This is a genomic window from Streptomyces sp. NPDC058701 (assembly GCF_042715295.1).
In the GTDB taxonomy this organism is placed as follows: domain Bacteria; phylum Actinomycetota; class Actinomycetes; order Streptomycetales; family Streptomycetaceae; genus Streptomyces.
The window spans coordinates 1-53,986 of sequence record NZ_JBHXSY010000015.1 but is presented as its reverse complement, the minus strand read 5'-3'; the positions used below and the strand labels follow the sequence as shown (position 1 = coordinate 53,986).

General features: G+C 73.8%; 42 protein-coding genes, 1 tRNA gene and 1 riboswitch. Of the genes, 26 read left to right on the top strand and 17 right to left on the bottom strand.

What is annotated here, in order from left to right:
• On the top strand, positions 1-1,126 hold a 1,126-nt coding region (locus ACFWW8_RS18390), incomplete at its 5' end, for an SUKH-4 family immunity protein (protein ID WP_386529943.1).
• Between the two features lie 134 nt (positions 1,127-1,260).
• Positions 1,261-2,133, top strand: a complete 873-nt coding sequence (locus ACFWW8_RS18385; protein WP_386529941.1) for a cellulose-binding protein — start codon at positions 1,261-1,263, stop codon at positions 2,131-2,133.
• 190 nt (positions 2,134-2,323) lie between these two features.
• On the opposite strand, the gene ACFWW8_RS18380 is transcribed toward ACFWW8_RS18385, so the two are convergent.
• Positions 2,324-3,202, bottom strand: a complete 879-nt coding sequence (locus ACFWW8_RS18380) for an alpha/beta fold hydrolase (RefSeq protein ID WP_386529939.1) — start codon at positions 3,200-3,202, stop codon at positions 2,324-2,326.
• Between the two features lie 82 nt (positions 3,203-3,284).
• Here ACFWW8_RS18380 and ACFWW8_RS18375 point away from each other — a divergent pair, with 82 nt between their 5' ends.
• Entirely contained in the window at positions 3,285-3,833 is a 549-nt protein-coding gene (locus ACFWW8_RS18375; protein ID WP_386529937.1) for a CGNR zinc finger domain-containing protein, read from the top strand.
• 19 nt (positions 3,834-3,852) lie between these two features.
• Here the strand turns inward: ACFWW8_RS18375 and ACFWW8_RS18370 are convergent, their stop codons facing one another.
• Positions 3,853-4,710 carry a hypothetical protein gene (locus ACFWW8_RS18370; RefSeq protein WP_386529935.1) on the bottom strand — a complete coding sequence of 286 codons (858 nt, stop codon included), beginning with the start codon at positions 4,708-4,710 and terminating at the stop codon, positions 3,853-3,855.
• Between the two features lie 85 nt (positions 4,711-4,795).
• Entirely contained in the window at positions 4,796-6,355 is a 1,560-nt protein-coding gene (locus tag ACFWW8_RS18365; protein ID WP_386529933.1) for an MFS transporter, read from the bottom strand.
• 341 nt (positions 6,356-6,696) lie between these two features.
• On the opposite strand from ACFWW8_RS18365, the gene ACFWW8_RS18360 reads away from it, so the two are divergent.
• Positions 6,697-7,473 carry an ABC transporter ATP-binding protein gene (locus tag ACFWW8_RS18360; protein WP_386530096.1) on the top strand — a complete coding sequence of 259 codons (777 nt, stop codon included), beginning with the start codon at positions 6,697-6,699 and terminating at the stop codon, positions 7,471-7,473.
• Entirely contained in the window at positions 7,470-10,055 is a 2,586-nt protein-coding gene (locus tag ACFWW8_RS18355) for an ABC transporter permease (protein ID WP_386529931.1), read from the top strand. Before ACFWW8_RS18360 ends, ACFWW8_RS18355 begins: the two co-directional genes overlap by 4 nt.
• A 150-nt stretch (positions 10,056-10,205) precedes the next feature.
• Here ACFWW8_RS18355 and ACFWW8_RS18350 read toward each other — a convergent pair whose 3' ends face one another.
• Complete coding sequence (locus ACFWW8_RS18350; RefSeq protein WP_386529929.1) at positions 10,206-11,612, bottom strand: DUF2079 domain-containing protein; 1,407 nt, start codon at positions 11,610-11,612, stop codon at positions 10,206-10,208.
• A 284-nt stretch (positions 11,613-11,896) separates the two neighbouring features.
• On the opposite strand from ACFWW8_RS18350, the gene mfd reads away from it, so the two are divergent.
• The 4 genes from mfd (at position 11,897) to ACFWW8_RS18330 (ending at position 19,930) form a co-directional block, all read left to right on the top strand.
• Positions 11,897-15,430 (top strand): transcription-repair coupling factor, encoded by a 3,534-nt coding sequence (gene mfd, locus ACFWW8_RS18345; RefSeq protein WP_386529927.1) that lies wholly within the window; start codon positions 11,897-11,899, stop codon positions 15,428-15,430.
• 221 nt (positions 15,431-15,651) lie between these two features.
• Positions 15,652-17,691: an N-6 DNA methylase gene (locus ACFWW8_RS18340; RefSeq protein ID WP_386529925.1), complete on the top strand. Its 2,040-nt coding sequence runs from the start codon at positions 15,652-15,654 to the stop codon at positions 17,689-17,691.
• 170 nt (positions 17,692-17,861) lie between these two features.
• On the top strand, positions 17,862-18,425 hold the full coding sequence (locus tag ACFWW8_RS18335; protein ID WP_386529923.1) for a hypothetical protein: 564 nt from the start codon (positions 17,862-17,864) through the stop codon (positions 18,423-18,425).
• Entirely contained in the window at positions 18,422-19,930 is a 1,509-nt protein-coding gene (locus ACFWW8_RS18330; RefSeq protein WP_386529922.1) for a protein kinase, read from the top strand. Before ACFWW8_RS18335 ends, ACFWW8_RS18330 begins: the two co-directional genes overlap by 4 nt.
• A gap of 10 nt (positions 19,931-19,940) precedes the next feature.
• On the opposite strand, the gene ACFWW8_RS18325 is transcribed toward ACFWW8_RS18330, so the two are convergent.
• Genes ACFWW8_RS18325 through ACFWW8_RS18315 form a run of 3 tightly spaced genes read right to left on the bottom strand, consistent with a single transcriptional unit; the run spans position 19,941 to position 23,032 of the window.
• The gene (locus tag ACFWW8_RS18325) at positions 19,941-20,348 is read right to left on the bottom strand and encodes a type II toxin-antitoxin system VapC family toxin (RefSeq protein ID WP_386529920.1); all 408 of its coding nucleotides are present in this window, start codon (positions 20,346-20,348) and stop codon (positions 19,941-19,943) included.
• On the bottom strand, positions 20,345-20,623 hold the full coding sequence (locus ACFWW8_RS18320; RefSeq protein WP_383925759.1) for a type II toxin-antitoxin system Phd/YefM family antitoxin: 279 nt from the start codon (positions 20,621-20,623) through the stop codon (positions 20,345-20,347). The genes ACFWW8_RS18325 and ACFWW8_RS18320 overlap by 4 nt, the downstream gene beginning before the upstream one ends.
• Before the next feature lie 24 nt (positions 20,624-20,647).
• Positions 20,648-23,032, bottom strand: coding sequence for a YfhO family protein (locus tag ACFWW8_RS18315; RefSeq protein WP_386529917.1), 2,385 nt, complete (start codon positions 23,030-23,032; stop codon positions 20,648-20,650).
• Positions 23,033-23,207: 175 nt separating this feature from the next.
• On the opposite strand from ACFWW8_RS18315, the gene ACFWW8_RS18310 reads away from it, so the two are divergent.
• Together ACFWW8_RS18310 and ACFWW8_RS18305 are read left to right on the top strand one after the other, a co-directional pair.
• Complete coding sequence (locus ACFWW8_RS18310) at positions 23,208-23,834, top strand: SurA N-terminal domain-containing protein (RefSeq protein WP_386529915.1); 627 nt, start codon at positions 23,208-23,210, stop codon at positions 23,832-23,834.
• 28 nt (positions 23,835-23,862) lie between these two features.
• Positions 23,863-24,906, top strand: a complete 1,044-nt coding sequence (locus ACFWW8_RS18305; protein WP_386529913.1) for a nucleoside triphosphate pyrophosphohydrolase — start codon at positions 23,863-23,865, stop codon at positions 24,904-24,906.
• Between the two features lie 40 nt (positions 24,907-24,946).
• Here ACFWW8_RS18305 and ACFWW8_RS18300 read toward each other — a convergent pair whose 3' ends face one another.
• Positions 24,947-26,161 (bottom strand): globin domain-containing protein, encoded by a 1,215-nt coding sequence (locus ACFWW8_RS18300; protein ID WP_386529911.1) that lies wholly within the window; start codon positions 26,159-26,161, stop codon positions 24,947-24,949.
• A 115-nt stretch (positions 26,162-26,276) separates the two neighbouring features.
• On the opposite strand from ACFWW8_RS18300, the gene ACFWW8_RS18295 reads away from it, so the two are divergent.
• From ACFWW8_RS18295 to ACFWW8_RS18255, 9 genes are all read left to right on the top strand, one after another.
• Complete coding sequence (locus tag ACFWW8_RS18295) at positions 26,277-27,587, top strand: cytochrome P450 (RefSeq protein WP_386529909.1); 1,311 nt, start codon at positions 26,277-26,279, stop codon at positions 27,585-27,587.
• An 85-nt stretch (positions 27,588-27,672) separates the two neighbouring features.
• Positions 27,673-28,752, top strand: a complete 1,080-nt coding sequence (locus tag ACFWW8_RS18290) for a transglycosylase family protein (protein WP_386529907.1) — start codon at positions 27,673-27,675, stop codon at positions 28,750-28,752.
• 275 nt (positions 28,753-29,027) lie between these two features.
• Positions 29,028-29,200: riboswitch (cyclic di-AMP (ydaO/yuaA leader) on the top strand.
• A gap of 3 nt (positions 29,201-29,203) precedes the next feature.
• The gene (locus tag ACFWW8_RS18285) at positions 29,204-29,932 is read left to right on the top strand and encodes a transglycosylase family protein (RefSeq protein ID WP_386529905.1); all 729 of its coding nucleotides are present in this window, start codon (positions 29,204-29,206) and stop codon (positions 29,930-29,932) included.
• Between the two features lie 284 nt (positions 29,933-30,216).
• On the top strand, positions 30,217-31,509 hold the full coding sequence (eno, locus tag ACFWW8_RS18280; protein ID WP_383925737.1) for a phosphopyruvate hydratase: 1,293 nt from the start codon (positions 30,217-30,219) through the stop codon (positions 31,507-31,509).
• Between the two features lie 128 nt (positions 31,510-31,637).
• Positions 31,638-32,126 carry a septum formation initiator family protein gene (locus ACFWW8_RS18275; RefSeq protein WP_386529902.1) on the top strand — a complete coding sequence of 163 codons (489 nt, stop codon included), beginning with the start codon at positions 31,638-31,640 and terminating at the stop codon, positions 32,124-32,126.
• Between the two features lie 52 nt (positions 32,127-32,178).
• Positions 32,179-32,724: a DUF501 domain-containing protein gene (locus tag ACFWW8_RS18270; protein ID WP_386529900.1), complete on the top strand. Its 546-nt coding sequence runs from the start codon at positions 32,179-32,181 to the stop codon at positions 32,722-32,724.
• Positions 32,721-33,692: an exopolyphosphatase gene (locus tag ACFWW8_RS18265; protein ID WP_386529898.1), complete on the top strand. Its 972-nt coding sequence runs from the start codon at positions 32,721-32,723 to the stop codon at positions 33,690-33,692. Before ACFWW8_RS18270 ends, ACFWW8_RS18265 begins: the two co-directional genes overlap by 4 nt.
• A 626-nt stretch (positions 33,693-34,318) precedes the next feature.
• Entirely contained in the window at positions 34,319-35,701 is a 1,383-nt protein-coding gene (locus ACFWW8_RS18260; protein ID WP_386529896.1) for an NAD(P)/FAD-dependent oxidoreductase, read from the top strand.
• 171 nt (positions 35,702-35,872) lie between these two features.
• Positions 35,873-37,318, top strand: coding sequence for a class I SAM-dependent methyltransferase (locus tag ACFWW8_RS18255; protein ID WP_386529894.1), 1,446 nt, complete (start codon positions 35,873-35,875; stop codon positions 37,316-37,318).
• 94 nt (positions 37,319-37,412) lie between these two features.
• Here ACFWW8_RS18255 and ACFWW8_RS18250 read toward each other — a convergent pair whose 3' ends face one another.
• Both ACFWW8_RS18250 and ACFWW8_RS18245 read right to left on the bottom strand, forming a co-directional pair.
• On the bottom strand, positions 37,413-39,962 hold the full coding sequence (locus ACFWW8_RS18250) for an ABC transporter permease (RefSeq protein WP_386529892.1): 2,550 nt from the start codon (positions 39,960-39,962) through the stop codon (positions 37,413-37,415).
• Positions 39,963-40,022: 60 nt separating this feature from the next.
• Positions 40,023-40,787, bottom strand: coding sequence for an ABC transporter ATP-binding protein (locus tag ACFWW8_RS18245; protein ID WP_386530095.1), 765 nt, complete (start codon positions 40,785-40,787; stop codon positions 40,023-40,025).
• Positions 40,788-41,270: 483 nt separating this feature from the next.
• On the opposite strand from ACFWW8_RS18245, the gene ACFWW8_RS18240 reads away from it, so the two are divergent.
• Both ACFWW8_RS18240 and ACFWW8_RS18235 read left to right on the top strand, forming a co-directional pair.
• A tRNA-Leu gene (locus ACFWW8_RS18240) sits at positions 41,271-41,352 on the top strand.
• A 146-nt stretch (positions 41,353-41,498) separates the two neighbouring features.
• The gene (locus ACFWW8_RS18235) at positions 41,499-42,359 is read left to right on the top strand and encodes a Bax inhibitor-1/YccA family protein (protein ID WP_386529890.1); all 861 of its coding nucleotides are present in this window, start codon (positions 41,499-41,501) and stop codon (positions 42,357-42,359) included.
• Between the two features lie 131 nt (positions 42,360-42,490).
• Here the strand turns inward: ACFWW8_RS18235 and ACFWW8_RS18230 are convergent, their stop codons facing one another.
• Positions 42,491-42,721 (bottom strand): DUF4287 domain-containing protein, encoded by a 231-nt coding sequence (locus tag ACFWW8_RS18230; RefSeq protein ID WP_383925695.1) that lies wholly within the window; start codon positions 42,719-42,721, stop codon positions 42,491-42,493.
• Positions 42,722-42,824: 103 nt separating this feature from the next.
• On the opposite strand from ACFWW8_RS18230, the gene ACFWW8_RS18225 reads away from it, so the two are divergent.
• Positions 42,825-43,184 (top strand): hypothetical protein, encoded by a 360-nt coding sequence (locus tag ACFWW8_RS18225; protein WP_386529887.1) that lies wholly within the window; start codon positions 42,825-42,827, stop codon positions 43,182-43,184.
• On the opposite strand, the gene ACFWW8_RS18220 is transcribed toward ACFWW8_RS18225, so the two are convergent.
• The 3 genes from ACFWW8_RS18220 to ACFWW8_RS18210 all read right to left on the bottom strand — a co-directional run bounded on the left by ACFWW8_RS18220 (position 43,168) and on the right by ACFWW8_RS18210 (position 47,242).
• The gene (locus tag ACFWW8_RS18220; RefSeq protein WP_386530094.1) at positions 43,168-44,010 is read right to left on the bottom strand and encodes a hypothetical protein; all 843 of its coding nucleotides are present in this window, start codon (positions 44,008-44,010) and stop codon (positions 43,168-43,170) included. The two genes, ACFWW8_RS18225 and ACFWW8_RS18220, sit on opposite strands and share 17 nt — an antisense overlap.
• A 596-nt stretch (positions 44,011-44,606) precedes the next feature.
• Positions 44,607-45,827 carry an acetyl-CoA C-acetyltransferase gene (locus ACFWW8_RS18215; RefSeq protein ID WP_386529886.1) on the bottom strand — a complete coding sequence of 407 codons (1,221 nt, stop codon included), beginning with the start codon at positions 45,825-45,827 and terminating at the stop codon, positions 44,607-44,609.
• 353 nt (positions 45,828-46,180) lie between these two features.
• Positions 46,181-47,242, bottom strand: coding sequence for an SGNH/GDSL hydrolase family protein (locus ACFWW8_RS18210; protein WP_386529884.1), 1,062 nt, complete (start codon positions 47,240-47,242; stop codon positions 46,181-46,183).
• A 126-nt stretch (positions 47,243-47,368) separates the two neighbouring features.
• On the opposite strand from ACFWW8_RS18210, the gene ACFWW8_RS18205 reads away from it, so the two are divergent.
• Positions 47,369-48,754: a cystathionine beta-synthase gene (locus ACFWW8_RS18205; RefSeq protein ID WP_386530093.1), complete on the top strand. Its 1,386-nt coding sequence runs from the start codon at positions 47,369-47,371 to the stop codon at positions 48,752-48,754.
• A 380-nt stretch (positions 48,755-49,134) separates the two neighbouring features.
• On the opposite strand, the gene ACFWW8_RS18200 is transcribed toward ACFWW8_RS18205, so the two are convergent.
• Complete coding sequence (locus ACFWW8_RS18200) at positions 49,135-49,521, bottom strand: hypothetical protein (RefSeq protein ID WP_386529882.1); 387 nt, start codon at positions 49,519-49,521, stop codon at positions 49,135-49,137.
• Positions 49,522-49,719: 198 nt separating this feature from the next.
• Here ACFWW8_RS18200 and ACFWW8_RS18195 point away from each other — a divergent pair, with 198 nt between their 5' ends.
• A complete protein-coding gene (locus ACFWW8_RS18195) occupies positions 49,720-50,562 on the top strand; it encodes a MurR/RpiR family transcriptional regulator (RefSeq protein ID WP_386529880.1) in 843 nt (280 codons plus the stop codon).
• Positions 50,563-50,607: 45 nt separating this feature from the next.
• On the opposite strand, the gene ACFWW8_RS18190 is transcribed toward ACFWW8_RS18195, so the two are convergent.
• Entirely contained in the window at positions 50,608-51,804 is a 1,197-nt protein-coding gene (locus ACFWW8_RS18190) for an FAD-dependent oxidoreductase (protein ID WP_386529878.1), read from the bottom strand.
• 105 nt (positions 51,805-51,909) lie between these two features.
• Between ACFWW8_RS18190 and ACFWW8_RS18185 the strand changes: the two genes are divergently transcribed.
• Complete coding sequence (locus ACFWW8_RS18185) at positions 51,910-52,470, top strand: TetR family transcriptional regulator (protein ID WP_386529876.1); 561 nt, start codon at positions 51,910-51,912, stop codon at positions 52,468-52,470.
• A gap of 68 nt (positions 52,471-52,538) precedes the next feature.
• Here ACFWW8_RS18185 and ACFWW8_RS18180 read toward each other — a convergent pair whose 3' ends face one another.
• Positions 52,539-53,849 (bottom strand): diaminopimelate decarboxylase, encoded by a 1,311-nt coding sequence (locus ACFWW8_RS18180; protein ID WP_386529874.1) that lies wholly within the window; start codon positions 53,847-53,849, stop codon positions 52,539-52,541.
• Between the last annotated feature and the right edge of the window lie 137 nt (positions 53,850-53,986).

The window sequence follows — 53,986 nt, the reverse complement described above, 5'->3', positions numbered from 1 at the left end:
GGGTCCGCCGGGTCCGCCCGGCGGCACCCCGGCCGGCGGGATCGACCACGCCGCGACCATGCTGGCCGGCCCCGCCGTGGGCCGCGCGCCCGCGCCCCCCGGCCCGCCGCCGGGCGGACCTGCGGCGCCGCCCCCGGCGCCCACCGGCGCGCCCACGGTGGGTCCCGGCTACCAGGCCGTGCTCCGCTACCGCGCGCCCGACGGTTCCGAGCAGCAGCTGATCCGCCGCTCGGCGCCCGGTACGCCGCACCCGGAGTGGCAGATCCTGTACGAGCTCCGCGCGATGAACGTGCCGCCGCAGCAGGTGCTGGAGCTGCACACCGAGCTGGCGTCCTGCGAGCTGCCCGGCGGGTACTGCGCCCGGATGATCCGGGAGACCTGGCCGCAGGTGCGGATCACCAGCGTGGCCCCGTACGGGACCGACCACGCGGGCCGCCAGCAGGGCATGCGGCACCTGCTCACCCACCAGGGGGAGCTGCACCAGGTCGCCGACGGCCCGGCGCGCCCCGCGCCGGTGCGGGCCCCCCTGCCGCAGGTCCCGCTCCAGCCGGCGATCCCGCTGGACGCGATCGCGCAGGAACTGGCGGGTGCCTTCGGCCCGCAGGGCGTGTTCCGCTTCGAGCAGCGGGCCGTGTCCCGTCAGGGCGTGCCGGAGATCGTGGCGCAGACCCTGATGTGGGCGGGCGTACCCGTCGACTTCGGGCCGTTCTTCTGGGGCCAGGCGGTACCGGGCCAGCCCGTGCCGACGCTGGCCGAACTGGCCGGGCAGCGGCAGGTGCAGCCGGCGTCGGACGCGGGCTCGTACCTCGTCGTCGGCAGCGACTTCGGCAAGGCGCTCTGCGTGCAGTACGGGACCGCGAGCATCGTGGCGGTGCCGGTGGAGGGCGGTCCGGGCGGCGCCCCGGTCCCGCCGCAGTTCGTGAACTCCAGCCTGCCGCAGTTCGTACGGTCCCTGGCGATGCTGGCTCACATGTGGCGGCTGCGGCAGCATCTGACGCCGGAGCAGGCGGGTCGCTGGACCGTCGATTTCCAGGCGAATCTGGCGGGCCTCGACAGCGCCGCGCTGGCGTCGCCGGAGAACTGGTGGTCGGTGCTGCTGGAGCAGATGTGGGACGGACTGCTGTGATCACGGGCTGATCCGAAGATCGGTTGAATGGCCGGGGTGAGACCTTCGAACAGGGTCTCGGCCCGGCCATTCCGGCTTCTGCTCGCAAATGACGCATCCTTGACAGGAATCCCCGCGAGAGAGGCGCTTCCCGGATGAGTGCACCCATTGCGACCGTGCGCGGCCGCGGCTACCGCACGGAAGAGGTCGACCGGTATCTCGCCCGGCTCTCCGGCAGCCGTGACGAGGCCTGGGAGCGGGTGGCACGGCTGACCGTCCTGGCCGAGCAGCTGGAGGGGGAGGCGGCGCGGCTCCGCGAAGAGGTGGCCGGGCTGGCCCCGCAGACGTACGACGAGCTGAGCGAGCGGGCCCGGCGGATCCTGCTGCTCGCGCAGGAGGAGGCGCGGGCGCTGGCCGCGGACGCGCGGGCGGACGCGGCGGCGACGCGGGACGCGGCCGACGCGCACGCCGAGCGGGTCGCGGAGCTGGCCCGCCACGACGCGGAGGCGGTACGGGAGCAGACCGAGGTACGGGCCCGGCAGGGACTGCTGCGCGCGCAGCGGGAGGCGGACGACGCGCGCGCGGGGGCGCGGGACGACGCGGAGGCCTGGCGCGCGGAGGGGCAGGCCGCGCTGGACGGGATGCGGCGGCGGTCGGAGACGCTGCTGGCGGAGCGCGAGCAGGAGCACACGGACCGGTGGGACGCGGCCGAGCGGGAGCTGGCGGCGCGGGACGCGGAGCTGGCGGCGCGCCAGGCGGAGCTGGAACGGCACGCGGAGGCACGGCTGGCCGAGGCGCGGCGCGCGTTCGCCGAGGCGGAGGAGTCGGCGCGGCACGGGCAGGAGGACGCCGAGGCGGCCGCCGCCGAGGCGATCGCGGAGGCGAGGGTCCAGGAGGAGCGGGTGGGCCGGGAGACGGAGCGGGTCCTGCGGGAGCACGCGGAGTCCCAGGAGGAGATGCGGGCCCACATGAACCACGTCCGCTCCAGCCTGGCGGCCTTGACGGGCCGGGCCCCGGCGGAGGGCTGAGCCGCTGCCGCGCGCTGCCCGGCAGAGGTCCGGCCGGAGCCGGTCCGGAGGCGCACGGCCGCCGGACGGATCGGCCGGTGCGGGCCGGAGGGCTGGGCCGCACCGGCGTGCGCGTCGGGACCGTGAGCCTGCCCCGCGCGTCGGGGCCCGGCCGGAACCGCGGGTGCGCCGGTCAGGGGGGTCGCGTTGCTCAGGGGAGTTTCGCGAGGAACGCGGCGATCAGCGGGGCGATCTCCGGGAGGTGGGTCTCCAGGGCGAAGTGACCCGCGCCGTCGAAGACGTGGACCTCCGCGTCCGGCACGTCCCTGCGGTACGCCTCGGCGCCCGCCGGGGTGAAGAAGGGGTCTCCGGCACCCCACACGACCAGCACCGGCAGGCCCGCGGAGCGCAGCCAGGCCTGCCAGACGGGGTAGTGGGCGAAGTTCGAGGCGTAGTCGAAGGCCAGGTCGGCCTGGGCGTCGGCGCGGCCCGGCAGGCCGAGGTAGTGGACGTCGAGCGACCAGCCGTCGGGGGAGAGGAGGCCGGGGTCGGCGACGCCGGTCTCGTACTGGAAGCGGGTGCCCTCCTCGGTGAACAGGCCGCGGACGCGCGCCTCGTCGCCCGGAACCTCGCGGCGCAGGCCGGCGAAGGCGCGGGCCGCGTCCGAGAGGCCCTCCTCGTACGCGTTGCCGTTCTGCACGATCAGGCCGGTCACCCGCTCCGGCCGCCGCGCGGCGACCCGCAGGCCGACGGGTGCGCCGAAGTCGAAGACGTAGAGGGCGAACCGGTCCAGGCCGAGGGCGTCGGCGAAGCCCTCCACGACGTCGGCGAGCCGGTCGAAGGTGTACGTGAAACCGGCCGGGGCCTCGGTGCGGCCGGAGCCGGGGTAGTCGGGCGCGATCAGCCGGTGGGGGGTGTCCCCGAGGGCGTCCATCAGGCGGGCGAACTGGTGGGAGGAGGTGGGGAACCCGTGCAGGAGCAGCAGGACCGGGCCGTCGGCGGGGCCGCTCTCGCGGTAGGCGACGCGGACGCCGTCCACCTCGACGCTGCGGTGCCGGACGGACGGAACGGTGGTGCGGAGAGCGGTCATCACATGGCTCCTCGGGTCTTGTTCCCATGAGTCTTGCCCGCTTCCTGCTAATGGGTCAAGTAGGAGGGGTAGCATTAGTCAGATGACAGTGACCTTCCCGCTCACCGGTGAGCCCCTCGCCCTGGACCTCCTCAACACCCGCACGGCGCAGGACGACCTCGTCGCGGGACCGGCCGGGCTCGCCGCCTGGCTGGCGACGCAGGCCGGACGGCTGACCCCGGTCGCCGCCGTCGGCCCGGCCGAGGTGGCAGCCGTGGCGGGCGTACGGGAGGCCGCGCGCCCGGCGCTGGAGGCGGTGCGCCACGGCGGCCGTCCGCCGGCCGGAGCCCTGCGGGCGCTGAACGCGGCCCTGGCGGCCGCGCCGGTGCGCCGCGAGCTGGCCTGGGACGCGGAGACGGGCCTGGTGGCGCTGTCGCGCCGGGACGCCGCACCGCACGTGCGGCTCGCCGCGGAGCTGGCCGAGGCGGTCGCCGGACTGCTGACCGACCCCCGGGTGGCGGCGGTACGGGCGTGCGAGGCCGAGGACTGCGTGCTGCTGTTCCTGCCCGCGCACCCGCGCCGGCGCTGGTGCGTGGCGGCGGCCTGCGGCAACCGGGCCCGGGTGGCCCGCTATTACGCCCGCCACAAGTAGCCGCCGCGAGGGCTCCCTCCTACGGAGTCGGGGCGGCGGCCCGCGCCGGTGCCCCCTCGTAGCAGTACGGGTCGCTGCGCAGGCCGCGGGCCGTGACGACCACCGAGAACGGCGCCGTCGCCGCGCCCGGGAGCGGCGACGTCAGGGCGCCGGTGAGCGGGTCCGTCACCGCCGGGAGCACGGTGTCGTCCACCGTGACGCGGGTCGCCTGGCCCGCCGGGCCGGGGGCGAACCCGCCGCCCTCGACGGTGAGCAGCCCGTCGTGGACGCGGACGTCGGTGATCACCGGGGTGGCGCGGGTGGCCAGCTTGTTCACCAGGTACGCCCCCGCGGGCGCGCCGGTCAGCGCCCAGATCTCGTGCGGCAGGCGCGGCAGTCCGCCGCCGACGTCGGAGAGGAAGAAGAGCACCACGTAGAGCATGGTGACCGCGCTGAGCGCGACGTACTGGAGGTCGACGAGGTCGGTCCGGCCGCTGTCGTTCGCGATGAGCTCCCGCAGCGGGCGCCGCCCCGACGCGGTCGGCTTGGGGGCCGGTTTGGCCATGGTGCCGTTCTCCACGCGCAGGCCCACGACCGTCTTCGCGGCGATCATCGCCACGTACGGGCCGCCGAGCAGCGGCAGGTACACCGACGTCAGGTCGGACATCGGGCCGTGCTCGCCCTGGAACCAGCCGATGCCGCCGCCCGCGGTGAGCCCGTACGCGAGGAGGGCGAGCAGCAGCCAGAGCAGGACCACCGTCCAGGCCAGGGCCAGCACGGTGGAGGTGGAGAGCCGCCCGTCGCGGCCGGTGACGAAGCCCGGGCTGCGGCGCAGCCGCAGGGCGAGCGGCCCGGCCAGTGCGGCGAGCAGCGCAAGGGCGAAGAGTGCGGAAGCCATGTGATCCCCCCGGAAAACGGTCCTGGGCACGAGGGTCACCCATCGGATCGGTTCATGACAACCCGCACCGCCGTCCTCCGGCCCCTCAGTCCTCCGGGAGTACGGGGAACCTGCGCGGGGCCGCCAGCAGCAGGATCAGCAGGGCGACGAGGGCGGCGACGGCCGCCCCGAGGAAGATGTGGTCGACGGCGGCGGCCACGGCCGCGCGCAGCTCGCCGGCGGCGGCCGGGGGGAGCAGCTCCGGGCGTTCCAGTGCCCTCGCCACGCCGTCCAGGCCGTCCGGCAGTCCGGGGGTGGCGGCGTCCGTCAGCCGGGACGCGAGGGTGGCGTTGGCGACGGCCGCGAGCAGGGCCGCCCCGACGCTCTGGCCGACCTGCCGGCAGAACAGCACCGAGGCGGTGGCGGTGCCCCGCTCGGCCCAGCCCACGGTGGCCTGCACCCCGATCATCAGCGGCAGTTGGAAGAGACCGAGGGCCGCCCCCAGCACCAGCATGACCAGCGCGGGCTGCCAGGGCCGGGCGGGGTGCGGGAGCAGGGTGAAGGAGTACAGGATCGCGGCGGCCAGCGAGATCCCGACGGCGGCGGTGTTCCGGAACCCGATGCGCCGGTAGACGTGCTGGCTGAGGGCGGCGGACAGGGGCCAGCTCAGGGTCATCACGGACATCACGAACCCGGCGGCGACGGGGTCGAGCCCCAGCACGGACTGGGCGTAGGTCGGCATGAACACCATCGGGGCGACCATCAGCAGCCCGAACACCCCCATCGCCAGGTTCACGGCGGCGATGGTGCGCCGCCGCCACACCCAGCCGGGCAGGATCGGCTCCGCCGCCCGGCGCTCCACCCGCACCACCACCACGGCCAGCACCGCGCTCCCGGCCAGCAGGCCCAGGGAGGGCGCGGACAGCCAGGGCCAGGCCACCCCGCCCTGGACCAGCGCGAAGAGCAGTACCCCGCCGCACGCGAACACGGCGAGCGCTCCGGCCCAGTCGACCGGGCCCCGGCGCCCGGGGGACCGTACGGGCTCCGCCAGGTGGCGGGCGACCATCCACAGGGCGAGCGCGGCCAGCGGCAGGTTGAGCAGGAAGATCCAGCGCCAGTGGGCGTACGCGGCGAGCAGCCCGCCGACCGCCGGGCCGGCCACGGACGAGGCGGCCCACACGGTGGACATGCGGGCCTGTATCCGCGGCCGGTCCTTCAGCGGGTAGAGGTCGGCGGCCAGGGTCTGGACCGTTCCCTGGAGGGCGCCGCCACCCAGCCCCTGGACGATCCGGAAGGCGATCAGGGCGCCCATGTTCCAGGCGAGCCCGCACAGCAGCGAGCCGGCGAGGAAGAGGCCGATCCCGAAGAGGAGCACCGGCTTGCGGCCGAAGGTGTCCGCCAGCTTCCCGTACACGGGCAGGGTGACGGTGACCGCCAGCAGGTAGCCGGAGAACAGCCAGGAGAAGACGGAGAAACCGCCGAGGTCGCCGACGATCTGCGGGACGGCGGTCGCGACGATCGTGCTGTCCAGGGCGACCAGGGACATGCACAGCATCAGCGAGGCGACCACCGCCGACGGAGGCCGGCGGCCCGCGGCCGTCCCGTCCGTCCCCCCGCCCGCGGCCCTCCCGCTCGCGGCGGCGGCCGCGCGCTCCCCTGACCCCACCGGATTCCTTCCCCCTGCACGCAGTTGCGGGGAACACCTTCTCACCGGCGGCGTACCGGGTGGTATCCCCAGGTCCCGTCCACCGGAGGGCGGAGAACCCCTAGGGGGCACTCCGCAGAACGGGCCAGGGGTCTTTCGTCCCGGCGGATGAGGTCCGGGGTCCCGACGCGTCCTTAACTGGTTCACACGGGCCGGGAGCTCCGGGGGGTGGGGATAACCCCCGGGCGGATACGGCGACGGGCACCAGCGCGCCGCACCCCCGGCCCCACCAGACTTCACGACGGCGACGCATGCACGCGGACGACGCACACCTACCGAGGAGAAGCACCGTGACAACGGCTATGACCGAGACCAGGCACGGGGGCACCGGAGGGCATGAAGCCGTCGCGGCCCGGGCGCGGAAGGTCGTCAAGGCCTACGGCTCCGGCGAGACGCGCGTCGTCGCCCTGGACGAGGTGGACGTGGACATCCGCCGGGGCCAGTTCACCGCGATCATGGGACCCTCGGGATCCGGCAAGTCCACGCTCATGCACTGCCTCGCCGGACTCGACACGGTGACCAGCGGTCAGATCCACCTCGACGACACCGAGATCACCGGTCTCAAGGACAAGAAGCTCACGCAGCTGCGGCGCGACCGGATCGGCTTCATCTTCCAGGCCTTCAACCTGCTGCCCACGCTGAACGCCCTGGAGAACATCACGCTCCCCATGGACATCGCGGGACGCCGTCCCGACGCGGAGTGGCTGAACCGGGTCGTGGAGACGGTGGGCCTCTCCGGCCGCCTGAAGCACCGGCCCACCGAGCTGTCCGGCGGCCAGCAGCAGCGCGTGGCGGTCGCCCGCGCCCTCGCCGCCCGGCCGCAGATCATCTTCGGCGACGAGCCGACCGGAAACCTGGACTCCCGGGCCGGCGCCGAGGTCCTCGGCTTCCTGCGCCGCTCGGTCGACGAGCTCGGCCAGACCATCGTCATGGTCACGCACGACCCGGTCGCCGCCTCCTACGCGGACCGCGTCGTCTTCCTCGCCGACGGCCGCATCGTCGACGAGCTGTACGGACCCACCGCCGAGCAGGTCCTCGACCGCATGAAGGACTTCGACGCGCGCGGGCGGACCTCATGAGCGGCATGGTCCTGAAGACCTCGCGGCGCAACTTCGTCGCGCACAAGGGGCGGATGGCGCTCTCCGCCGTCGCGGTCCTGCTGTCCGTCGCCTTCGTCTGCGGCACGCTGGTGTTCACCGACACGATGAACACCACCTTCGACAAGCTCTTCGCCGTCGCCAACTCCGACGTGACCGTCAGCCCGAAGTCGGCCGTCGACGGGGAGGAGACCCCCGACCGCGGCAGGCCCGAGGTGCTGGACGGCGCGGTCGTCGGGAAGGTCTCCGCGGCCGAAGGGGTCAAGAGTGCCGAGGGCGGCGTCCTCTCGATGTCCGTCACGGTGGTCAACTCCGAGAACGAGAACATGGGCTCGACCACCGGCGCCCCGACCATCGCGGGCAACTGGAACACCAACGAGCTCAAGTCCATGAAGATCACCGCCGGTCACCCGCCGCGCGGCCCCACCGAGGTGATGGTCGACGCCGACACCGCGAAGAAGCACGGCCTGAAGATCGGCGACGAACTGCGCACCATCGCCGTCACCGGTGACATCCGCGCCACCATCACCGGCCTGGCCGCCTTCACCGTCACCAACCCCGGCGCGGCCGTCGTCTACTTCGACACCGCCACCGCGCAGCAGCAGCTGCTCGGCGCCGCCGGCGCCTTCACCCACGTCAACGTCACCGCGAAGGACGGGGTGAGCGACGAGCAGCTCAAGGCGAACGTCGCCGCCGCCGTCGGCGCGGACACCTACAAGCTGCAGACCTCCCAGGAGGCCGCGGACGCCAACCGCAAGGACGTCGGCGCCTTCCTCGACGTCATGAAGTACGTGATGCTCGGCTTCGCCGGGATCGCCTTCCTCGTCGGCATCTTCCTCATCTTCAACACCTTCTCGATGCTGGTCGCCCAGCGGACCCGCGAGATCGGCCTGATGCGCGCCATCGGCGCCGACAGCGGACAGGTCCTCAAGTCCGTCGTGGTCGAGGCCTTCCTCCTCGGCGTCGTGGGCTCCGTCCTGGGCGTCGGCGCGGGCGTGGGCCTGGCCGTCGGACTCATGAAGCTCATGGGCCAGATGGGCATGCACCTGTCCACCGACGACCTGACCGTCGCCTGGACCACCCCCGCCATCGGCGTCTTCCTCGGCGTCGTCGTCACCGTCGTCGCCGCCTTCGTCCCGGCCCGCCGGGCCGGCAAGGTCTCCCCGATGGCCGCCCTGCGCGAGTCCGGCACCCCCGGCGACCGCAAGGCCGGCATCGTCCGCGCCGTCACCGGCCTGACCCTCACCGGCATCGGCGGCGCCGGGCTGTACCTCACCACCGCCGCCGACGAAGCCGGACCCGGATCGATGTGGCTCGGCCTGGGCGTCGTCCTCACCCTCATCGGCTTCATCGTCATCGGACCGCTCCTCGCCGCCGGCGTGGTGCGGGTGCTCTCCGGCGCCGTCCTGCGGCCCTTCGGGTCCGTGGGCCGCCTCGCCGAGCGCAACGCCCTGCGCAACCCGCGCCGCACCGGCGCCACCGCCGCCGCGCTGATGATCGGCCTGGCCCTGGTCGCCTGCCTGTCGGTCGTCGGCTCCTCGATGGTGGCCTCCGCCACCGACGAGCTCGACAAGTCGGTGGGTGCGGACTACGTCGTCAACTCCATGACCGGGCAGCCCGTCATGCCCCAGGCCGAACAGGCGCTGCGCGCCGCCCCGGGCCTCGACCACGTCACCGCCTACCGCGAGGTCGAGGCCGCGGTCACCGCCCCGGACGGCACCACCGAGAAGGACGGGCTCGGCGCCACCGACCCGGCGTACGCCCAGGACATCCGGCGCACGATGGTCGCCGGGGAGCACGCGGCGGCGTACGGCAAGGACTCCATGTCGGTCGGCTCGGAGTACGCCACCGCACACGGGATCAAGCTCGGCGACGCGCTGACGGTCGCCTTCACCGGCGGGAACACCGTCAAGCTCAGGGTCGCCGCGATCACCAGCGACGAGGGCAACCTCGACAAGGGCATGAAGTACATCAGCACCGCCGTCGCCGAGGCCAACGTCCCGGCCGACCGGATGCCGCGCCCCTTCATGCTGCTCGCCAGCGCCAAGGACGGGCAGTCCGACGCGGCCGCCTACCAGGAGGTCAAGGCGGCGCTGGCGGAGTACCCGCAGTACAAGGTGCTCAACCAGGCCGACTACAAGCAGGCCCTGAAGGACCAGGTCGGCCAGCTGCTGAACATGGTCTACGGGCTGCTCGGCCTCGCCATCGTCGTCGCCGTCCTCGGCGTGGTGAACACCCTCGCCCTGTCGGTCGTCGAGCGGACCCGCGAGATCGGCCTGATGCGCGCCATCGGCCTCTCCCGCCGCCAGCTGCGCCGCATGATCCGCCTGGAGTCCGTGGTCATCGCCCTCTTCGGCGCCCTGCTGGGCCTCGGACTGGGCATGGGCTGGGGAGCCAGCGCGCAGCAGCTGCTCGCGCTGGAGGGCCTGAGGGTGCTGGAGATCCCCTGGCCGACGATCCTCGGGGTGTTCGCCGCCTCGGCCCTCGTGGGCCTGTTCGCCGCGCTGGTGCCGGCCTTCCGGGCCGGGCGGATGAACGTACTGAACGCGATCGCGAGCGAGTAGCACCGCCGCGCGGTCGTACGGGGGAGACAACGGGGGACGGCCCCGGACCCGCCCGCGAGGGCGCGTCCGGGGCCGCGCCGCGTCCGGGGCCGGCCGGGTCCACCGTCCGGGCCGGCTCGTCAACCGGGCCGCCCGGACGCGGCGACGCCGTCAGCTGCGGCGCATCAGCACGATGCCCTCGGCCTCGCCCACCACGGTGAACCGCTCGCCGGGGTGCAGCTGGGCGGCGTAGACGGTCGGGTCCTCGCCCGCCCACGCGGAGGCGTTGTCGATGGTGATCCAGTCCGGGACCACGCCCTGGGCGCCGCCGATCCAGAACACGCGGCAGCGCGAGGTCAGCCGGGTCAGCGGCGTGGTGTCCGCCTCGACGCTCGCCCCGTCGGGGATCCGCTCCAGGAGCCGCTCGATCGCGCCGACCCGGGCCGGCCGCTCGTACGTACGGCCCTCCATCAGCTTGGCGGTCGGCATGCTGGTCGCGGCCAGGGCCAGGCCGGCGGCGAGCACGGCCGTCGGCAGCTGGAGCGCGTACGCCCGCAGCCACGGCCGCTCCCCGCGCCGGACGGTGTCGACGGCGTCGACGAGGGCCAGGGTCACCATGGGCATCAGCACGGCGCTGTAGTGCCAGTCGGTGGACCAGTAGTGGTCGTCACCGGACAGGAACCGCCAGCCGAGGGTGGGGACGGCGACCAGCAGCAGCGGCGAGCGCAGCGCGAGCAGCCCGGCGGTGGGGATCAGGACCCAGCCCAGGGTGGCGAGCTTCGTGCCGAGGCCCGCGAGCGGGCCGGCGCCGTCGATCTTGTCCCAGTAGCCGTAGCCCGCGGTGGCGAAGGCCGGGACGATGACGGTGAACACGAGGACCGCGAAGACCACGGCCCCGGCGGCGACGCCGAGCGCGAGGCGCCCGGCCCGCCGGTCGGTGGGCCACGCCCGCCGGGCCACCACCACGGCCAGGGCGGCCAGCGTGAACCCGAGGTCCTCCTTCACCAGGACCAGCGGCAGCCCCCACAGCAGGGCGGCCCGCCAGCGCCGGGCCAGGACCGCCTCCAGGGCGAAGGCGATCAGGGGCACGGCGAAGGCGATCTCGTGGAAGTCGAACTCGACGGCCCGCTGGACCCCCCAGGACAGCCCGTACGCCACCCCGAGCGCGACCCCGCGCGGCCGGCCCAGCAGCCGCCCGGCGGCCCGGGTGACCGGCACGGCGGAGAGCGCGAACAGCGCGGCCTGCACGACGAGCAGGGTCACCGGCCCGGGGAAGACCCGGTAGACGGGGGCGACCAGCGCGATGATCGGGCTGAAGTGGTCCCCGAGGATGTTGGCCCCGGGCCCCTTCAGGTCGGCGACGGGCTCCCGGAGGTGGGCGTAGGCGCGGATGGCCTGCTCGAAGATGCCCAGGTCCCAGGAGGACCAGTCCATCCGGCGGAACCGTCCGACGGACAGGATCAGGTAGACGGGGAACAGCCCGGCGGCCACCGCGTAGGGACCGGCCCACCGGGCCCTGACCTGCCCCACCGCGGCCGGGGCCGCGGGTGCAGGTCGGGTTATCGCGTCGCTCGTCACGGTCTCGTGCTCCTCGGCCGGGCGGCGTGAACTCCTGCGGACGGTGGCGCGGCGAGTTCAGACGGTCAATGCGGTCGTTACGGGACATCGTAGAGCGGCGGCCCTCGGGCCCGGATGCCCCGTGCACCCCGCGCGGGGGCGTTCGCACGCCACTCCCGCGGCGACCTGAATCCCCCGCGCACGGCGGCGGCACGCGTCGTAGGGTGGGAGCCCCCGGCCCGTTCGACGTGTCGGGCCCTTCGCGTTGCGCCCTGACGCCCACCACCGGACGGAAAGCCCTCTCCATGAGCCTGCACGGACTGCTCGACGCCGTCACCCGGGACCCCGCCCTCACCGAGGCGGTCACCGCGGCCGGGGACGGCAACCGCATGTACGTGGACCTCGTCGGCCCGCCCGCCGCGCGACCGTTCGCGATCGCCGCGCTGGCCCGGCGGACCGAGCGGACCGTCCTCGCGGTCACCGCCACCGGCCGCGAGGCCGAGGACCTGGCGGCCGCGCTGCGCTCGCTGCTGCCGCCCGACGAGGTCGTGGACTACCCGTCCTGGGAAACGCTGCCGCACGAACGGCTCAGCCCGCGCAGCGACACCGTGGGGCGCCGCATCGCCGTCCTGCGCCGACTCGCCCACCCCAGCAAGGACGACCCGGCCGCGGGTCCCGTCAGCGTCGTGGTCGCCCCCATCCGATCCGTGCTCCAGCCGCAGGTCAAGGGGCTCGGGGACCTCGTACCGGTGAGCCTGCGCCAGGGTCAGGGCGCCGACCTCGGCGAGATCACCTCCGCCCTGGCGGCGGCCGCGTACGCACGCGTGGAGCTGGTCGAGAAGCGCGGCGAGTTCGCCGTGCGCGGCGGCATCCTCGACGTGTTCCCGCCCACCGAGGAGCACCCGCTGCGCGTGGAGTTCTGGGGCGACGACGTCGAGGAGATCCGCTACTTCAAGGTCGCCGACCAGCGGTCCCTGGAGATCGCCGAGCACGGGCTGTGGGCCCCGCCCTGCCGCGAGCTGCTGCTGACCGACGAGGTCCGCGAGCGGGCCGCGGCCCTCGCCGAGGCCCACCCCGAGCTCGGCGAGCTGCTGAACAAGATCGCCGAGGGGATCGCCGTCGAGGGCATGGAGTCCCTCGCCCCGGTCCTCGTCGACGACATGGAACTGCTGATCGACGTACTGCCCGCCGGGGCGATGGCCGTGGTCTGCGACCCCGAGCGGGTCCGGACCCGGGCCTCCGACCTGGTGGCGACCTCGCAGGAGTTCCTGATGGCCTCCTGGGCGGCCACCGCCGGCGGCGGCGAGGCCCCCATCGACGTCGGCGCGGCCTCCCTGCGCGGGATCGCGGACGTCCGCGAGCACGCCCGCGAGCTCGGCATGATGTGGTGGTCGGTGTCCCCCTTCGCCGCCGACGAGGACGTATCCGGCTCGGACACCCTCAAGCTCGGCATGCACGCCCCGGAGGCCTACCGCGGCGACACCCCCCGCGCGCTCGCCGACACCAAGGCGTGGATCGCCGACGGCTGGCACACCGTCTACCTCACCGAGGGCCACGGACCGGCCGCGCGGACCGTCGAGGTCCTCGGCGGCGAGGGCATCCCGGCCCGCCTGGAGGCCGACCTGCGGGACCTGGAGCCCTCGCTCGTGCACGTCGCCTGCGGCTCGATCGCCAACGGCTTCGTCGACCCGGCGCTGAAACTGGCCGTGCTGACCGAGACCGACCTGACCGGGCAGCGCACCGCAACCAAGGACCTCGGCCGGATGCCGACCCGACGCCGCAAGTCGGTCGACCCGCTGACCCTGGAGGCCGGCGACTACATCGTCCACGAGCAGCACGGCGTCGGCCGCTACATCGAGATGGTGCAGCGCACCGTCCAGGGCGCCACCCGCGAGTACCTGCTCGTCGAGTACGCCCCCGCCAAGCGCGGCCAGCCCGGCGACCGGCTGTACATCCCGACCGACCAGCTGGAGCAGGTCACCAAGTACGTCGGCGGCGAGTCCCCGACCCTGCACCGGCTCGGCGGCGCCGACTGGACCAAGACCAAGGCGCGCGCGAAGAAGGCCGTCAAGGAGATCGCCGCCGACCTCATCAAGCTCTACAGCGCCCGCATGGCGGCCCCCGGACACACCTTCGGCCCGGACACCCCCTGGCAGCGCGAGCTGGAGGACGCCTTCCCGTACGCGGAGACGCCCGATCAGCTCACCACCATCGCCGAGGTCAAGGAGGACATGGAGAAGTCCGTCCCGATGGACCGGCTGATCTGCGGCGACGTCGGCTACGGCAAGACCGAGATCGCGGTCCGGGCCGCGTTCAAGGCGGTCCAGGACGGCAAGCAGGTCGCCGTCCTCGTACCCACGACGCTCCTGGTGCAGCAGCACTTCGGGACCTTCTCCGAGCGCTACAGCCAGTTCCCCGTCACCGTGCGGGCGCTCTCGCGCTTCCAGAGCGAAACCGAGTCCAAGGCCACCCTGGAGGGCCTGCGCGAGGGCTCGGTCGACCTGGTCATCGGCACCCACCGGCTGTTCTCGCAGGAGACGAAGTTCAAGGACCTGGGCCTGGTCATCGTCGACGAGGAGCAGCGGTTCGGCGTCGAGCACAAGGAGCAGCTGAAGAAGCTCCGCGCCAACGTCGACGTGCTCACCATGTCCGCGACGCCCATCCCGCGCACCCTGGAGATGGCGGTGACCGGCATCCGCGAGATGTCGACGATCACCACCCCGCCGGAGGAGCGGCACCCGGTGCTCACCTTCGTCGGCCCGTACGAGGAGAAGCAGATCGGCGCGGCCGTCCGCCGCGAGCTGCTGCGCGAGGGCCAGTGCTTCTACATCCACAACCGCGTCGAGTCGATCGACCGGGCGGCCGCCAGGCTGCGGGAGATCGTGCCCGAGGCGCGGATCGCGACCGCCCACGGCCAGATGTCCGAACAGGCCCTGGAACAGGTCGTCGTGGACTTCTGGGAGAAGAAGTTCGACGTGCTGGTGTCGACCACGATCGTCGAGTCCGGCATCGACATCTCCAACGCCAACACGCTCATCGTGGAGCGCGGCGACACCTTCGGCCTCTCCCAGCTGCACCAGCTCCGCGGCCGCGTCGGCCGCGGCCGCGAGCGCGGGTACTCCTACTTCCTGTACCCGCCGGAGAAGCCGCTGACCGAGACCGCGCACGAGCGGCTCGCGACGATCGCCCAGCACACCGAGATGGGCGCCGGCATGTACGTGGCCATGAAGGACCTGGAGATCCGCGGCGCCGGCAACCTGCTCGGCGGCGAGCAGTCCGGCCACATCGCGGGCGTCGGCTTCGACCTGTACATCCGCATGGTCGGCGCGGCCGTCGCCGACTACCGGGCGGCCGTCGAGGGCGGGGCGGAGGAGGAGCCCGCACTGGAGGTCAAGGTCGAGCTGCCGGTCGACGCGCACGTCCCGCACGACTACGCGCCCGGCGAGCGGCTGCGCCTCCAGGCCTACCGGTCGATCGCGGCCGCCGCCTCCGAGGCCGACGTCAAGGCCGTGCGGGAGGAACTGACCGACCGCTACGGCAAGCTGCCGGAGCCGGTGGAGAACCTGCTGATGGTGGCGGGCCTGCGGATGCTCGCGCGCGCCTGCGGCGTCGGCGACATCACCCTCCAGGGGCCCAACATCCGCTTCGGACCGGTGGACTTGCGCGAGTCGCAGGAGCTGCGGCTGAAGCGGCTGTACCCGGGCGCGGTGCTCAAGCCGGCCACCTCGCAGGTACTGATCCCGCGCCCGAAGACGGGCAGGGTCGGCGGGAAGCCGCTGGTCGGACGGGAACTGCTGGCCTGGACAGGGGAGTTCCTGACCACCATCCTCGGGTCCTGAGCACGGCGGAGGCCGGCCGTCCCCGCGGACTGCCGGCCTCCGGGGCGCGCCGGGCCCAGGGGTTGCCGGCCCCCGGGGCGCGCCGGCCGCGGGGGTTGGCGGTCCCGGGGTTCGGTTCCCGAGCCGCACGGGCCTGTGAACGGGGTCAACACGTCACAGTCGTGTTTTCATGTCAACGCCGCGAACGGGATTCCGGCCGGTACACGGGTATGCTCGCCGGCATGTCCCAGCAGAGCGCCGCGGGCGCGGAGGTCACCGCCGGCGAGGTCGCCCGCCTGGCAGGCGTCGGCCGCGCCGCCGTGAGCAACTGGCGGCGCCGCCACCCCGACTTCCCCCGGCCCGTCGGCGGCACCGACACCAGCCCCTCCTTCGCCCTCGCCGAAGTCGAGGACTGGCTCCGCGTCCAGGGCAAGCTCACCGAGGTCCCGCTGCGCGAACGGGTCTGGCAGCAGGTCTGCGCCCACCCCGGCGGGGCCGTGCCCGCACTCGTCGAAGCCGGCGCCGCGCTGCTCGTCGTACGCGACCGGCCCACCGACTGGCTGGAGCTGACCGCCGTCTCCGACGCCCGGATGGCCGTCCTGCTGCGGCCCGTCCTCGGCCAGGTGCTCGCCGCGCGGCTCGGCGCCGGCCACCCGCTCGCCGCCGTGGCGCCCCCGCCGGCCGCGATGCCGCTGCTGCGCGCCGCCGCCCGGCTCGCCGCCGAACTCGGTGCCCGCAAGGCCTTCGAGTTCCTGCTCCACCGCCACCTCGACACCGCCACCCGCTCCTACCCGCTCACCCCCGACGGCCTCGCCGAGCTCATGGCCGCCCTCGCCGGACCCGGCGTCCGCACCGTGCTCGACCCCGCCTGCGGCACCGGCACCCTGCTGCGGGCCGTCCGCGGCGCCACCGCCCTGTACGCGCAGGACTCCTCGCCCGAACTCGCCGCCCTGGCCGCGCTGCGCCTCGCCCTGCACGGCTCCGCCCGGGTTCGCGCCGCGGCCGCCGACAGCCTGCGCGCCGACGCGTTTCCGCGGCCCCCCGTCGACGCCGTGCTCTGCCACCCCCCGTTCAACGAACGCAACTGGGGCCACGAGGAGCTGGCCTACGACCCCCGCTGGGAATACGGCTTCCCGGCCCGCACCGAGTCGGAACTCGCCTGGGTCCAGCACGCCCTGGCGCACCTCCGCGAGGGCGGCACCGCCGTGCTGCTCATGCCGCCCGCCGTCGCCGCCCGCCGTTCGGGCCGCCGCATCCGCGCCGACCTGCTGCGCCGCGGGGCGCTGCGGGCGGTCGTCGCGCTCCCCGCCGGCGCGGCCCCTCCGTACGGCATCCCCCTGCACCTGTGGGTGCTGCGCCGACCCGCCCCGGTCGCGGCGCCCCCCGCCGGGCTGCTGCTCGTCGACACCGCAACGGCCGCCGCGGCCGCCCCCGACGGGCGCTCCCGGACCGCGTGGCCCGCCGTGCACGGCACGGTGGAGGCCGCCTGGACCGCGTACGAGCGCACCGGCGGGGTCGAGGAGGTGCCGGGCGTCAGCCGCGTCGTGCCCGTCATCGAGCTGCTGGACGACGACGTGGACCTCACCCCCGCCCGCCACCTCCCGCCGCCCGCCGCCGGTGGCGGAGCGGCCGGACTGGGCGCCGTGCGCGGCCGGCTCGACGAGACCCTCGCCCGCGCGGCGCGGCTCGCCCCGCCGCCCGCCGACCCGCCCGCGGGGGCCGCCGGCCGCCCGCCGCTGACCACCGTCGGCGAACTCGCCCGCGCCGGAGCCCTGTCGCTGCACACCGGCACCGGCAGCGGCACCGGGACCGCCCCCGTCCTCACCGTGCAGGACGTGTACGCCGGACGCGGCCCCTCCGGCACCCTGGCCGCCGCCGCCGACGAACCCCTGCTGACCGCCCCCGGCGACGTCCTCGTCCCCGTCGCCGGCGGACCCCGCGTCGTCCGCGTCGTGGACGCGGCCACCGCCGGCGCGGTGCCCGGCCGGGGCCTGCACCTGCTGCGCCCCGACCCCGAGGAGCTCGACCCCTGGTTCCTGGCCGGATTCCTGCGCGGCACCGCCAACCACCGCCGGGCCAGCAGCCACGCCTCCACGGCCACCCGCCTCGACGTCCGCCGGTTCCGGCTGCCCCGGTTGCCCCCGGCGCAGCAGGAGCGCTACGCCGACCGCTTCCGGGCGCTCGCCGAGTTCGAGGACGCGCTGCGCGAGGCCGGGCGGCTCGGGGAGCAACTCGTACAGGGTCTCCACGACGGCCTCTCGGACGGCACCGTCACGCCGTAGCCCCCGCTGTGCGGCGACCCTGCAACGGTTGGCCCCATCCCCTCACCGGTGGCCGGTAAGGCTGTATACCCTTCGATCCGAATCCTCTTCCGCACGGCCCGTCAGGAGCAGCGATGCACGGCCCCGGCCTCCCGCCGCAGCACGGTCACCAACCCAGTTCCGGGGGTGTCGTGACACTGCGCGTGCTGTTCGCGCTGCTACCCATCCTGAGCTGCGGTTTCCTCGCCTGGGGGTCGATGCTGCGACTCGCGCTGGTGACCCGCAAGACCCGCGACTGGGTGCTGCTGCTGGTCAGCGGCGGCCTCGCCGTGCTCTCGATGACGCTGATCCAGCTCGACCCCACCGCCGATACCAGCGGCTGGCAGGGCAACCTCGGCGCCGGCGGCTCGATCTTCACCGGCTTCGCGATCTGCGTGTACTTCCTCGTCGCCGACATCAAGCACTACGAGGCGAAGTCGGCCGACCGGTCCGCGCAGTGGTACGGGGCCCAGTCCGCGCCGTACCTCCCGCCGCACCTGCCGCAGCAGCCCCAGCAGCCCCAGCAGCCCCAGGGCTACGGCTACCCGCACCAGACCCCGGCCCCCCGCACGACCCAGCCGCAGCACCCCGCGCAGCCCCAGCAGCCGCCGCACGCCACCCCGCCCCCGCGGATCGGGCAGGTGCGGGCCGAACTGGACGAGCTCAGTGAGCTGCTGCGCAACCAGCCGCCGCGCGACGAGGACCCGATCAGGTGACCGAACGGCTCATCGGGGACCGCTACCAGCTCGCGACCATCCTGGGCCAGGGCGGCATGGGACAGGTCTGGACGGCCTACGACCAGCGCCTGGACCGGCGGGTCGCCGTGAAACTGCTCCGCCCCGACAAGGTGGCCGGCCCCGGAACGGTCGCCGAGGAGCTGCGCCACCGCTTCGTGCGCGAGTGCCGGGTCACGGCGCAGGTGGACCACCCCGGCCTGGTCACCGTGCACGACGCGGGCAACGACGGCGACGAGCTCTTCCTGGTCATGGGCTACGTCGAGGGCGCCGACCTCGCCGACCACCTCGCGGAGCACGACCCGTACCCCTGGCCGTGGGCCGTCGCGATCGTCGCGCAGCTGTGCGCCGTCCTGTCGGCCGTGCACGCGGTGCCGATCGTCCACCGCGACCTGAAGCCGCGCAACGTCATGGTCCGGCCCGACGGCACCGTCCTGGTCCTGGACCTCGGCGTCGCCTCGGTGATGGACACCGACACCACCCGCCTCACCAGCACCGGCACGCCCATCGGCAGCCCGGCCTACATGGCCCCCGAGCAGGCCATGGGCGGCGCGGTCGGCCCGTACACCGACCTGTACGCCCTCGGCGTGCTGCTGTACGAACTCCTCAGCGGGAACGTCCCCTTCGCGGGGTCCACCGCGCTCGGCGTCCTGCACCGCCACCTGTACGAGCCCCCGCTCCCGGTCCGCCAACTCCGCCCGGAGGTCCCGCCGGAGCTGGAGGCCGTCCTGCTGCACCTCCTCGCCAAGGACCCCCAGGACCGCCCCGCCTCCGCCCAGGCGGTGTACGAGGCCCTGGTGCCGCTGCTGCCCGCGCGCGGCAGCGCCGCCCCCTCAGGCCCGCTCGACCCCACGCGCCCGTTCCTGCGCCCCCACGCGCCCTGGCCGGACCGGGCCACGGTGATCCCGCCGCGGCCCGCCGATCCGCCGACGCCCCCGCGGCCGGACATCCCCGGGGCGGTGGACGAGGCCCGCAAGCTCCTGGACCAGGGGCAGCTGACCCAGGCCGTGGACATCCTCGGCGGCATCCTTCCGGCGGCCGTGGCCCAGCACGGTGAGCACTCCCCGGTGGTCCGCTCCCTGCGCAAGCAGTACGCGGCCACGCTGATGGACGACGGCCAGTACCGCCGGGCGCTGCCCGAACTGCGCCGTCTCGCCGACCAGCTCCCGGTCGGCGACCCCCAGTCCCTGCACTTCCGCTACGACTCGGCGCAGTGTCTGGAGCAACTCGGCGCACCGGCCGCCGCCCTGGCGGAGTACCGCTCGCTGCTGCCGCTGTTCGAGAACCACTACGCCAACCCGGACCCCGGTCTGCCCCTGGAGGTCCGCCGCCGGATAGCGCACCTGCTGCTCTCCCTCGGCGACCGGCCCGCGGCCCACGCCACCCTGGTCCGCCTGCTCTTCGACGCGGACCGGCTGCACGGCCCGGCCCATCCGTTCCCGACGGAGGTCCGCCGCACCCTGCACTGGCTCGGTCAGGTCCGTTGACGCGGCCTGCTCAGGCGCCCGGTGCGGCAACGGCCAGCCCCAGCGAGTCGGCGGCTTGGAGCAGGCGCTGGTCGTACGTCACGAAGGTGAGCTGCTCGGCGCCGGGCTGTCCGGCCAGGAGCTGTGCAGTGGCCAGGTGGATGGAATCGAGCGATCGCAGGAGCGGATCGGTGTAAGCAGCGGCCGTCGCCCGTACGACGTGGTCGATCTCCAGCCGGTACAGACGGGTCAGAGCGCCGGGCACCCCGGCCAGCGCCTGCGGAGCAGAACGGCGCAGGGCGCGCGGAACCTCGATCTCGACAAGGGAGGACGAGACCAGGGGTTCATCGGGCCGTTCGGCGAGCCAGGCCACCAGCTCGGCGCTGCCGTGTTCCCGGCGCGCCAGTTTCACCACGGCCGCGGAGTCGAGATAGATCACCAGCGCTCCTCGTCGCGCACGGCGGACAGCTCTGCGGCGACATCGATCTCAGGGTCGCCCAGGACCGGGGGAAGCGGAACGGGGCCGCTGGAGAGAGGCGCGGTGGCACGCCCCTCCGCGATCAGACGGTCGAGCAGGGACTGCGTCGCCGTGACGGGGACGAGCCGGGCTACGGCTGTTCCGCTCACGGTGACCTCCAAGGACTCGCCGCGCTGTACCCGTGCGAGCACGGCGCTGGTGTGCTGGTTGAGTTCGCGTACGGGAATGCGGTCCATGCTGCCAGCGTAGAACGCCGCGTTCTACGCCGGAAGGGTGCTTCCGTCCGAACGGGTGACCGGAGCCTTGCCGCGCCGCCGGGAGCGCCCCACCAGGGCGACCAGGGCCAGCGCCGACACGGCCGCCACCGCCGTGCCCGGGATCAGGCCCGGCGGGCGGAAGGAGCAGGCCAATGCCCCGGTGCGGCCGTCGAGCGGTACGGCCACCAGGCCCAGGTACGCGGCCGCCGGGCGGCCGTTGCAGCTCCAGCCCGCGACCGCCGGGACGGACAGGACCGCCGTGCCCGTGCTCCCCGGGGGCAGCTCCGCCCGGACGTCCGCGGAGCCCACCCGTACGGAGAGCGCCCCCGAGGCCCGCAGGGCGGCCACCGCCGGCGCGAGCCGAACCCGGTCCAGGCAGGACAGCGACCACCGGGCGGGCGGGTCCGCGTCGAAGACCAGGGCCGAGGCCGCTCCCCGGGAGACGCCCAGCGGCTGCACGGCCGCCCGGTTGCGGGGCGCCGCGCCGTTCAGCCGGAACGGGGGCCCGTCCGCGCGCCGGGCCGTCGCGTTGTACTCCGGAGCCCACAGGAAGGCCTCCGTGCCCGCCCGGCACACCCCCGGCGCGACCGGGTCCTCGTACACCCGCGCGCCCAGCAGCGCCTCCTGGTTGGCGAACGGGGAGTCCCCGTACACCGGCACGGGGCCCGGCGGGCGCACGGTGACCAGCGGCGGCGCCTCCGCCCGGCCGACCGTGCCGTCCGGCCGCAGCCGCGCCCCGACGGCGAAGACCGCGTCCGTCACCGGGTTGTCGATGCTCTGGACGTTGCGCCCGCGCGAGGTCCAGCCCGCCCCGAGCGCCGCCATCGTGTCCGTGAACACCTTCGGCGTGTGGCTGCTGTAGTACGCGCCGCCCTCCCCGCCCAGCAGCATCGGGTCGTTGCCCGTCAGGGCGGGCCGCCCCGCGTCGGTGCGGTACGCCGGCCAGCCCTCCGCGGCCGACAGCGCCGCGGCGCGCGCGGAGTGCGCCGCGCCCCACACGGGGTAGTCGTCCAGCCCGCCGAGCTTGCCCCGGTGGCCCTGGGCCCCCGTCGCGGCCGCCTGCGCGAGGAGCACTCCGGCCAGCAGTCCGGCGGCCGGCAGCAGCAGCCGCGGCCGCCGCAGCGCCCACCAGGCGAGGGCGGCCACCGCCAGCCCGCCACAGAACAGCCCGTACCCCCAGGCCGTCGTCAGGGTGCTGCCGCGCGCCCACAGCGCGGCCGCCGCCAGCAGCCCGGCCCCGGCCGCGAGCGCCCGCGGCGGCGCAGGACCCGCCGCCGGCCCGGTCCAGGCGGCGATCACGGCGATCCCGGCCAGCACGAAGGTCTGCCGGTACGGGCTCCCGTTCGGGGTCGCGAACAGGTGCCAGGCCAGGTGCGCCGGCGCCCACTGGAGGGACAGCGCCACCGCCGCCGTCAGCCCCGCCCACCCCCACCGGGCCCGCGCGGGCACCCCCGGGTGGAACGGCAGCGCGGCCACCAGGAGCAGCGTGCCGGTGCCGACGAAGACCGCGGGGGAGGAGAAGGAGTACGTGGCGGGCAGCAGCCGCGCGAAGACGTCCGCCCACGGCACCGGACGGAACTCCCGGGACCACCCGGGGTACGCCTGCCCGGAGCTGAGGAACAGCGGGACCAGGACCGGCGCCGCGAGCGCGAGGCCCGCCGCGGCCGTCGCGGCGGCCCGCCCGGCCACCCGCAGCCGGGGCACCGCGCCCTCCCGCGTCAGGACCACCCGTGCGGCCAGGACCAGCACCGCGCCCAGGGTCGCCATGTACGCGGTGTAGAAGTTCGCCGTCCAGCACACCGCGACCACCAGCACCCCGAGGACGGGCCGGCGCCCCCGCAGGGCCCATTCACCCACCAGACACAGGAGCGGGAAGGCGATCAGGCCGTCCAGCCACATCGGGTTGTACGAGGCCTCGACCACCGACCAGCCGCACAGCCCGTACGAGGCGCCGAGCAGCCCCGCCGCCCACCACGGGCCGCGGGCCTGCGTGCGCAGCAGCCAGGCCATCGCCGCGGCGGCCGAGGCCGTCTTCAGCACGGTGACCACGTACACCGCGAGGTCGATGCCGTCGCGCGGGAAGAGCCCGACGAGGGGGGCGAACGGACTGGCCAGGTAGGTGCCGAGGTCCGGCAGGAAACTCGTCCCGTACCCCGACTGCCAGTTGACCAGCAGCCCGCCCCGGGCACGGCCGTGCAGCAGGTCCCACAGGTGCGCGTGGAAGGGGACGAACTGATTGCCGAGGTCGTTGACGCTGCGGTGGCGCGGCCCGTACGGGAAGACGCGGGCGACGGCGTCCCCCGCGCTCACGGCCACCGCCGTGAGCAGGGCGGCGGCGGCGGAGCCGAGCAGGCTCCGGCGGCGCGGAGAGCGGTGCGGTGTCGACATGGTGGGCCGACCCTGGCAGCGCCGGAGGTCCGAAGGGTGGCCGCCGGGTGAACACGCACCCCAACACCCCGGGAATCGTTGGTCGAACCGGTGGCCCGGACCACCCTGACTGCATACCATCGATCACCGCAAGGCTTGTGCACCGAAGCACAATCTCCCGGCCCTGGAGGCTCCTTTGCACCGTCGCGCAGCGCTCTCCGTCTCCGCCGCCCTCCTCTTGGCGGCCCCCCTGCTGTCCGCCTGCTCGGGCGGCCAGCCCCATGCGGGCACCGCGGCCGTCGTGGGCGGGGAGCGCATCACCACCTCCGCGCTCCAGGCCCAGGTGAACGACGTGCGCGCCGCGCAGAACGGTGCCGGGCAGGCCGCCGCCGAACTGATCGCGGCGACCCCCAACCTGGAGCGGCTCAAGCTGGGCTCGATGCTCCAGAGCCGCATCATCGACAAGATGGCCGACTCCGCCGGTCTCACGGCCACCACCAAGGAGATCGAGGACGAGCGCAAGGCGTTCGCCGAGGGCAACGGCGGCGCCGCCCAGTTCGAGGCGCTGCTGCTGCAGAAGGCCGCCACCGCCCCCGGCCAGTCGGACCGGTTCCTCCACGACCGGGTGCTCCTCGCGAAGCTGAACGCCAAGTACGGCAACGGCAAGCTCGCCGAGCCCGCCGCGGCCGCCGCGAAGGCGCTCGACATCGAGGTGAACCCGCGGTACGGGGCGTGGGACGCCGCGCAGGTCCAGCTCGGGGAGGCGCAGACCCCCTGGATCACCCAGAAGACCCGTCCCGAGCAGGCCCCCGCCGGAGCCTGACCCCGGCCGCCGGAGGTAGGTTCGCCGGGTGACCGACCACGTACCCGCCGAGCCCGCCGCCGCCGAGCCCACCCCCGCCGAGCCCACCGGCCGCATTGTCCTGCTGACCACGAGCCACCGGGTCGCCCCGGGCGTGCTGTCGTGGCCCGCCTGGCAGGTCCTGCACGCCGCCGACCGGGTGCTGTGCGCCGATCCGGCCCACCCGCAGCTGCCGTACCTGCGGGACGCGGGCATCGAGGTCGAGCAGGCGGCCCTGGACGCGCCCGCGCTGGTCGAGGCCTGCGCCGGCGGGCGGACCGTCGTGGTGCTCCCCGGCGGCGAGGGCGACCGGCGGCTGACCGACGGCCTGGCCCGGCTCGCGGGCTCGGGCCGGGTCGCCATGCCGGACCTGGAACTGCTGCCGGGCTCGTACGACCTGCCGGGCGCGCGCCTGCTCGACCTGGTCCAGGTGATGGACCGGATCCGGCGCGAGTGCCCCTGGTCCTCCCGCCAGACCCACCGGGGCCTGGCGAAGTACGGGATCGAGGAGGCGTACGAACTCGTCGAGGCCATCGAGGACGGGGACCGGACGGAGCTGCGCGAGGAGCTCGGCGACGTGCTGCTCCAGGTCGTCTTCCACGCGCGCATCGCCGAGGAGTACCGCGCGGACGCCGACGCGGAGGGCGAGGGCGGCGAGGGCGAGGGGCCGTTCTCCATCGACGACGTCGCCGGGACCATCGTGGAGAAGCTCGTCCGCCGCCACCCGCACGTCTTCGGCGACGCGCGGGCACAGACCCCGGAAGAGGTCAAGGCGCACTGGCTGCGGACCAAGGCGGTCGAGAAGCAGCGGGAGTCGCTGACCGACGGGATTCCGCTCGGGCAGCCCGGCCTGGCGCTCGCGGCCAAGCTCGCCGGCCGGGTCCGGACGGCCGGGCTCGCCGTGGAGCCGCCGCGCGGCGAGGGCATCGGGTACGAGCTGCTGGAACTGGCGGCGCGCGCCGAGGCGGTGGGGACCGACCCCGAGACCGCCCTGCGCGCGGCGGCCCGCGCCTACCGGGACGCGATCCGGGCCGCCGAGGGCGTCGGACCGTAGGCCGGGGCGGGCCGGTCCGGCCGGGTCCGGCAGAGCCCGCTCACGGGCGCGGCGCGCGGCCCGAGGGGTTGTGCCAGTGCGGCGCCGGGCGGCTCAGGAACCACTCGCCGAAGCCCAGCGGGCGGCCGCCGGGGCCGTTGCCCCGCCCCGCGCCGGGCACCGTGTCGTGGAAGATCCGGCCCGGCCGGGCGCCCAGCTCCTCCAGGAGGTACGCGGTCTCCTCGATGAACGGGGCCGGCCCGCTGAGGTAGACGTCCTGGTCGGGCCAGAGCGCGCGGTTGCCGAGCGCGGTGGCCAGCCGGTCGGTGGCCTGGTTGCGGTGCTGCCCGGGGGCGGGCGTGATGTAGGTGACGCCGAGCCAGGCGCACGCTTCGGCGTACGCGTCGATGAGCGGCCGGTCGTAGAGGTGCGCGGAGTCCCGGGCGACGACGAAGAGGCGTACGTCCTGATCGGGCGGATGCGCCGCGAGTTCCTCCAGCAGGGCCCGGACCGGCGCCCAGCCGGTGCCGGCGGCGATGAGGCTCACCGGGCGGTCCTCGCGGCGCAGGACGAGCTGCCCGCCGGCGGCGCCGAGGCGCAGCATGTCGCCGGGCCGCGTGTCGTGGACCAGGGTGGTGCTGAGGCGTCCGTCCTCGATCCGGCTGACGTGCAGGTCGACGGTGCCGTCGGGCCGGGGCGCGTTGCCGAGGGAGTAGGTGCGCCAGGTCGTCGGCACCCGCTCGCTGCTCACGCTCGCGTACTGGCCGGGGAGATAGGGGAAGGGGAGCAGCGGCTTGAGGGTGACGACGCCGATGTCCTGCCCGTACTGGAGGTGGCGGACGACCTCCGCGTCCCACCAGGGCGGGTCGTCGCCGGCGCCGGCGCCCTCGGCCATCGCGTCGGCGATCATCTGGTACGCCTCGGTCCAGGCCTTCTCCGCCCCGGGGGTCCAGGCGCTGCCGGAGGTCTCGGCGAGCGCGGCGATCAGGCTGGCGCCGACGGCCGCGTAGTGCTCGGGGCCGGCCAGGAACTTGCGGTGGTCGCGCCCGAGGTCGCGGAGGTAGGGGAGCAGGGCCTCGCTCTCCAGCTCGGCGACGACGTGGGTGAGCGCGGCGAAGAGCCGGTCCCGTTGGCGTTCCATGTCCTCGGCGGACGCGGGGAAGAGCGCGCGGATCCCGGGGTTGTGCCAGAACAGGTGGGAGTAGAAGAACTTGACCGCGTGCTCGGCCCTTCTCTCCACCACCGCGAAACTGCTCTTCAAGATCCTCACGTCCACAAAACCGAAAGTAGGAACGGCCGCGCACCTGAGGTCAAGTGATGGCGGATCTACGGACAGCCGCGACGAAGCACCCATATCGGGTGGGGGGCGAGCGCCGGGATACGGTCGTCGGGTGCACGAGCAGACCCCCGCAACGCCAGCCGAGACCCCGTCCGCCCAGAGCCCGACCCTGTTCGACTGGGAGTTCGCGACCGATCCGTATCCGGCCTACGCCTGGCTGCGCGAACACTCCCCGGTGCACCGCACCACGCTCCCCAGCGGAGTCGAGGCCTGGCTGGTCACCCGCTACGCCGACGCCCGCCAGGCCCTCGCCGACCAGCGGCTCAGCAAGAACCCGGCACACCACGCGGAGTCCCCCCACGCCAAGGGCAAGACGGGCATTCCGGGCGAGCGCAAGGCCGAGCTGATGACGCACCTGCTCAACATCGACCCGCCGGACCACACCCGGCTGCGGCGGCTGGTGTCGAAGGCTTTCACCCCGCGCAGGGTGGCCGAGTTCGCCCCGCGCGTGCAGGAGCTCACCGACCACCTCATCGACCGGATCGTGGAGAAGTCCCGGGGCGCGGCGACGGGGGAGGCCGACCTCATCCACGAGTTCGCCTTCCCGCTCCCCATCTACGCCATCTGCGAGATGCTCGGCGTCCCGCGCGAGGACCAGGACGACTTCCGCGACTGGGCCGGGATGATGATCCGGCACGGCGGGGGTCCGCGCGGCGGGGTGGGGCGCGCGGTCAAGCAGATGCGCACGTACCTCGGCCAGCTCATCCATCGCAAAAGGGACGATCTGGGCGACGACCTGATCTCCGACCTGATCCGGGCGAGCGACCACGGGGACCACCTGACGGAGGGTGAGGCCACCGCGATGGCCTTCATCCTGCTCTTCGCCGGCTTCGAGACGACCGTGAACCTCATCGGCAACGGCGTCCACTCCCTCTTCATGAACCCGGACCAGCGCGAACGCCTCCAGCGCTCCCTCGCCGCCGGGGAGCGCGGCCTGCTGGAGACCGGCGTCGAGGAGCTGCTGCGCTACGACGGCCCCGTGGAGCTCGCCACCTGGCGGTTCGCCACCGAGGCGCTGACGCTCGGAGGCCGGCCGGTGGCGGCCGGGGACCCGGTGCTCGTCGTCCTGGCGGCCGCCGACCGGGACCCCGACCGCTTCGCCGATCCGGACGCCCTCGACCTCTCGCGCACCGACAACCAGCACCTCGGGTACGGCCACGGCATCCACTACTGCCTGGGTGCTCCGCTCGCCCGGCTGGAGGGTCAGACCGCGCTTGCGACTTTGCTGACGCGTCTGCCGGACCTGGAACTCGCCGTTCCGCCCGAGGAGCTGCGCTGGCGCGGCGGATTGATCATGCGTGGCCTGCGCACGCTTCCGGTCCGCTTCGCAGCCCCAAACATCGGAGGAACGCCTGACGTTTAGTCGACTGTGGTCGGAACTTGTGACAATCGCTCAAAGGCCGCTAAGTTCTGCCGTTACCCCGCCGTTATGCGAAAGGTGCACCTACATGCGTTCCGGGAACGGCCGCCACAGACGCCCCCGCCAGGTCCCCGCGCTGGTCGTCACAGCCGGAGTCACTGGCTCAGCGCTGGCCCTGCCGCTGCTCGCGGCCACCAACGCCACGGCCGCCGACACCTCCACGTGGGACAGGGTCGCCGAGTGCGAGAGCGGCGGGAGCTGGAGCGCCAACTCCGGCGGCGGCGCGTACGGCGGGCTGCAGTTCACCCAGGACCAGTGGCGCGGCGCCGGCGGGCTCGACTTCGCCGAGCGGCCCGACCTCGCGAGCCGGTCCCAGCAGATCGCCGTCGCCGAGCGGGTGCTGGCCTCCCAGGGGCCGCAGGCGTGGCCGCTGTGCGCGGCGTCCGCCGGGCTGGCCCAGCAGGGCCCCGCCGCGGAGGTGGATCCGGGCCTGCCCGGCCCCGCCGGGACCGCGTCGCCGACGCCGAACCGCCCCGACGCCGAGGTGCCCGTCCACGGGTCCGACCCCGCCCGGGACTTCGGGGCACCGACCCCGACCCCCTCGGACACCCCGGCGTTCACCATCCCCGACGGCCCGCTCGCGCCGCCCGGCGGACTCCCCGTCATGCCGGCGCCGGACGACCCGACGACGGCCCCGGTGGACCCGACGGCCCCCGTGACGCCCGGCGGCCCCGGCGCGACCCCCGCCGACCCGACGTCCCCGGTGGACCCGACGGCCCCCGTCGACCCCACCGCTCCGGTCACCCCGACCGGCCCGACGGCCCCGTCCGGCCCGGGCGCGTCCACGAGCCCCGCTGCCGGGCCGTCCACCGGCCCGACGCCCCAGACCGCCCCGGGCGCCTCCGCCGACCCGTCGGCCCTGCCCGCCCTTCCGGCGGAGGGGAACGGCAAGCACCGCGGAGCGCCCGCCGTCGAGGCGTCCGGAGCGTCTGATGCCGCGTCGGGGCCCTCGTACACCGTGAAGTCGGGCGACAGCCTGACCGCCATCGCGGACGCCAAGGGACTCAAGGGCGGCTGGAACGCGCTCTACGCCGCCAACGAGCAGGTCATCGGCGAGGACGCCAACCTGATCAAGCCCGGCCAGAACCTGGATCTAACCGCGGAATAGGGGCACTTCGGGCACCCTTTAAAGGATTGATTGTCCGTTTTCTGTAAGTGAGACATGTGTCTCTTCCGGTCAACTGGCGTGTCCTGCCCCGGAGCTCGCGCAAACCCCTTCCTCACCTGCGCAAACGCTCCCGGGAAGGACGCAAGTAGGGGCGTTTCTCCCCGATGTCGCGCGTTGAACATCGGGGAGGGAGCCGTCTACCTTCTGAATCGCCCGCCACCGCGGGCTCCTTCGACCGCATCGCCGAATCCTGCCGGCGGACGGGGGGAACAGTCGTCGCGCAAGCGCCGAAGGCAGGAGCGGGGGAACCAAGGTAGGCGCCGGGAGCGGCCGTTGAGAGACGGTCACGCCACCGGCTAGGGGTTAAGACGTGCGCAAGGTCGCACGGCCGGGCAACTCACTCGCCCGAACCCGACAGCTCACCTCGTAGGCGTCGGTGAGGAGAAACTCCATGCTGCTTTCCGGCAAGGGCAAGCACCGCCGCGGTTCCAAGGCCGTCCGCATCGTCACGCTCGCCGGTGTCGCCGGTGTGGCCGTGGCCGCACCCCTGATGGCCGCCGGCACCGCCAGCGCCGCCACCGCGTCCGAGTGGGACAAGGTCGCGCAGTGCGAGGCGGGCGGCAACTGGTCCATCAACACGGGCAACGGCTACTACGGCGGACTGCAGTTCTCGTCCTCCACGTGGGCCGCGTTCGGTGGCAAGACGTACGCCGCCCAGGCCAACCAGGCCACCAAGTCGCAGCAGATAGCCATCGCGGAGAAGGTCCTCAAGGGCCAGGGCAAGGGTGCCTGGCCGTCCTGCGGCGTGGGCCTGTCGAACTCCTCCTACGCCGGTGGCGGCTCGACGGAGACCCAGAAGCAGACCAAGAAGACCGAGACCAAGAAGGCCGCGCCGAAGGCCGAGGTCAAGAAGACCGCGCCGAAGGCCGAGACCAAGCGGTCCCAGGCCCCGACGACGCGCTCCGAGCGCTCCGAGGCCCCGGCCCCGGTCGCCAAGCCGAAGGCCCAGGCCCCGAAGACCGGCAACGGCTCGTACGAGGTCAAGTCCGGTGACACGCTGGGCACCATCGCCGAGGCCAACAACGTCCAGGGCGGCTGGGAGAAGGTCTTCGAGCTTAACAAGGACATCGTCTCGGACGCCGACCTGATCTTCCCGGGCCAGAAGCTCGACCTCAGCTGAACCCCGCGGCAGCCGCCGCCGGAGCCCCCGCGCTCCACCCGCTGAACCACGCAGGGTCCCCATCGCCCGGCGCGCCTCCCCCGCGCGCCGGGCGGTGGCGTGTGCGCCGACGACGGGCTGTTCCAGAGGTCTATGTCCTGGAAGAGGGGTATTCGGGCCCTTTTTCGTCCCAGGACCCGGGCGGTCGTCCGGCCTCCTGCCCGGATCCGGTTAGGCTCTAGGCGGCAAGGCCATCCCACGGCCTGACACGCCACCGCACACCCAGCGTCACATCCCAGAAGGAGATGCTCGTGCCGTCCATCGACGTCGTCGTAGCCCGGGAAATCCTGGACTCCCGAGGCAACCCCACGGTCGAGGTCGAGGTGGGCCTCGACGATGGCAGCACCGGCCGTGCTGCCGTCCCGTCCGGCGCCTCCACCGGTGCATTCGAGGCCATCGAGCTCCGTGACGGTGACCCCAACCGTTACTTCGGCAAGGGTGTCGAGAAGGCCGTCCTCGCCGTCATCGAGCAGATCGGCCCGGAGCTCGTCGGCTACGACGCCACCGAGCAGCGCCTGATCGACCAGGCCATGTTCGACCTGGACGCCACCGACAACAAGGGCTCCCTCGGCGCCAACGCCATCCTCGGCGTGTCCCTCGCCGTCGCGCACGCCGCGTCCGAAGCCTCGGACCTGCCGCTCTTCCGCTACCTCGGCGGTCCGAACGCGCACCTGCTGCCCGTCCCGATGATGAACATCCTCAACGGTGGGTCGCACGCCGACTCCAACGTGGACATCCAGGAGTTCATGATCGCCCCGATCGGCGCGGAGTCCTTCTCCGAGGCGCTGCGCTGGGGCGCCGAGGTCTACCACACCCTCAAGAAGGTGCTCCACACCAAGGGCCTGTCCACCGGCCTGGGTGACGAGGGCGGCTTCGCCCCGAACCTGGAGTCCAACCGTGCCGCGCTCGACCTCATCGTCGAGGCCATCAAGCAGGCCGGCTACGTCCCGGGCAAGGACATCGCGCTCGCGCTCGACGTCGCCGCGTCCGAGTTCTACAAGGACGGCAAGTACGAGTTCGAGGGCCAGTCCCGCTCGGCCGCCGAGATGACCGAGTACTACGAGGAGCTCGTCTCCGCGTACCCGATGGTCTCCATCGAGGACCCGCTGTACGAGGACGACTGGGCCGGCTGGAAGACCCTCACCGACCGCCTGGGCTCCAAGGTCCAGATCGTCGGCGACGACCTCTTCGTCACCAACCCGGAGCGCCTGGCCCGCGGCATCGAAGAGGGCTCCGCGAACGCCCTGCTCGTGAAGGTGAACCAGATCGGTTCGCTGACCGAGACCCTCGACGCCGTCGAGATGGCCCAGCGCAACGGCTTCAAGTGCATGATGTCGCACCGCTCCGGCGAGACCGAGGACGTCACCATCGCCGACCTCGCCGTCGCCGTGAACTGCGGCCAGATCAAGACCGGCGCCCCGGCCCGCTCGGACCGCGTCGCCAAGTACAACCAGCTGCTGCGCATCGAGGAGATCCTCGACGACGCCGCCGTGTACGCGGGCCGCTCCGCCTTCCCGCGCTTCCGCCCCGCGAACTGATCCCGCGCGGCCGGGGCCGGCCGCCGCCCCCGCTTTTCGCGGCGCCCGCCTCCGTACGTCCCCGCACTCGGTCCCGTACCGTGTGCGGGGACGTATTGCGTAGTGCGTATATAGGGGAGGCGGGATCAATGGCCGGGAACCGGGATCGGTTCTCCACCTTCTCCACCGCGACCAGGCTCAAGCAGCTCGGCGAACGGACCGCGGCCCACGTCTACCGCTCGCAGTCGCGCCGCCAGGTCCACCGCAGCCGGCTCACCGGCCGGGCCGCACTGCTGGTGCTGGTGCTCTGTACCCTGGTCGTCGCCCTCGCGTATCCGATGCGCCAGTACGTGTCCCAGCGCTCGGAGATCGCGGAGCAGCAGAAGGCGGCCGTCTCCGCGCGGCTCCGCCTGGAACGGCTCCGCGACGAGAAGGCCCGCTGGCAGGACGACGCGTACGCGGAGCAGCAGGCGCGCAAGCACCTGCACTTCCTGCGCCCGGGGGAGATCGGCTACATCATGAGCGACCCCGGCGCCGCAGGCCGCGAACGGCCCCGGACCGGGCAGGCAGGCTCCGACCGGCCCTGGTACTCGAACGTCTGGGACGGCGTCGACAAGGCCGACCGACCCGGCGACTGACCGACCAGCACCACCCGTCAACGAACCGCGAACGAAGAGACATCCTCCAGGCATGCAGACGCCCCCGCCCCAGACCGACCGGACCGAGCCGACCGACGCGGACATCGAGGCGTTCGAGCAGCAGCTCGGCCGCCCGCCGCGCGGGCTGCGCGCCATCGCGCACCGCTGCCCCTGCGGCCAGCCGGACGTGGTGGAGACCGCCCCGCGGCTCCCCGACGGCACCCCCTTCCCGACGCTGTACTACCTGACGTGCCCGCGCGCGGCCTCCGCGATCGGCACGCTGGAGGCCAACGGCGTCATGAAGGAGATGCAGGCCCGGCTCGCGGAGGACCCGGATCTCGCCGTCGCCTACCGGGCCGCGCACGAGGACTACATCCGCCGCCGCGACGCCATCGACGTGCTCCAGGGCTTCCCGAGCGCCGGCGGGATGCCGGACCGCGTGAAGTGCCTGCACGTCCTGGTCGGGCACTCCCTGGCCGCCGGCCCGGGCGTGAACCCGTTCGGCGACGAGGCCCTCGCGATGCTGCCGGAGTGGTGGGCCAAGGGCGCCTGCGTCACGCCGTGCGCGGAGCGGAAGGCCGGGGAGGAGTCCCGGTGACCCGGGTCGCGGCCGTCGACTGCGGTACGAACTCCATCCGCCTGCTGGTCGCCGACGTCGACCCGGCCACCGGCGAACTGGTGGAGCTGGACCGGCGGATGACCGTCGTCCGGCTGGGACAGGACGTGGACCGGACCGGGCGGCTCGCCCCGGAGGCCCTGGAGCGCACCTTCGCGGCCTGCCGCGCGTACGCCGCGGTCATCAGGGAACTCGGGGCGGAGCGCGTGCGCTTCGTGGCCACCTCGGCCTCCCGGGACGCCGAGAACCGGGACGACTTCGTCCGGGGCGTGCTGGAGACCATCGGCGTCGAGCCCGAGGTGATCTCCGGCGACCAGGAGGCGGAGTTCTCCTTCACCGGGGCCACGAGGGAACTGGCCGGGCGCGACGACCTGGCCACGCCGTACCTGGTGGTGGACATCGGCGGCGGCTCGACCGAGTTCGTGGTCGGCGACGACCGGGTGCGGGCCGCCCGCTCCGTGGACGTCGGCTGTGTCCGGATGACCGAACGCCACCTGGTGGTGGACGGCCGGGTCACCGACCCGCCGACGCCGGAGCAGGTGGCGGCGGTACGCGCCGACATCGAGGCGGCGCTGGACCTGGCCGCCGCGACGGTCCCGCTGGCGCAGGCGCGCACCCTGGTCGGCCTGGCCGGCTCGGTGACCACGGTCGCCGCGATCGCGCTCGGACTGCCGGAGTACGACTCGGCGGCGATCCACCACTCCCGGGTCTCCTACGACCGGGTCCGCGAGATCAGCGAGCGGATGCTGGCGTCCACCCACGCCGAGCGCGCGGCGATCCCGGTGATGCATCCGGGGCGGGTGGACGTGATCGGCGCGGGCGCGCTGGTCCTCCTGGCGATCATGGAGCGCACCGGGGCCTCGGAGGTCGTGGTCTCGGAGCACGACATCCTCGACGGGATCGCGATCAGGACGGCGGAAGAGGCCGAGGCCGGCAAGCTGCGGTCCTGACGCGGCGGATCTTCGCAGGCGGTGTCCCGGTCGGCCGGCCGGAACACCGCCTTCGTCGTCAGCTGCCGCGGTGGACCTCGCGGACGCCGCGGCAGACCTCGCGGCGGTCGCCACCGCTCGCGGCGGGACGCTCAGGTGAGCGGGAGGTGCGCCCTTTGAATCCTTCGCGTACGCGGGCGACTTCAGAGGAAAGGGCGGACGCGGGGGCGCGGTCCGCTACCCGACAGGGGCTCCGCAGGGGGTTCGGGGGAGGCTTTCGGGGGTCTTTCGGTCCGTGATCCACATGAAGTTCGTGAAGTTCTTCACAAGGAAAAGACGCCCGATGTCCCAACTGGAGTACCCCAGGGGGCTTCCGGGGGCCCCGCGGGCCCCCTTCTCCGCTCGTTCGTACGATTGGCGGACCCGGTCGGTTCCGCCTCGGAGCATCGGACGAAGGCCGGTGGTCCAGTCCGGTTCAGGGCCTGCGGGCCAGTTCAGGACGGGTGAACAACGTTTCCCGCAGAGCACTGGTTCCCGTCGCGCGGCATGACCTGGGTCACGTGGGCGGCGGAGTGTAGCAGAGGGTCCCGGACACCTTGTGAAGGGGCTCACGAGCGTCACTCCTGAGGGTGCTGGATACTCGTTCCATGAGCACCACGGAGCGTCCCAGGATCCTCGTTGTAGGAGGTGGGTACGTAGGCCTGTACGCAGCCAAGCGCATCATGAAGAAGATGCGCTACGGCGAGGCGACCGTCACGGTCGTCGACCCGCGCTCGTACATGACCTACCAGCCCTTCCTCCCCGAAGTGGCCGCAGGCAGCATCTCGCCTCGGCACGTCGTCGTCCCGCTGCGACGCGTGCTGCCCAAGGCAGAGGTTCTCACCGGCCGGGTCACCACCATCGACCAGGACCGCAAGGTCGCCGTCGTCACGCCGCTGGTCGGCGAGGCGTACGAGCTGCCCTTCGACTACCTGGTGATTGCGCTCGGAGCCGTCTCCCGCACCTTCCCGATCCCCGGCCTCGCCGAACAGGGCATCGGCATGAAGGGCGTCGAAGAGGGCATCGGCCTGCGCAACCACGTCCTCGAGCAGCTGGACAAGGCCGAGTCCACGACGGACGAGGACGTCCGCCGCAAGGCCCTCACCTTCGTCTTCGTCGGCGGCGGCTTCGCCGGCGCGGAGACCATCGGCGAGGTCGAGGACATGGCCCGCGACGCCGCGAAGTACTACTCCAGCATCAAGCGCGAGGACATGCGCTTCATCCTGGTCGACGCGGCCGACAAGATCCTCCCCGAGGTCGGGCCCAAGCTCGGCACCTGGGGCAAGGAGCACCTCGAGTCCCGCGGCATCGAGATCTACCTCAACACCTCCATGGACTCCTGCGTGGACGGCCACGTGGTGCTGAAGAACGGCCTTGAGGTCGACTCCAACACCATCGTGTGGACCGCGGGCGTCAAGCCGAACCCGGTGCTGGCCCGTTACGGCCTCCCGCTCGGCCCGCGCGGCCACGTCGACGCCGAGCCGACCCTCCAGGTCAAGGGCACCGACTACATCTGGACCGCCGGCGACAACGCCCAGGTGCCGGACCTCGCCGCCCGCAAGGCCGGCGTGGAGAACGCCTGGTGCCCGCCGAACGCCCAGCACGCGCTGCGCCAGGCCAAGGTCCTCGGCGACAACGTCATCTCGGGCATGCGGGGCTTCCCCCAGTCCGAGTACTCGCACTCCAACAAGGGTGCGGTGGCGGGCCTCGGCCTCCACAAGGGCGTCGCGATGATCGTCATGGGCAAGATGAAGATCAAGCTCAAGGGCCGGCTCGCCTGGTACATGCACCGTGGCTACCACGGCATGGCCATGCCGACCTGGAACCGCAAGATCCGCGTCTTCGCCGACTGGACCCTCGGCATGTTCCTCAAGCGCGAGGTCGTCTCCCTCGGTGCGCTGGAGACCCCCCGCGAGGAGTTCTACGAGGCCGCCAAGCCGGCTCCGGCCGCCGCGGTCGCGGCTCCGGCCCAGAAGGCCAAGGCGTCCTGACCCGGCACCGCCGGTGAGGCCCTGAGCACGACCCGCAGGACCCGCTGTACCCGTACGACCCGAAGGGGCCGTCCGCCATCCGTGGTGCGGACGGCCCCTTCGGCGTGCCCGGCCGCTTACCCACGGTCCGGGTTGGGTAGACCGGGGGGTCGGAGCTTTGTGGAGGTGCGCATGACCGACGCCGCGCCGCGGCTGGCCGCTGTTGCCGAGACCCTGTTGGGCACCCCCCTGCCGGTGCGCGTGCGCGCCTGGGACGGCAGTGAAGCGGGCCCGCCCGGGACCCCGATCCTCGTCGTCCACACCCGTCGGGCGCTGCGCCGCGTGCTCTGGAAGCCCGGTGAGATGGGCCTGGCCCGGGCCTGGGTGGCGGGGGAGCTGACGGTCGAGGGCGACCTGTTCGACCTGCTGGACCGGGTGGGGGGCGTGCTGTGGGAACGGGCGCCCGTGCCCGGGCCCCCGGTGCGCGCCGTCCCGCCGCGGGTGAACGGATCGCCGCCCGCGCCCCCGGCGCCGCCCGTGCCCCCGGCGGCCGCGTCCGGGCCGCGGGGGCCGGTCGCGCGGCGCTCGCGGCTGCCCGACCGGCTCTCCCGGGCCGCCGGCACCGCCGCGCTGCTGCGCGACCCGCGGGCGCGGGCCGCCGTACGGGAGCTGACCGCCCTGGCCCGCCCCTGGCCGGCTCCCGCCGCGCCCCCGGAGGAGGCGCGGCGCCGCGGCGGACCGCGCCACACCAAGGGCAGCGACCGGCAGGCCATCAGCCACCACTACGACGTCGGCAACGCCTTCTACGAGCGGGTCCTCGGCCCCTCCATGGTGTACTCGTGCGCCTACTGGAGCCCCGGCGGGAGTCTGGAGGAGGCCCAGCACGACAAGCTCGACCTCGTCTGCCGCAAGCTCGCCCTGAGACCCGGCGACCGGCTCCTCGAAGTGGGCTGCGGCTGGGGCTCGATGGCCCTGCACGCCGCCCGCGAGTACGGCGTCCGGGTCACCGGGGTGACCCTCTCGCGCGAACAGGCGGCCTACGCCCGCAAGCGGGTCGCGGGCGAGGGCCTCGCCGACCTCGTCGAGATCCGGATCCAGGACTACCGCGACGTGGACGACGGACCGTACGACGCGGTGTCCTCCATCGGGATGGCCGAGCACGTCGGCGCCGACCGCTACCGGGACTACGCCCGCACCCTGTACGCCCTGCTGCGGCCCGGCGGCCGGCTGCTGAACCACCAGATCGCCCGCCGCCCGGATCCCGACGAGGAGGCGTACCGGATCAACGAGTTCATCGACGCGTACGTCTTCCCCGACGGGGAGCTGTCCCCGCTCGGCACCACCGTGGGCGAGCTGGAGCGGGCCGGCTTCGAGGTCCGGGACGTGGAGGCGCTGCGCGAGCACTACGCGCTCACCCTGCGGGCCTGGGTGGCGCGGCTGGAGGCCGGCTGGGACGAGGCGGTCCGGCTGACCTCGCCGGGGCGGGCCCGCGTCTGGCAGCTGTACATGGCGGCCTCGGCGCTCGCCTTCGAGCACGGCCGGCTCGGCGTCAACCAGGTGCTGGCCGTGAAGTCCGGGGCGGGCGGCGACGCGGGACTGCCGCTGCGGCTGCGCACCTGGGGGGAGGGGTCCGCGTAGGGGGTCCGTGTCCGGGTACGGCGGAAGGGCCCTGGAAGACCGTCCGGTCTTCCAGGGCCCTTCCTCGTCCCGTGCCCGCGCCTACCCGGCGCGGCTACTCGGTCTTGATGGCGGTGAGCATGTTCAGCCGGGCGGCGCTGCGGGCCGGCCACATGGCGGCCAGGACGCCGACCACGCCGGCGAGCAGGAGGAAGATGCCGATCCGGTCGAACGGCAGGACCAGCGCGTAGTCCGGGACGGTCTTCGAGACGGTGGTGCCGACGGCCCAGGCGAGGAAGACGCCGATGACGATGCCGAGGACCGCGCCGAAGAGCGAGATCACCACGGCCTCCAGGCGGATCATGTTCTTGACCCGGCTGCGGTCGAGACCGATGGCGCGCAGCATCCCGATCTCCTGGGTCCGCTCGAAGACGGACATCGCCAGCGTGTTGACCACACCGAGCACCGAGATGATGAGGGCCATGCCGAGCAGGCCGTACATGATGTTCAGCGCCATGTTGATCAGGCCGCCCATCTCGTCCCGCATGTCCTGCCGGGTGGCGACGGTCATCGCCGGGTTCTTGCCGAGGGAGTCGACCACGGTCTGCTGGGCGGCCTTGGAGGCGCCGCCGTCGACGTTGACGTAGACCTCGCTGATGAACGGCTCGTCGGAGTGGGCGTTCAGGATCTTCTCGTCGATCACGTACGGGGAGAGCAGGCCCTCCAGGTCCTTGTAGACCGCGCCGACCTTCAGCGAGCCCTTCTCGCCGTCCTCGTACTGGACCTGGAGCGGGGAGCCGACCGTGAGCTTCTGCGCCGTGGCCGTCTTCTCCGCGACGGCCACCTCGCCCTTGCCGAGGCTGTCGAGCGAACCGCTGACGACCTCGATGTTCAGCAGCTGGCCGATGGCGCCCGGGGTGACGCCCGAGGTCGAGGCGAACTCGCCGCCGATCCGCAGCGAGCCCGCCACCTGCGGCGAGACCGCCTTGATGCCGGGGGCCTTGGCCAGCGTCTCGGGCACCGACTTGTCGAGGTAGCCCATGCCGCCGGACATGGAGACCTTGTAGTCGGCCTTGAGCTTGTCCGTGCTCATCCGGTCGACGGCCTTGCCCATGGTGACGCCGAGCACCGACAGGGTGGTGACCAGGGTCAGGCCGATGGCCAGGGAGGCGGCGGTGACGGCGGTGCGGCGCGGGTTGCGCACCGCGTTCTGCGCGGCCAGCTTGCCGGGGACCCCGAACAGCTTCTGCAGGGCGGGGCGGACGGACGCGATGACCGGCTGGGAGAGCAGCGGCAGCAGCACGATCATGCCGATGAGCATGAAGAACGCGCCCGCGCCGATCACCATGCGGCCGTCGCCGCCCATGGACACGCCGAGCAGGACCACGCCGATGCCGATGAGGCTGATGACGGAGCCGAGCACGTTGCGCAGGACCAGGGACTTGGAGCTGGCCGGCAGGTGGGCGCTGCCCATGGCGGCGACCGGGGCGATCCGGCCGGTGCGCCAGGCGGGGAGCACGGCGGCCAGGGTGGTGACGACGACGCCGATGACCAGGGCCGCGACGACGGTGCCCGGGGCGATGACGAGGTCGCCGCCCGGGAGCTTGGCGCCGAAGGAGCCCATCACGGAGCGCATGCCGACGGCCAGGCCGATGCCGCTGACCAGGCCGATGACGGCGGACACGGCGCCGACGACGAGGGCCTCGGCGAGGACCGAGCGCATGACCTGGCCGCGGTTGGCGCCGACGGCGCGCAGCAGGGCCAGCTCCCTGGTGCGCTGGGTGACCAGCATGGTGAAGGTGTTGTAGATGAGGAAGACGCCGACGAAGAGGGCGATGCCCGCGAAGGCGAGCAGCATGGTGCTCATGCCGCCCAGTTCCCGCTCGATGTCCTTGGCCTGCTCCCGGGCGAGCTCGGCGCCGGTCTGCGCCTTGGTGTGGTCGCCGCCGACCAGCGGCTTGATCTCGGTGAGCAGCTGGTCGGCGGAGGTACCGGCCTTCGCGGACACCGAGAGCTCCTGGAAGAAGCCGGGCTTGAGGTAGAGCTCCTGGGCGACCTTGGTGTCGAAGAGCACCAGGCTGCCGCCGGCCTGGACGGCGCCGTCCTCGGTGGTGAAGACACCGGCGAGGGAGTACTCCTTGACCGGGCCGTTCGTGGCGACGCGGACCTTGTCGCCCACCGCGTAGCCGCCCGCGTCCGCGGTCGCCCGGTCGAGGGCGATCTCGTCGGACTTGGCCGGGCCGGCGCCGGTGGTGAAGGCGTAGCGCGGGTCCTTGCCGTCCTTGACGGGGGCGTAGTTGGAGCCCTTGTTGGACCAGCCGGAGCCGATCAGCTTGCCGTCCTCGTCGCCGACGCCGGCGAAGCCCTGGACGCGGCCGGAGACGGCGTCGACGCCGCCCAGGCCCCGGACCTTGTCGAGGGTCGCCTGGCTGATGCCGGGCTCGCCCTCCGGGCGGCCCTCGTCGTCGCGGCCCTGGCCGTAGGAGGTGACGGAGACGGCGATGCCGTCGTAGCTCTTGGCGGACTGGCCGGAGAGGGACTTCTTGAGGGTGTCGGTGAAGACGAGGGTGCCGGAGACGAAGGCGACGCCGAGGGTGACGGCGAGCACCGTCATCAGCAGCCGGGCCTTGTGCGCGAGGACGTTGCGCAGGGCGGTACGGAACATGAGGGAAAGTCCAGGGGTTCGGTTGCGGTCAGCGGAGGCCGGGCGGGGGGGGCGGCCGCCTCAGCTGGTGCGGCCCTTGGCGTCGAACGCCTTCATGCGGTCCAGGACGGCGTCCGCGGTGGGCGCCGTCATCTCGTCGACGATGCTGCCGTCGGCGAGGAAGACGACCCGGTCCGCGTAGGCCGCGGCGACCGGGTCGTGGGTGACCATCACGACCGTCTGGCCGAGCTCGCGCACCGAGTTGCGCAGGAAGCCCAGAACCTCGGCGCCGGAGCGCGAGTCGAGGTTTCCGGTGGGCTCGTCACCGAAGATGATCTCGGGGCGGGAGGCCAGGGCGCGGGCCACGGCCACGCGCTGCTGCTGGCCGCCGGAGAGCTGGGTCGGGCGGTGGCCGAGGCGGTCGGAGAGACCGACCATGGCGATCACGGTGTCCAGCCACTGCTTGTCGGGCTTGCGGCCGGCGATGTCCATGGGGAGCGTGATGTTCTCCAGGGCGGTCAGGGTCGGCAGCAGGTTGAAGGCCTGGAAGATGAAGCCGATCTTGTCCCGGCGCAGCTGCGTGAGCTGCTTGTCCTTCAGGGAGCCCAGCTCGGTGTCGCCGATGCGCACGGACCCGGAGGAGAAGGTGTCCAGTCCGGCGACGCAGTGCATCAGCGTGGACTTGCCGGAGCCCGAGGGGCCCATGATCGCGGTGAACTCGCCCTGGTTGAAGTTCACGCTGACGTTGTCCAGGGCGACCACCCGGGTCTCGCCCTGGCCGTACACCTTGGAGAGGCCGGTGGCGCGGGCCGCCACGGCCTGGGTGGTGTGCGGGGCGTAGTTCATGGTGGTCACGGGAGCGACTCCTGGGGCTGCGGACCGGCTGCGGTCTACGGATCGGCGGGACGTTCCCATCCTCACCGGGACCGCCCCCGCTCCGGATCAGCCGTGGTGCCCGTTCACTGGCCCACCGCAGGTGGACCACGGGCCCGCCGGACTCCTCCTCTGGTATGACAAGGGACCTGCCGCGCGACGGACCCGCGGTGCGCGGCCCGGCCCCGGTGCGGGGCGGTCCGGGGGTGGCAGGGGGGTGGCAGGGGGGTGGCAGGGGGGTGGCGCGCGGGGTGGCGGATGCCATCGAAATCCCGTCATTCCCACACGGGTCGTGACGGCCTTCCGGAAGGTGCCCACCGTGCGTTCTGGGGTCTGACGACCCCTCAAGCGCCAATAAAATCAGACAACATCGGATAGACACCCCGTTGGCGTCGATCGTCTTCCGGATAGGCTCGGCGCAGCGTTCAAGGCTTTTTCACGGGGCCGCCGCGCCTTGCCCGGATGGTGGAATGCAGACACGGCGAGCTTAAACCTCGCTGGCCCTCGGGCCGTGCCGGTTCAAGTCCGGCTCCGGGCACTCCGCGCCGCAGCGAAGCCCCGTCCGTTTATCCCCGGCGCTTCGCCATGCCTTCTCCTAAGATCCTCCTCCAGCTGTAGGGTGCTTTCTTTGCGAGCGCATTACTCTTGAGTCAAGGCCGCGCTCGGTGGCCACGGAGGAGTGAGATGAGGAGCAGTAACCCGGTCTTCTCGCGACGGGGGTTCAGCCGCGACAACGGTGGTCATGCGGGCTTCGACGCCCAGCAGCAGCACCAGCAGGCCGGGGCCGCGACCAACCCGTACGCGACGAACCCGTATGCGACCGACCCGGCCACGGGTATGCCACAGGCGCCGGCGCGCACCGACGTGATGACCATCGACGACGTCGTGAGCCGTACGGCCATGACGCTCGGCACGGTCATCCTGACGGCGACGCTCGCCTGGGTCCTGCTGCCCGTCGACCCGGCCAACATCGGCACGTCCTACGGCATCGCTATCGGCGCGGCCCTGGTCGCCTTCGTCCTGGCCATGGTCCAGTCGTTCAAGCGGAAGGCCTCGCCGCCGGTCATCCTGGCCTACGCGGCCTTCGAGGGCGTCTTCCTCGGCGTGATCAGCGCGGCCGTCAGCACCTACCTGGGCGCGGGCGTCGTCATCCAGGCCGTGATGGGCACGATGTGCGTCTTCGCCGCCGTGCTCTTCGCGTACAAGATGCGCTGGATCCGCGTGAACCGGCGCTTCACCGGTTTCGTGATGGCCGCCGCCATGGGCTTCATGCTGCTCATGCTGGCGAACCTGCTGTTCTCGGTCTTCGCCGGCGGTGACGGCCTCGGCTTCCGCAGCGGCGGCCTCGGCATCCTGTTCGGCGTCATCGGCGTCATCCTGGGCGCCTGCTTCCTCGCCCTGGACTTCAAGCAGGTCGAGGACGGCGTGACGTACGGCGCCCCCCGCGAGGAGGCGTGGCTGGCGGCCTTCGGCCTCACCATGACCCTCGTGTGGATCTACCTGGAGATGCTCCGTCTCTTCTCGATCCTCTCGGGCGACGACTAGCGGGACCGGCAGCCGTCCCGGCTGTCCACGACGCAGGGGAAGGCCCCGCGAGCACACTGCTCGCGGGGCCTTCCCGCGTTCGAGGCGGGACGTTCGAGGCGGACAGGGGTCGGGAACGGGGTCCTCAGGGCTCAGCCGAAGCGGCGCGCGGCCCTGCGCAGGTCGTACTCGTGGATGATCGCCTTGGCCTGGCCGTACGACAGCTCGTGCGCGCCGCGCAGCCAGCCGACCTTCTCCTCGAACCGGACGAGGGAGGGGCCCTCGTCGACGGTGCGGAGCCAGTCGGAGAGGTCACGACCGGTGGTCTGGGGGATTCTGTCGATCATGTTGCGGTGGGTCTGCTCGGAGAACTCTACGGACATATGGGCGCCTCCGGAGGTATCGCCGTGCTGTTCTCTTCACGACACCGTGCCGCAGAGTCCGCCCGTTGGCAATGGCGCCCGGACGGCGCGTAAGGTCGGCCGGGTGCTTGATACTTCGCCCCTGACCGCCGCCGTGGAACGCTTCGCCGACCGGTTGCGGGCCGCGCCGCAGAGCCGCTTGCAGCAGGGTGCCGCCGCCGTGGCGCTGGAGCTGGCCCGCGAGCTCTCCGTACGGGCGCAGCGCCTGGAGGGGTCCGGGCCGGCGCGGGAGATGCCGGACGCGGGGATCTTCGTCGTCGGCGACCAGGTGGCCGTGGCCGGGCTGGACCTCGCCGAGGCACTGCGCGGCGCGGCGGCGGCCGCGGCGGGGGCAGGGGCGGGGGACAGCACGAAGGCCCCGTCCGTGATCCTGGACGAGGCCGTGCGGCTGGTGGAGCGGGCGGACGTCAGAGCGATGCGATGACCCGGTCCGCGAGGATGTAGACGTTGCTGTCGGCGTCCCCGGCGTCGCCGCAGGAGAAGGTCAGGGCGTACGCCCCGGAGATGCCCGAGCCGCCCAGCAGGACCGGCGCGGTGCCCGAGCGCAGGGCCTCGGCGAGGCGCTCGGCGGTCTCCCGGTGGCCGGGGGTCATGCAGAGCGTGGTGCCGTCGGTGAAGACGTACACGTCGAGCGTGCCCAGGGGGCCCGGGCGGACGTCCGCGAGGGCCGTGCGGGCCTCGGCGAGCTCCTCCAGGCGGCTGACGGTGCGCTCGTGGTCGGCGCCCGGGTGCGAGGCCTGGGCCGGTACGAAGTCGGGGTGCGAGGGGTGGCGCCGACGGGCGGCGGCCAGCTCGGCCGAATCCTCCGGGTAGCCGGTGTACTCCTCGTAGGTCTCCTCGCCGAGCACCGCCTCCAGACCCACCAGATCGGCCTGCCGGGGCAGGAAGACCGGGCTGTCCTCGCCGAGCCCGGGCAGGCCGCCCAGCAGCGAGCCCGGGGTCTCCCCGGCGAAGTGAGGGGATGCGTCGGCGGCGTCGCGGGCCTCCTGCGCGGCCCAGAAGGCGCGCGCCTCGGCCAGCTCGCGCTCGCGCTCCTCGGCGAGGGCCTCGGCGACGGCGGCTCGTATTTCGGCGGCGGGGGACTCCACGGTGCCGCGGGCGTGCGGCACGGTCACACCGCGGGGGTGGGCCGGGGCCGACAGCTCACTGCGCAGGGCCGTGACCTGCTTGCGCAGGCCGTGGACGGCGTGCAGCGCAGCAGCGCCCACGGCCGTGGCAGCGGCCGTGGTCAGCAGCAGGGCAAGAGACATGGCGCTCACTGGCTAACTCCTGATTGTTTCGATCCCCCGACTTCCTACATCAGAGTGTCCTGACCTGGGAATGGCGTGCAGTGCATTACGTCACGAATTGGACAGGGCTTTCGTCCCGAGGACCTCAACCGCACACCAGTTGACCTGGGCATATGGCTATCCCCCAGGACAAAGGTCACATCCTGGGGGAGATTCGGTCACAGGTCGGCCGCGACGAGGTTAGAACCGGCGTCAGTACGGGACGCGTGACCGCGCCGGATCCCTTGCGGCGCCCGGGTTCCGCGACGTCGGGGCCGCTCCCGGCCGCGGTCCCACCCGATCGGACGAGCGACGCGCCCCCTACCCTCCGCTACGACCCTGCGCGGCGGCCGGAGCCCGTCTCGGACGCCGGCCGCGGCCAGGGGCCGCCCTCGCCACGCGGCGGAGCCGCACGTCGGTGCGGCCGGGCGACCCCTACCCTCCGCTACGGCTCAGCTCAGCCGCTCCGCTCTTGTGGTCGCGCTGAGCTTCGCCTGCGCTGCGGGCAGGTGCCGCCCTCGCCACGCGGCGGAGCCGCACGTCGATGCGGCCGGGCGACCCCTACCCTCCGCTACGGCTCAGCTCAGCCGCTCGATGACCATGGCCATGCCCTGGCCGCCGCCGACGCACATCGTCTCCAGGCCGAACTGCTTGTCGTGGAACTGCAGGCTGTTGATCAGGGTGCCGGTGATCCGGGCACCGGTCATCCCGAACGGGTGACCGACGGCGATGGCCCCGCCGTTGACGTTCAGCTTGTCCAGCGGGATCTCCAGGTCCCGGTAGGACGGGATGACCTGCGCCGCGAAGGCCTCGTTGATCTCGAACAGGTCGATGTCCCCGACGGTCAGGCCGGCCCGCTTCAGGGCCTGCTTGGACGCCTCGACCGGGCCCAGGCCCATGATCTCGGGGGAGAGGCCGGTGACGCCGGTGGAGACGATGCGCGCCAGCGGCGTCAGGCCCAGGTCCCGCGCTTTGGTGTCGCTCATGATGACCAGCGCGGCGGCGCCGTCGTTGAGCGGACAGCAGTTGGCGGCCGTGATCAGGCCGTCGGGGCGGAAGACGGGCTTGAGGCCCTGGACGCCCTCCAGCGTCACTCCGGCGCGCGGGCCGTCGTCGGCGGAGACGACCGTCCCGTCCGGCGTCGTAACCGGGGTGATCTCGCGCTCCCAGAAGCCGTTCTTGATCGCGGCCTCGGCCAGGTTCTGCGAGCGGACGCCGAACTCGTCCATGTCCTGGCGGGTCACGCCCTTCAGCCGCGCCAGGTTCTCCGCGGTCTGGCCCATCGCGATGTACGCGTCCGGCAGCAGGCCGTCCGCGCGCGGGTCGTGCCAGGACGCGCCCTCGCTCTGCGCGACCGCGGCCGTACGGGCCTCCGCGTCGGCGAAGAGCGGGTTGTGCGTGTCCGGCAGGCCGTCGGAGGAGCCCTTCACGGACCGGGAGACCATCTCGACGCCCGCCGAGATGAAGACGTCGCCCTCGCCCGCCTTGATGGCGTGCAGGGCCATCCGCGAGGTCTGGAGCGAGGAGGAGCAGTAGCGGGTGATCGTGCAGCCCGGCAGGTGGTCCATGCCCATCTGCACGGCGACGATGCGGCCCAGGTTGTGGCCCTGCTCGCCGCCGGGGAGGCCGCAGCCGAGCATCAGGTCGTCGATCTCGCGCGGGTCCAGCCCGGGGACCTTGGCGAGCGCGGCCTGGATGACCGTCGCGGTCAGATCGTCGGGGCGGACGTCCTTGAGGGACCCCTTGAAGGCGCGTCCGATGGGCGAGCGGGCGGTCGAGACGATGACGGCTTCGGGCATCGGGACTCCATGGGGTGCGTCGTTGCGGGACCGCAAGCGAAGTTACCGCCCCGTACGGTCGAGGTCACCGGCCTTGCGGTGTGATGCCGGTCGCTCCCGCGGGGTCGGCGGGTGGCCGGGCGGGCGCCGGGGCGGCTCCGCGCCGCCTCCGGCGCCCGCCCACCGACCCGGCGTCGGGTCGGCGTCCGGCGCGGCGTCCGGCGTGTCGGCGCGGTGCGGGGGCCGCAGCGCGGACCGGGCCCGGGGCCCGGGGCGCCCCGGGCCCCGCTGGTGCGGCCGCGGCGTGAGCGGGCCGCCGGGCCGCCCCGGGGCGCGCCCCGGCCGTAGGGCGCCCCCGAGGGGCCCGGCGTGCGTCAGGCCGGGCCGGAGACCGCCTCGGCGTCCGGCGTACCCGTGGCGCCCGTCCCGGCGCGGGCGGGCGGCTCCGGCTCCTCGCCCGGGACCCGCCGGCGGCGGCGGTGCTTGAGCAGGGCCCAGGGCCCGCGGGCCGCGGTGACCTCCGTGCCCGCCTCGTCGGCGGCCGCCGACGCGGCCTTGGCCACCGGGAGCATGTCCTCGTCCCGGGACATGTCCAGCCGGTCCGACTCGGGCCACACCCCGAGCGCCGCGCACAGCGTGGGGAGGACCGCCATCGCGGCCGTCGCGTACCCCTCGGCCGACGGGTGGTAGGAGTCGGGGCCGAACATCTCGCGCGGGTTCGCGGCGAACTCGGGGCCCAGCAGGTCCCCCATGGAGACCGTACGGGCGCCCAGCGCGACCACCCCTATGGTCTGGGCCGCCGCCAGCTGGCGCGAGACCCGCCGGGCCACCCACCGCAGCGGCTGGTACACCGGCTCGATCGTGCCCAGGTCCGGACAGGTGCCCACGACGACCTCGGAGCCCGCCAGCCGCAGCCGCCGGACGGCCGAGGTCAGGCACCGCACCGAATGGGTCGGCGGCATCCGCCGGGTCACGTCGTTCGCGCCGATCATGATCACGCAGACGTCCGGAGGGGGCACCTCCCGCCCCTCCGGCCCGTCGAGCAGCAGGTCCACCTGCCGGTCCAGGTCGTCCGACATCGCCCCCGACAGGGCCACGTTGCGCAGTTCCACGGGCCGCTCGGCCACTGCCGCCAGTCCGGAGGCCAGCAGGGCGGCCGGCGTCTGCCGGGCCCGCCGCACGCCCAGGCCCGCGGCCGTGGAGTCGCCCAGCATGCCCAGCCGCAGGGGCCCCGGGCTCTGCTCGGGTCCGCCGAACTCGCTCCCGTACAGCCCGTCCGCGCGCGGCGGATCCGGCAGCCCGGTCCCCACCGTCCGCTTCGCGAACTGGACCTCCGCCAGCACCAGGCCCACCGCCGCGGCCCCGACCAGCCCGAGGCCGCCTCCGCCGTACGCCGCTCCCGCCGCGATCCGGCGGGCCGTTCTCGCCCTCGACACGCTTCAGGCCACCTCCTCGTCCCTCGCCGACCTACCTGCCCCGTACGTACGGTCGTCCAATCCCTTTCGGCATACCCTGGCCGGACCTCCCGGAGAACCCGTGGAGTCCCCTCCTTGGAGAACATGGTGCAATTCCACGACTCGATGATCAGCCTCGTCGGCAACACCCCGCTGGTGAAGCTCAACCGTGTGACCGAAGGCCTGCAGGCCACCGTCCTTGCGAAGGTCGAGTACTTCAACCCCGGCGGGTCGGTGAAGGACCGCATCGCCGTACGGATGATCGAGGCCGCCGAGCAGAGCGGAGCCCTCAAGCCCGGTGGCACCATCGTGGAGCCGACCAGCGGCAACACGGGGGTAGGACTCGCCATCGTGGCCCAGCAGAAGGGCTACCACTGCATCTTCGTCTGCCCCGACAAGGTGTCCGCGGACAAGATCAACGTCATGCGTGCGTACGGCGCCGACGTCGTGGTCTGCCCGACCGCGGTCGACCCCGAGCACCCGGACTCGTACTACAACGTGTCCGACCGCCTCGTGCGCGAGACGCCCGGCGCCTGGAAGCCCGACCAGTACAGCAACGCGAACAACCCCCGTTCGCACTACGAGACCACCGGTCCCGAGCTCTGGGAGCAGACGGACGGGAAGATCACCCACTTCGTCGCGGGCGTCGGCACCGGCGGCACGATCTCCGGCACCGGCCGCTACCTGAAGGAGGTGTCCGGCGGCAAGGTCAAGGTCATCGGCGCCGACCCCGAGGGTTCGGTCTACTCCGGCGGCTCGGGCCGCCCGTACCTCGTCGAGGGTGTCGGCGAGGACTTCTGGCCGACCGCCTACGACCGCACCGTCACCGACGAGATCATCGCGGTGTCCGACAAGGACTCCTTCCAGATGACCCGCCGCCTCGCGAAGGAGGAGGGCCTGCTCGTCGGCGGCTCCTGCGGCATGGCGGTCGTGGCCGCCCTGCGCGCCGCCGAGGGCCTGGGACCGGACGACGTCGTCGTCGTCCTGCTGCCGGACAGCGGCCGCGGCTACCTCAGCAAGATCTTCAGCGACGAGTGGATGGCCGGCCACGGCTTCCTGGAGGAGGCGGGTCCCTCCGCGCGCATCGGCGACGTGCTGGACGACAAGGAGGGCGGCATCCCCTCCCTCGTCCACATGCACCCCGAGGAGACCGTCGGCCAGGCCATCGAGGTCCTGCGCGAGTACGGCGTCTCGCAGATGCCGATCGTCAAGCCGGGCGCCGGCCACCCCGACGTCATGGCCGCCGAGGTCATCGGCTCCGTCGTGGAGAAGGAGCTGCTGGCCGCGCTGTTCGCCCAGCGCGCCTCGCTCGGCGACCCGCTGGAGAAGCACATGAGCGCGCCGCTGCCGCAGGTCGGCTCGGGCGAGCCGGTCTCCGAGCTGATGTCCGTGCTCGGCGAGGCCGACGCGGCGATCGTGCTGGTCGAGGGCAAGCCGACCGGTGTCGTCAGCCGCCAGGACCTGCTGGCCTTCCTGGCCAAGGGCTCCAAGTAGCCGCCGCGGTGCGCCGGCCGCCGCGGCCGCGCACCGCCGCCGCGGCCGTGCGCGCGTCCGACGCGCAATCGGTACGGGCCCGACACGTGGGCGCAGCAGTGGCTTAACACGGCTCCGGCACAGTGGTGGTCGTCGGCAGGGAAGACCGGGAGACCGGAAACCCGGCCGGCACCACGAGCGGCGTTGCGCGACTCCGGAGCGGCTCCCGGACCGCCTGCGTCACGGACGCGGACGGCCCTGACCCGGCCCGTGTCCTCGCGGGGACCGCCGTCGTCCCGCCCCCGGGCAACCGGGGTGCGGCGGTCCCCGCCTCACTCTTCTCCGGGCCCGTGAGCCCCCCGCCCTGTCGGCCGCCTCGCCCGCCTCGCCCGCCGGCCCCGTCAGTCGAGCGGATCGCGGCTCCCGCGGCCGCCGAAGGACTTGTGGGCGTGGACGAAGTTCACCGCCACGATGCCCGCCCACACCACGAGCAGCCCGCTCAGGCGGGCGTGCGCGGCGCCGATCGCCGAGAGCGGGATCGCCAGGATCAGCGTGAGGACGGCGAAGCCGAACCGCTCCCCGAACGCGGCCCCGGGCGAGGGCGGGCCGCCGCCGGGCCCGCCGCGGGCCGCCCGCAGGCGTTCCTCGGCCAGCCGCCGCCTGACCTGTGTGTCGACCTTCTCGACGAACGAGTCCACCAGTTCGGCCTCGTACTCCGGACCCAGCTCCCGCCGGGCGTCCAGGGTGGCGTCGAGTTCCTTCTTCAGCTCTCGGGCATGCGCGTCCATCCCCCCACCGTAGGAACCGCCGCGGTCCCCGGCACTGGGGCTAGCCCCCCGGTTAGCCTCCGGCCGGCCCCCGCCGGTCCGGTCCGCCCCGCTCCGCCCCCTTCCGACTGACGGGCGCGGGTTGCCCCGCTGCATAACCGCATGCAGAGTGCTCCGTGACTGAATATCTCAACCGGGGACGGGATGGAGGGGACGGCCATGAGCGACGGCCCGGCCGCACGGCTGCAGGCGCTGTTCGAAGGGCACCGGCTGACGCCGACCCAGCGGCGGATCGCGCACTGCATGGTGCGGGGGGCGGCCGAGGTGCCGTTCCTGTCGAGCGTGGAGCTCGCCGAACTCGCGGGGGTGAGCCAGCCCTCCGTGACCCGGTTCGCGGTGGCGCTCGGCTTCGACGGGTACCCGGCGCTGCGCCGGCACCTGCGCGAGGTGGCTCCCGCCGAGCGGGCCGGGGCCGAGCACGGGGACGCGTACAACGAGTACCAGCAGGCCGTCCAGGGCGAGATCGAGAACCTGCGGCAGCTGTCGGCGATGCTCGCCGACCCCGCGCCGGTCCAGGAGGCGGGCCGGCTGCTCGCCGCCTCGGTCCCGCTGCCGGTGCTCGGGCTGCGGGCGGCGTCCTCGCAGGCGCGCGGGTTCGCGTACTTCGCCGGCAAGGTGCACCCGGACGTACGGCTGCTCGACGAGGGCGGCTCGATGCTGGAGGACCGCATCGACGCGGCCCGCTACGACGGCGCCACCGCGTTGCTGTGCTTCGCGCTGCCCCGCCACCCCCGGGAGGTCGTGGACACCCTGGAGCGCTCCCGGCGGGCCGGGCTGACGGTCGTCACGGTGGCGGACTCGGCGTTCGCGCCGGTCGCCCGCCACTCGGACCTGCTGATCCCGGCCCCCGTCGGCACCGGCCTGGCCTTCGACACGGCCTGCGCCCCGATGCTGCTGGGCCGGGTACTGCTGGAGGCGATGGCGGACGCGCTGCCGGACGCGCAGGCTCGGCTGGAGGCCTTCGACGCGCGGGCCGCGGCACGGGGGCTGTTCGTGGAGTGAGCGCGGCGCGCGCTCGGCGGTGGTTCGGCTCGGCGGTGGTTCGGCTCAGCGGTAGTTCAGCTCGGCCAGCTCGGTGGCGAGGCGCTCGCGCAGGGCCGGGACGCGGGCGAGCAGGGGGAGTGCGGTGTTGCGCGCGCCGCGCAGCAGCGGGTTGCGGGTGGTGGCGACGCGGGTCATCCGGTCGGTCAGCGCGACCACGCGCAGGGCCACGGGCCGGCGGCGGGCCTCGTAGCCGTCGGGGCCGTCGAGGGGGCCGGCCGTCAGCGCCCGGCCGAGGGCGTGGCCGTCCTGGATGCCGGTGTTCATGCCCTGCCCCCCGGCCGGGCTGTGCACGTGGGCGGCGTCCCCGGCGAGCAGCAGCCGGCCGGCCCGGTACGAGTCGGCGACGCGGTGGTGGATCCGGAACCGGGACGACCAGACGAGTTCCGCGACGGTGGCCTGGCCGGGGGCGCGCTCGGCCAGCAGCGCCCGTACGTACGCCAGGTCCGGCGCGGCCGGGGCCCCCTCGGCGGTGGCGACGACCCGGTAGTGCCCGCCCGTGCGGCCTCCGGACCCGGAGGGGCCGGCGTCCGGCAAGGGAGCGACCACGGTGAGCCCGGCGGAGCCGAAGGCGAGCGAGACCTCGCGGGGGCCCGGGGCCCAGTCCATGACGACGTCGGCGAGGACGAAGGACTCCTCGTACGGCTTGCCGGTGAAGCCGATGCCGGCGGCCCCGCGGACGGTGCTGTGCATGCCGTCGGCACCGACGGCGCGGGCGGCCCGCAGGGTCTCGCCGGAGGCGGTGGTGAGGGTGACCCCGTCCGCGTCCTGCTCGACGCCGGTGACCTCGTACGGCCGGTGGACCTCGCCGCCGAGGGCGCGCAGGCGCCGGAGCAGGGCGGCCTCGGTCTCGTACTGGGGGACCATCAGCGCGTACGGGTGGGCCGTGCGCAGCCCGCCGAAGTCGACCGCGCCCAGCGGGCGGGCGCCGTCGCGGACCTGGAACCGGGTGACGCGCAGGCCGCGGCCGATCAGGTCGGCGGACAGGGCCCCGGACGGGTCCATCTCGTCGAGGACCTCCAGGGTGCGGGCGTGCACGACGGCGGCGCGCGAGGTGTTGGCCCCCTCGGCCTGCCGGTCGAGGAGCACGAAGTCGACGCCGGCTTGGGCGAGCGTCGCGGCGAGGGCGAGCCCGGTGGGGCCGGCGCCGACGATCGCGACCTCGGTGCGGGCGGGGAGCGGGAGTGCGGCGGTGCTGGTCATGACGGCCTCCTCCAGAATGCCAACGACTGTTGGCCAACGTCTGTGGGCAACAGCATGCGCCTGCCGCCCTGGCGTGTCAACGCATGTTGGCCTACGGTTGTTGGCATGACGGTACGCAGATCGGATCAGACGAGGACGGCCATCCTGCGCGCGGCGCGCGAGCGCTTCGCCGCGCAGGGGTACGAGCGCACCACCATCCGCGCCGTCGCGGGGGACGCGGGGATCGACCCCTCCATGGTCATGCGCTACTACGGCAGCAAGGAGGGCCTCTTCGACGCGGCCCTCGCGGTCGACCTGCGCCTGCCGGACCTCGCGGCCGTGCCGGCACGGGAGCTCCCCGCGGCCCTCGTGCGGCACTTCGTCGAGCGCTGGGAGGGTGACCCGGCCGACGACGCGCTGCTCGTACTGCTCCGCTCGGCGGTGACCAACGAGCGGGCGGCCGCCCGCATGCGGGAGGTGTTCGCGGACCAGGTCGCCCCCGCGCTGGCGGCGGCCCTCGGCCCGGAGCGGGCCGCCCGTACGGCCGGCCTGGTCTCCGCCCAGCTGCTGGGCCTGGCCCTGAGCCGCTACCTGCTGCGGCTGCCCGCGGTGACCGCGCTGACCCCGGACGACCTGGTCGCGGGCCTCGCCCCGGCCCTCGCGGCCACCCTGACGCGGGAGCCGTAGCGGGGCGGCGGGGCGCCGGGCCCGCCGGGGCGCCCCGGTGGGCGGCGGCCGGGCCCTCGCGGCCGGGATCAGAGCAGGGCGTCCCGGTGGGCGGCGCCGGCCTCCGCCACGACGGCCGCCAGGTCCTGCGCCGGGCGGGCCGCGGCGAAGCGGACGGAGCCGTCCGGGCCGGCCGCGTATCCGTGGACCGCGGGGCGGGGCAGGCTGTTGTAGCCGTAGTGCGCCGTGAAGAAGTACGCGCCCGTGTCCGGCACCCCCACCAGGTCGCCCGGGGCCAGCAGCGGCAGCTCCCGGGCCGTGGCGAGCAGGTCGCCCGCGAAGCAGGCCGGCCCGGCGACGTCCTGGGCGACCGGGTCGCCGGTCTTCGGGACGCCCTGCGCGTCGTACGCCAGGACGCGGACCGGCCAGGCGGCCGGCGCGTACACGGTCCGGGTGGCCAGCTGGACCCCGGCGTGGGTGACGGCGATCGGGCGGCCCCCGGTGGTCTTGGTGTACTCGACCCGCGCGAGGACCAGCCCGTGCTTGGCCAGCAGAGCCCGGCCGAACTCCGTCACCAGGCCGTACGAGCCGTCGAAGAGGCCGGGCACCGCCTCGCGCAGGGCGGCCGCGTACGCCGCGAAGGCCGGCGCCTCCCCGTCCGAGGCGAAGTCCACCGGCAGCCCGCCGCCGATGTCGAGGGTGTCGACCTGACGGCGCCCGGCCGCCGCGTTGATCTCCTCTGCCAGCGTGTGCAGCTCCCGTACGCCCTGGGCGAGCAGGGGGAGCGGGACCCCCTGCGAGCCGGAGTGGACGTGCAGGCGCGTCAGCCACGGCCGGTCCAGGAAGGCCCGGACGAGCCGGGCCCGGGCGCCCGGGTCGCGCAGGGCGACACCGAACTTCGAGGTGGCGGTGGCGGTGGAGAGGGCGCCGATCGTGCCCGCGCCCGTCTGGGGGTTGATCCGGACGCCGATCGGGGAGGACGTGGGCGCCGCCGCGACCAGGGCGTCGAGGCGCTCCAGCTCCTGGTGGTTGTCGGCGTTGACGGCGATCCCGAGCGCGAGGGCCTCCCGCAGCTCGGCGGTCGTCTTGGCGGGGGAGTCCAGGACGGTGTGCTCCGGCGGGGCCCCGGCCGCCCGGGCCAGTGCCAGCTCGCCGGCGCTCGCCACCTCGCAGCCGATCCCGCAGTCCGCGAGCAGCCGCAGGACCGGTACGAGCGGGGCGGCCTTGACGGCGAAGGCGTGCAGGACCGGCGTGCCCGGCGGCAGCACCGCCGCGAACGCCCCGGTCAGGGCGGCCGCCGAGGCCCGGATCCCGGCCGTGTCGAGCAGGCAGACCAGCGGCTCGGAGTCGAGCAGCCCCTGCCGGACGGCGGCCCGCACGGCCAGGTCCCGCCGCCGCACCCGGCCCCCTGCGGCCCCTGGACCCGGCCCCGCGCCCCGCCCAGCCCCCGCGCCCGGCCCGGCTCCCGCGCCCGGCCCGGCCCCCGCGCCCGGCCCGGCTCCCGCGCCCGGCCCGGCTCCCGCGCCCGGCCCGGCTC

Excerpts from the sequence above, each read along its gene's own strand:
- ACFWW8_RS18385 (WP_386529941.1), top strand. The coding sequence starts at position 1,261 with ATGAGTGCACCCATTGCGACCGTGCGCGGCCGCGGCTACCGCACGGAA.
- ACFWW8_RS18380 (WP_386529939.1), bottom strand. The coding sequence starts at position 3,202 with ATGACCGCTCTCCGCACCACCGTTCCGTCCGTCCGGCACCGCAGCGTC.
- ACFWW8_RS18375 (WP_386529937.1), top strand. The coding sequence starts at position 3,285 with ATGACAGTGACCTTCCCGCTCACCGGTGAGCCCCTCGCCCTGGACCTC.
- ACFWW8_RS18370 (WP_386529935.1), bottom strand. The coding sequence starts at position 4,710 with ATGGCTTCCGCACTCTTCGCCCTTGCGCTGCTCGCCGCACTGGCCGGG.
- ACFWW8_RS18360 (WP_386530096.1), top strand. The coding sequence starts at position 6,697 with ATGACCGAGACCAGGCACGGGGGCACCGGAGGGCATGAAGCCGTCGCG.
- ACFWW8_RS18355 (WP_386529931.1), top strand. The coding sequence starts at position 7,470 with ATGAGCGGCATGGTCCTGAAGACCTCGCGGCGCAACTTCGTCGCGCAC.
- mfd (WP_386529927.1), top strand. The coding sequence starts at position 11,897 with ATGAGCCTGCACGGACTGCTCGACGCCGTCACCCGGGACCCCGCCCTC.
- ACFWW8_RS18340 (WP_386529925.1), top strand. The coding sequence starts at position 15,652 with ATGTCCCAGCAGAGCGCCGCGGGCGCGGAGGTCACCGCCGGCGAGGTC.
- ACFWW8_RS18320 (WP_383925759.1), bottom strand. The coding sequence starts at position 20,623 with ATGGACCGCATTCCCGTACGCGAACTCAACCAGCACACCAGCGCCGTG.
- ACFWW8_RS18315 (WP_386529917.1), bottom strand. The coding sequence starts at position 23,032 with ATGTCGACACCGCACCGCTCTCCGCGCCGCCGGAGCCTGCTCGGCTCC.
- ACFWW8_RS18290 (WP_386529907.1), top strand. The coding sequence starts at position 27,673 with ATGCGTTCCGGGAACGGCCGCCACAGACGCCCCCGCCAGGTCCCCGCG.
- ACFWW8_RS18285 (WP_386529905.1), top strand. The coding sequence starts at position 29,204 with ATGCTGCTTTCCGGCAAGGGCAAGCACCGCCGCGGTTCCAAGGCCGTC.
- eno (WP_383925737.1), top strand. The coding sequence starts at position 30,217 with ATGCTCGTGCCGTCCATCGACGTCGTCGTAGCCCGGGAAATCCTGGAC.
- ACFWW8_RS18275 (WP_386529902.1), top strand. The coding sequence starts at position 31,638 with ATGGCCGGGAACCGGGATCGGTTCTCCACCTTCTCCACCGCGACCAGG.
- ACFWW8_RS18270 (WP_386529900.1), top strand. The coding sequence starts at position 32,179 with ATGCAGACGCCCCCGCCCCAGACCGACCGGACCGAGCCGACCGACGCG.
- ACFWW8_RS18260 (WP_386529896.1), top strand. The coding sequence starts at position 34,319 with ATGAGCACCACGGAGCGTCCCAGGATCCTCGTTGTAGGAGGTGGGTAC.
- ACFWW8_RS18255 (WP_386529894.1), top strand. The coding sequence starts at position 35,873 with ATGACCGACGCCGCGCCGCGGCTGGCCGCTGTTGCCGAGACCCTGTTG.
- ACFWW8_RS18250 (WP_386529892.1), bottom strand. The coding sequence starts at position 39,962 with ATGTTCCGTACCGCCCTGCGCAACGTCCTCGCGCACAAGGCCCGGCTG.
- ACFWW8_RS18245 (WP_386530095.1), bottom strand. The coding sequence starts at position 40,787 with ATGAACTACGCCCCGCACACCACCCAGGCCGTGGCGGCCCGCGCCACC.
- ACFWW8_RS18235 (WP_386529890.1), top strand. The coding sequence starts at position 41,499 with ATGAGGAGCAGTAACCCGGTCTTCTCGCGACGGGGGTTCAGCCGCGAC.
- ACFWW8_RS18230 (WP_383925695.1), bottom strand. The coding sequence starts at position 42,721 with ATGTCCGTAGAGTTCTCCGAGCAGACCCACCGCAACATGATCGACAGA.
- ACFWW8_RS18220 (WP_386530094.1), bottom strand. The coding sequence starts at position 44,010 with ATGTCTCTTGCCCTGCTGCTGACCACGGCCGCTGCCACGGCCGTGGGC.
- ACFWW8_RS18215 (WP_386529886.1), bottom strand. The coding sequence starts at position 45,827 with ATGCCCGAAGCCGTCATCGTCTCGACCGCCCGCTCGCCCATCGGACGC.
- ACFWW8_RS18200 (WP_386529882.1), bottom strand. The coding sequence starts at position 49,521 with ATGGACGCGCATGCCCGAGAGCTGAAGAAGGAACTCGACGCCACCCTG.
- ACFWW8_RS18195 (WP_386529880.1), top strand. The coding sequence starts at position 49,720 with ATGAGCGACGGCCCGGCCGCACGGCTGCAGGCGCTGTTCGAAGGGCAC.
- ACFWW8_RS18190 (WP_386529878.1), bottom strand. The coding sequence starts at position 51,804 with ATGACCAGCACCGCCGCACTCCCGCTCCCCGCCCGCACCGAGGTCGCG.
- ACFWW8_RS18185 (WP_386529876.1), top strand. The coding sequence starts at position 51,910 with ATGACGGTACGCAGATCGGATCAGACGAGGACGGCCATCCTGCGCGCG.